Below are 56,590 nucleotides of genomic sequence, written 5' to 3' on the forward strand. Positions count from 1 at the left end.
ATCACTTTTGAAGATGTATCTTTAGAAGATAAAATCATGGACGTGGCACTTGAAGCAGGTGCTGAAGATATCGAAGTGGATGAAAATGAAATCTTAGTCATTACTACACCTGAATCTTTTGGTGACGTACAAGATGCTTTAACTGCTGCAGGTTTAAAATCGGACAATGCTGAAGTGGTCATGAGCCCTTCAACTAAAGCCGAAATCACCGATATCGATCAAGCCAAAAAAATTATGAAAATGATTGATATGCTGGAAGATTTAGATGATGTACAAAACGTATATACCAACGTTGAATTCTCTGACGCGGTATTGGCAGAATTAGACGCCTAATCTACTGCTTTATAAAAATGCGTTCTCAAACATAACTTTGAGAGCGCATTTTTTATGGCTGATTGAATACACTTTCAATAAATTTTGCTTTTTTAGATCGATATTCATCCATCGTTAAATATTGGCTGTCTTGTTTTAATTGGTTATACGCCGTCACTAATTTTTGATTTTCCAACAAACGATCACGAAATATCAGAAAACTTTGCCACCGAGCGTTTTTCACGACCAATTGAATAGTAACATCATCCTGCTGTAGCACCTCTAACATACACAGCTGATGTACTCTTATTGTCGCTGATAATATGCAAACTTTTGAAAGTAGGAAGCCTAATACTCATTAGACTCATACAAGTTCAGCGTGACTTAGACTTTGCTCAACAAACCACTACAGTTAAAAACGTTATATTCTTTAATCACAAAGCTTGAGTGCAGTGCCACCACATGTTCGATTTTACCAATGCGTTTGAGTAAAATATCACTATAGTTTTCCATATCTCTTGCCACAACTTCAACGATAAAGTCTGCCGACTGCCCTGTCACTAAAAAGGCATTGGTCACTTCAGGAATATTTTCTAGCTCTTCTAAAAACTTGGAAAAAGTGTCGTTATCGTGCTTGCTCAAAGATACTTGGAGTAAAACATGTAGACTAAAACCGAGCTTTTGATAGTTAATATCACGCTTAACTTTGGTCATAATGTCGTTATCAATGAGGTGCTTAATACGACGATGTACTGAACTGACCGATAGATTAATACGCTCTGATAATTCGTTTAGATTGATATCTTCATTACTTAAAATTTCTAAAATTTGCTTATCAAAACGATCTAATTCCATTATTTAACTCTCATGACAACTTATGTTTATAGGTGTTTATTTTATATTAAGCATTTCAAATGAAAGATAAAGCTTATTTGCATTTTTTTTCATATATTTTGAGATTGATAAAAAGATATCAGCTTTTTCAAACAAAGAGTGCCATGATCTTTTACAAAGTTGCAAATCAACTGAGAAAATTTCTATTTAGCTTATATAAATCATGATATTGAAAATACAAGAAAGGCAAAGGCTGTCTGTGTCACACATCACCTTTGCCTTGTTTGGCTTAAGCTTATTTTAAACGCCGCGCCAGTCGACTCGAGCATTGCGCTCGGTTTGATAGACTCTTAAAACATACTGCCCCAAGGGTAAATTGGTTAAATAGGTTTTATAAGTACTAAATTCTTCAGATAGACTTTCCTCATGGTCTTTTTCCCAAGGTGTCCCTTTAATTTCCAGCACAGGCGCCAACATCGAACACACAGCAATATCGGCCAAACCTAAACGATCCCCGACAAAGTAACGTCCATGATTAGCAATTAACTTCTCATTCAATACTTCAATTAAACGCTGCATTTCAGCTTTGGAATGCTCTATTTTCTCTGCATTCAACTCATAGCCTTTCGACATCAATGTTTTCATTAAAGGTTTGGTGTATTTTTCAAATTTACGTAAATACCCCTTTTCGCCCAACATAATCTGTAATGATTGATCGTTATCGGACAATGCATGTGCCAACCCCCAACGACGGACATGCAATCCCAAATCATTGGCTAACGTATTAACATCTAAAGCCTCTTTACGAAGCTGTGCTTCATTACGTAACAGTCGATGTTCTGGATAACGCTCATCAAGATATAGTGCAATCTCGGTAGTATCAGCGACCCATTTGTCCTGATCACGCAAAATAGGCAGTTTATTTTGACCGGTCTTTAACTGTGCAAATGCCCGGTGAACCCCAGGCACCACATTTTGTGCGACAAAATCTAGCTCTTTATGATCGAGCAACCAGCGAGCTTTCTCACAAAAATGAGATAAAGGAAACTGGTATAAAGTTCTCATAAATGCTCCACATTTATTTTTCTATTTTGGCTTTTCAGAAAAGCCATCTATTTCAGTTGGATACTTTAGTCACTGTATTTAGGATTTACAATGTACTTTTTACTCAAAACTGCCTAGCAAATGTTCAACAGCCTTTATCAAATTTATACATTTTTTTCTCTACAATATCTCAAATCTTGATAAATAAGACTTTGATCATCCCATTCAGCCCTCAGTTAAATTAGTTATTCCTTATTTTTCAAATACTTAAAATATCATCTAAATGTTTAAACTTAGCATATTTTATTTTTAACTTTTTAGCTGCTAAGTAATTCAAAATCCTTCATTTAATCATTCAAGCAATCCCAAGTAGCGTATAGGCATTAAGTAAAGGTGCTTTTATGTCTCATACACTCTCTAAAAATATTCACGTGATACAAAATGATCAGGATGCGATTAATGCAGCCTATCATGTCGCTGACTTTGCCTTAGAAGGTCGGGATCAACGTGATCAGAACCGTCAGCTTCCTTTTGCTGAGGTCGAGTTATTTAGCCAAAAAGGATTAGGCGGTATTCGTATTCCTCAAGCTTTTGGAGGCGCATTTGTTTCCAACAAAACCTTAGCTCAGGTTTTTCGCATTATTAATAAAGCCGACTCAAGTGTCGGTCAAATTCCACAAAACCAAATTGCGCTGCTCAACATGATTGATCTCTTGGGCAGCGAACAACAAAAACAGTTTATTTTTAATGAAATATTAAACGGTAAACGCCTTGCCAATGGCGGCCCCGAACGAAACACCAAAGACACTAAAACTCTGAGTACAACATTAAGCATGGAGAATGGTCGTTACTATGTCGATGGTGAAAAATTCTACTCTACAGGCAGTAGCTTTGCCCATTGGTTAGCCATTAAAGCCATTCACCCTGAAGGATATGTGGTACTGACTATTGTTGATGCCACAGCACTAGGTGTGGAAGTTATCGATAACTGGAATGGTTTTGGTCAGCGTACAACTTCAAGCGGTACAGTAAAATTACAGCGGGTTGAAGTCGATCCACTACTTATCTTTGATGAGCGGAAACTGGTTGAAGACGTCAATTACCGTGGTGCTTTCTCGCAGTTAATGCAAGTTGCGATTGATGTCGGTATTGCAGAAGCTGCATTTGAAGATACTTTGTCAGCAGTTAAAAAAGCCCGACCAATTGTCGATGCGCAAGTTGAGAAAGCCAGTTTTGAACATTACACCTTACAAGAAGTCGGCAAATCCGCAGTCCTGTTAGATGCCGCTATCCTACTGCTCGATGAAGCTGCTGAATATTTAGATGAGCTCGACCAACTGAGCGTTGTCAGTGCCGAACAAGCAGCTAAAGCCTCTATTTTAGTCGCTGAAGCAAAGGTCTATGCCAATGATGCTGCACTACAAATTTCTGAAAAGCTCCTAGAGCTTGGCGGCAGTCGTTCGAGCCTAAGCCAACATAATTTAGATCAACATTGGCGCAATGCACGTGTGCATACCTTACACGACCCGATCCGCTGGAAGCTGCATGCACTGGGTAACTACTATTTGAACAACACTTTCCCTGCTCGCCACGCTTGGATTTAAGGAGAACGTCATGACTTCATTTCAACCTATTCTTCCACTTCAATCCCAAAACGCGGCATATGCACATATTATTCAAAGCGATGCCGAAGCCTTAGAAATTGCCAAAAATTTAGCTGAGCAGTTTAAACAACAGGCTATCCAACGCGATGCGGAACGTATTTTGCCTTTTGAGGAAATCGAGACCTATAGCCAAACTGGCCTTTGGGCCATTACTGTACCTAAGGAATTCGGGGGAGCCGATGTTTCCAGTTATACTGTCGCACAAATTATTGCGCTAATGAGTGGTGTGGATGGTTCGATTGGACAAATTCCACAGAACCATTTCTATGCCTTAGAGGTTTTACGTAATAACGGTACTGAACAACAAAAGCGTAAACTCTATGCAGAAGTGCTCAAAGGCGCTCGCTTTGGTAATGCCTTGGCTGAGTTTAAAACTAAAAATGCAACACAAAAACAAACTGCACTGAGCCAAACGGAACAAGGCTATGAGGTCAATGGTGAAAAGTTTTATTGCACGGGCAGCCTGTTTGCAGACCGCATACCGACCTTAGTCAAAGATGCCGATGACAAAGAGCTTCTGGTCTTTATCCCACGGAATAACTCAGGACTAGAACTGATTGATGATTGGTCAGGTTTTGGTCAACGTACCACAGGCAGCGGGACAGTCAAATTCAATCATGTCGCTGTAGATGCAGAAGATATTGTTCCTTTCGATACCGCTTTTTCTAGGCCGACTCTGGTTGGGCCTTTTGCACAAATTATGCATGCTGCAATTGAAACGGGTATCGCACGTGCTGCTTTTGAGGAAACACTGGTTCGTGTGCGTCAGGCTCGGCCATGGATTGACTCTGCTGTTGAACAGGCAACCGATGATCCTCTAACTCAGTTTGAACTAGGACGCGTGGTTGCCGATGTGCGTGCCAGTGAAGTCTTACTCAAACAAGCAGCTCGCTCAATCGATGCAGCACGTCCTAATCCAACCATTGATAGCATTGCAAAAGCTTCTCTCGATGTAGCGAAAGTTCGTGCACACAGCACAGAAACCGCTTTAAAAGCCGCTTCGAAATTAATTGAACTAGCAGGCAGTCGTGGTAGTCAGCGTGAAGATGGCTTAGACCGTTTTTGGCGTAATGCCCGTGTTCACACGCTACATGATGCGTCACGTTGGAAATATTACTTCATTGCCAATTATCTTCTTAACGGTGTACTTCCGCCACGCAGAGGGACATTGTAATGACACTATCATCTCAAAATAACAAGCCGAAGCAAATCATCCTGAATGCCTTTGATATGAATAGCGTAGGTCATATCAATCATGGTTTGTGGACACACCCACGTGATGAGTCACATCGTTTTAATGAGCTCAGCTATTGGACCGATTTGGCGCAAACTTTAGAACAAGGTTTATTTGATGGTTTATTTATCGCCGACATTACGGGTGTCTACGATGTTTATCAAAATGGTCTGGATTTAACCCTAAAAGAGTCAATTCAACTTCCAAGCCATGACCCAAGTACACTCGTTTCTGCAATGGCTGCCGTTACACAGCACTTAGGTTTTGGTGTCACTGTAAATTTGAGCTATGAGTCGCCTTATCAGTTTGCACGGCGCTTTGCGAGCCTCGACCATCTAACAAACGGTCGTATTGGGTGGAACATTGTCACGGGTTACTTAGACAGCGCAGAACGGTTAATTGGTCAAAAAGGTTTAAAAGATCACGACTTGCGTTATGAACAAGCTGAAGAGTTTCTCGAACTTTGCTATAAATTTTGGGAAGGTTCTTGGGAAGACGATGCCGTACAAAAAGATAAGTTAAACCGTGTCTTTACCGACCCTTCAAAAGTTCACGCCATACAGCATCAAGGCAAATTTTTCCAAAGCCAGGGCATTTTTCAAGTTTCTCCATCTATTCAGCGCACGCCTGTACTTTATCAAGCGGGCGCTTCAAGCAAAGGCTTAGCTTTTGCAACTCAACATGCTGAAGCCATGTTTATTGGTGCTGACACACCTGAAAAACTGAAACAGCAAGTCGATAAAATTCGTGCGCTTGCATTAAGCCATGGTCGTGATGAGCAAGCCATTAAACTCTTTGTTGGCATTAGTGTAGTTACGGCAGAAACAGACAAACTCGCACAAGAAAAACTCGCCGAATATATTCGCTATGCCAGTCCAGAAGCAGGTTTGGCGCATTTTTCAAGTTCAGTCGGAATTGATTTAGCGCAGTTCACAGATGATGAAGCGATTCCTTATAAACAAACCAATAGCATTGCCTCGGTCAATAACAAATTTAAAGAGCAAAAAGTTACACGAGCGGATTTAAAAGCCCAGCATGTACTCGGTGGACGCTATCCACTGATCGTCGGGAGTGGAAAAACTGTAGCAAAAAAACTCATTCAGCTCTTAGATGAAACTGGCATAGATGGCTTTAATCTCACACGAACCGTCGCCCCAGAGTCACATCAAGACTTTATTCGTTGGGTCATCCCAGAATTACAAGAGCGTGGCCGTTATAAAACCGCCTATGAAACAGGTAGTTTACGCCACAAATTATTCGCTCAAGGTGACCGACTGGCCGCAGACCACCCAGTACAGCAGTATCGATGTCAAAGCTCGTGCGCTCATCCTAAAACACAGCAAAAACAAACTGCATAAATTTTAAAATACGAGAAATATCATGGCTCAAACTGCAAAAACAAAATTTACCGTTATTGGGGTAATTGTCGCTGCCATCGTCATTGTACTGGTGGCGTGGTCTTATCATAAAAAATCGAGTAACTCTGAACTGGTGATTGGGATCAGCCCACCCTTTGCCAATCCATTAAAAGTGGCTGTGGAAGAAGCGAAACAGCAAGGCATCAACGTCAAACTGGTCGAGTTTTCGGATTGGAATACCCCCAATATCACGCTCAACCATGGTGATATTGATGCCAACTATTTTCAGCATCAGCCCTTCTTAGATAACGCCATCAAAGAAACCCAATTTAAACTGAAAGCACTGGATAAAGGCGTCACCACACACGTCGGTTTATATTCAAAAAAATATGACTCGATTGATGCGATTCCTGAAAATGCACGTACAGTTATTCCAAATGATCCAGTAAATCAAGGGCGTGCGCTTTTACTGTTACAACAGGCTAAATTGATTAGCTTAAAAGATCCAAACAATCATCTATCGAACCTGCAAGATATTGTCAGCAATCCTAAAAAGCTCCAGTTTATTGAAGTTGAAGGTCCACAAACTGCGCGTGCCGTTGATGATGCTGACTTGGTCTTTAGCTATCCACATTATTTACGTCTTGCAAAAACCATCGACCCAAATGATGCGTTGATCTTAGATGACAACACCAATACTTTGTATTCGATTTTATTTGTGGTGCGTGACGACTACCAACAGCAACATCCAGAGAAAGCAGCACAACTTGAAAAATTCATCAAGATTTATCAAACATCAGACAAAGTTAAACAGACCTTGAATAGTGAAATTGGTGAAAAACTTTGGTTCTCTGGTTGGAAGTGAGTATAAGCCATGACGCAATCTTTCACTCAAAATCTAAAAAAATGGCTGATTGGCTTAAGCGTCATCGTGGCAATTTTTACTCTAGCGGGTTACCGCTATAGCAAAAGCCATGCGCAAGATGATGTCTTAACGATTGGTATTAGCCCACCTTATGCCGAACTTCTGCAAAGCGTGGCAGATGAGGTAAAGAAACAAGGCATTCAAGTCAAACTAGTTGAATTCTCGGACTGGCATGCGCCAAATGTTGCTGTGCAAAATGGTGACATTGATGCCAACTTTTTTCAGCAAAGTGTCTTTCTGAGCAATGCAATTCGCGAAACAAATTATGATCTGCATGCATTCGCCACAGGAGCAGGAAGTCATGTCGGACTGTATTCAAAAAAATATAAGTCCTTAGATGCACTACCCACTCAAGCACGTGTGGTCATCCCCAATGACCCTGTAAACTCGGCACGCGCCCTAATTTTACTGCATCGTGCAGGTTTGATTCAGCTCAAAGACCTCAACAATGAACTATCTACCGTAAAAGATATTGTGAGCAATCCTAAACAGCTTCAGTTTATTGAAGTAGAAGGCCCACAAACTGCCCATGCGTTTAATGATGCCGATTTAATTTTTGGCTTCCCGCATTATTTAAAAATGGCTAAGGTCACAGATCCGCATCATGCCTTTTTCTTGACCCGATAAACAAGAAATACGCCATTTTATTTGTGACACGTAAAGACTATCCAGATCAAAACCAAAAACTTGCGACTTTTGTGCAAGCATTCCAAAACTCAAAACACGTTCAAGAAATTTTAGATCGTGATTTTGGCCAAGGTCTGTGGTTTGAAGGCTGGAAATAAGGAGAAAAAGAATGGTCAGCTTTGGTTCTCATGTGGATTTTTCAATTCCACATATCAAAATTCGTAACTTAAACAAACACTATGCGGTACAAGGGCATACTGTACATGCACTCAAAAATATTGACCTCGATATCCCGACAGGTAAAGTGTTTGGCATTATTGGCAAAAGTGGTGCAGGTAAATCTTCTCTGCTCCGCACCTTAAATGGTTTAGAACGTATCAGTGAAGGTCATATTCATATTCATCAACAAGACTTGGCGGCATTGAGCCATGCTGAGCTGATTCAGCTCCGCCAACGCATTGGTATGATTTTCCAGCATTTTAATCTAATGTCTGCCAAGACAGTTTATGAAAATGTCGCACTACCCCTCAAAGTTGCCAATTATCCCAAACAAGACATCGAACAACGTGTCAACGAGGTATTACAGTTGGTCGGGCTGAGTGATAAGGCACAGCATTACCCATCACAACTGTCTGGCGGTCAAAAGCAGCGTGTCGGCATTGCCCGTGCATTGGTTCACCATCCTGAAATTTTACTCTGTGATGAAGCAACATCTGCACTCGATCCAGAAAGCACCTCTGTGGTGTTGTCCCTGCTCAAAGAGATTAATCAAAAGTTAGGTATCACCATTGTATTGATTACCCATGAAATGCAAGTGATTCGGGAAATCTGCGATCAGGTCGTGGTCATCGATGCTGGTGAAATTGTGGAATCAGGCGAAGTATGGTCGGTGTTTTCTCAACCCCAACAAAGCATTACCCAAGAACTACTGAATCTAGAACAACTCGATTTGCCTTTTCGCTTAAATGCTGTACCTATGCAGCTTGATACACATGCCATTTTCAAAATTCGCTCGACTTCAGATGCGCATCATCCACCTGACTTAAAAAAGATTTTGGAGCACTTTCCACAAACTGTGCATTTATATCAAAGTCAGGTCGACACCATCCAAAACCATTTAATTGGAACATTGGTTATTGCTGTTCCTACACAGGACTTAGAAATTCAATCGCTACGACAAAAACTAAAAGCGCATGTGACACATGTAGAGGTACTGGGCTATGCACGACCAACTCATTGATTTATTACTGACAGGCACCATCGATACCTTAATCATGGTCGGTGCATCCGCATTTTTTGCCTTGCTCCTTGGTCTGCCAATGGCAGTGGTTCTAGTGAGCACCTCTGAGCATGGCATTTATCCTTCTAAAAGTATTAACCATAGCTTAGGCTGGTTGGTAAATATTACCCGTTCTGTTCCCTTCCTTATTTTGATGGTGGCCCTCATTCCACTCACACGTTGGATTGTCGGCACCAGTTATGGTGTTTGGGCAGCAGTTGTCCCTTTAACCTTGGCGGCAACCCCTTTTTTTGCACGGATTGCAGAAGTCAGTTTACGCGAAGTAGATCAAGGTTTGATTGAAGCTGCGCAAGCTATCGGCTGTAATCGCAGTCAAATCATTTGGCATGTGTTGTTACCTGAAGCGCTACCAGGAATTGTCGCGGGTTTTACCGTGACCATTGTGACCATGATTAACTCCTCTGCCATTGCAGGTGCCATTGGTGCAGGTGGTTTAGGCGATATTGCCTATCGCTATGGTTATCAGCGTTTTGATATGCAGATCATGTTGGCCGTGATTGTCGTGCTTGTAATTTTGGTGATGTGTGTGCAAGCAATTGGAGACAATCTGGCAAATCAACTCGATAAAAGGAAGGTTTAATCCCATTTCCCATATAAAATAGAGCTCTATACTGTACATTTAAGTTTTTTAGCCCCTCCTTTTTCTGAGGAGGGTGTTTCAATATGAAGTTCACGCCATTTTCATGAAAGACTCCAGTCCTTACATAGACAATGATCTACATGCAATGGATCTCTTAAATCTAGTTCCTTTATTAAAAGAAAAGGCTTAAATGAGGAGATTCTGCCCACAACATGATTTACAACTTTGATTCTTCTCCCCTGAGACCTGACTTTGTCATGGCTTTCATGTAAAATCACTGGCAATTTTTATATAACACGTTGTGAGTTATTTCATGGGTTTTAATTGCGGTATTGTCGGCTTGCCGAACGTTGGTAAATCTACACTTTTCAATGCATTGACTAAAGCTGCTATTGCTGCTGAAAACTTCCCATTCTGTACCATTGAACCAAACACAGGCATCGTTCCTGTGCCAGATCCACGTTTAGACAAACTTACCGCGATTGTAAAACCTCAGCGTGTGATTCCAACAACGATGGAATTTGTAGACATCGCAGGTTTAGTTGCTGGTGCATCTAAAGGAGAAGGCTTGGGGAACCAATTCCTTGCAAATATCCGTGAAACGGATGCGATTGCTCACGTTGTACGCTGTTTTGAAGATGAAAACGTCATTCACGTTAACGGTAAAATTGACCCGCTTGATGACATCGCAACCATCAACACGGAACTTGCACTTGCTGACTTAGAAACTGTGACAAAAGCAGTGACTCGTTTAGCAAAATCTGCAAAAGGTGGCGACAAAGAAGCGCTCGCAACCAAAGCGGTTTTAGACAAAATTTTACCTTTACTTGATGAAGGTAAACCTGCTCGCGCAGCTGACCTAGACGACGACGAACGTAAACTGGTTCGTGGTTTTGGTTTAATGACTTTAAAACCAACCATGTATATTGCGAACGTTGCTGAAGATGGTTTTGAAAACAACCCACATTTAGATGCTGTGAAAAAACTGGCAGCTGAAGAAAATGCAATCGTGGTTCCGCTTTGCAACCAAATCGAAGCTGAAATTTCACTGCTTGAAGATGAAGACCGTGCTGAGTTCCTTGAAGCTTTAGGCATGGAAGAGCCGGGTCTAAACGTGGTAATTCGCGCGGGCTATGGTCTTTTAGGTTTACAGACTTACTTCACGGCGGGTGTACAAGAAGTTCGTGCTTGGACCGTTAAAGTGGGTGCAACTGCACCACAAGCGGCGGGTGTGATCCACACTGACTTCGAAAAAGGCTTTATCCGTGCTGAATGTGTTGCTTATAACGACTTCGTTCAATACAACGGTGAAGCAGGCGCGAAAGAAGCAGGAAAATGGCGTTTAGAAGGTAAAACGTATATCGTTCAAGACGGTGATGTTCTACACTTCCGCTTTAACGTATAAGTCGTTCCGAATATAAAAAAACCCGATACCCATCGGGTTTTTTTATAAGCTTAAACCAATCTTAAAAACAGCATTAAATAACATATGAACACCTGATCCGTTTGGATCTCACACAATATTATCACTTCTATTCTTTCGTATTATCGCTAATTTAATCACAGGCATTAATGCCTTCATTGAACAAACGAAAATGAAAAAGATCAGCACATTTATTGCAGCAGGTTTATTCACAACGCTTAGCGCTACAGCATTTGCATGCCCACAAGGAACAACACCGTCGGGTGGTACAGGTGCAAATCATAAAGGTGGTAAGTGCGTCGCAACCATGAACGTGACGAAACATGATCAGGTAATGAAACAAGACAAAACAGCCAAACATGATCCAGCCATGAAGCAAGATAAAATGGTGAAACATGATTCAATGAAAGCCAATGAAATGGCCAATAAATCCCATAAAGATGCTCATGCTCCAAGCCCGAATACACCCAAAGCTCAACCAGATACACGTAAAGTCGCGAAGACATCTTAAAACAGCAGAAAAAAGCCAGTGAAATTCACTGGCTTTTTTCTCGATAAAATAATTCAGTTAATGTGATGTCACAGAGACATATTTATCATCCATTGCAGCACGCTGTTTACGCGCTTCATCTAACATACGTTGTTCGATGTCTTTTCTAAAACCAAGCATAAACACCATTTCCGCCAAAACAAATAATGGTCCGATAGCTAGGCCAATCACATCATCCATAAAGGCCGGTTTTTTCTTCTCATAGAAATGCCCGACAAACTGGAACGCCCAGCCGACGACAAAAATACCAATACTGAGACTTAACCAAAGTCCCAAATCAAACTGTGAAATTTTATATGCCAATGGATAAGCCATGGCATAGATTACTAACATGATCACACCAAAAATTCGATCTAGGCTTAAGTAGTAAACAATACTCGCTAATATCAAAACCATCGCCAAGGTAATTTCAAAACTGCCAATAGTCATGCCAGCTCTTGCGGTTAAGCACATAATTGAAAACACAATCAACGGAATACCCACAAAGTGGGTCACGATATTTTTATGATCAAGATGATAAGCTGCATACTGACTTAATAATTTTTCTAATTTATTCATACTGTATTTCCTTATTGCATGATATTGATCACGATATAGAATAACTTTAAAGGAAAACAGCTCATAAAGTTGTCGTCGACCTGACAAGTTGCTCGATCAATCACGAAAGGACGCGGAATGCTGGAAGTTCAACATCAACAACAATTACTCAATAACAATTGGTTCGCCAAACTACCACAAGCCTATCAACAGTATATTGTGCAACATGCCAAATATATTGAGGTTGCAAAAGACCAAGCTGTTTTTCACTCTGGAGATTTATTTGATGGCATCTATGCAGTCTTGAACGGCGCAATTCGTTTAGGTCATGTCGACATTGAAGGTAAAGAAGCCGTTGCAGCAATCGCTGAACCGATTATGTGGTTTGGAGAAATTTCGTTAATTGATCAGCAACCGCGTTCGCACGATGCGATTGCTATTCAAAAAAGCACCCTGCTCCATCTGCCTAAACGCGATGTTGAGGCGTTTATCCAAGCTACCCCAGAATTTTGGTTTCATATTGCACAGCTTGCTTCACAGAAGTTACGCCTCGCTTTTTTAGAACTGATCGCAATCCAAAGTCAAAATATCAGTCAACGACTGGCTCAACGCTTACTGTTTATTTTAAGCGGTTATGGCAACCATCTGTCGATTACCAATGATGAAATCCATTTATCACAGGAGCAACTGGCTCAAATGCTGATGTGTTCACGCCAAACCATCAACCAAGAACTTCAAAACTTAGAAAAACAAGGAATACTGGCAATTGCTTTTAAAAAGATTAAGATTTTAGATCCTGCAATGCTGCATAAAATGGCACATAGCTCAGAATAGGCAATCAAGTGTGCGCCTTAAGAGCGCAATTCATATAAAAAAGATGTATAAAAATATTGCTTACACGGCGTAACGTCTTGACTATTTTTCTCAACGACTTTGGACTGCTGTGGCAGCATTTGACCAATAATTAATGTAAACATCACAAAAACTAATTTTTTAAATTAACGCTTAAAATTCGACTCAATTCAGATATTTTACTGCATTGGGATAATGTACTATTTTTATTATATTTTTCATTAAAGCTCTAACCATAAAAAAGCGAGTTTTAAAAACTCGCTTTTGGGCATGCTATTTCGGTCTTAGACGCCTACTTTTTTAGGATCCGTATTGCCTAAACTTGGATTATCAATTGCGCCCCGACATTGTGCTTTATCACGTTCATAATCGCTCTGTTTCTGTGCAACACTTGACGAACCGTCTAAGGTCTCACGTGCCCATACTTCTAAGCTGGTCAAGGCTTTACGACACAGTGCGTATTTTCCTTCGGTTACTGAGTCTGTCATTTTGACATTAATACGCCAGTCCGTACTGAGTTTACGTGCAGGATGACGGACTTTGGCTTCAATCTGATCCAATTGCTTGTTATACACCAAGCCATCTACTTCATTGATAAACACCCAAGCACGCTGGGCATATTCCGTAGCATCATTGGTAATTTTTGGCGCAGCCTTAATTTCTACTTTTTGTTCAGGAGCTTGCTCTGACTGCCCACAAGCTTGCAAAAGTAAACTGCTTACAATAATTGCAGTCAGCCCTAAAGTACGTAATTCGAGCTTCAACATGGTTAAACGCCTCAACAAACAATTGGGCACTATGCTAGTGAATTCAGTTACAATACACAATCAATTTTGACCCATTGATAAAGTCTTCTTCAAGGTGTGTTGTGTCCGAACTTAATCCCACTCCTGCACAAGCTGCTGGCTTTTGGCAAGGGGCTAAGGATAGCCAAGCGATTATCTTTACCTATCTACCTGTTTCTTTTGCCTTTGGTGTATCTGCAACCCAGTTTGGCTTTAGTGCATGGGAGGCTTTATTTTTATCCTGCTCAATGTATGCAGGGGCCAGTCAGTTTTTAGTCGTTGCACTATTGGGTAGTAGCACGTCTATTTGGATGACTGCCCTCACTGTGATTGCCTTAGATATTCGTCACTTACTCTATGGCCCTGCGCTACAAAACTTAATTCAAGATAAACTGAACCTAAAGAAAACTGCTATTTGGTCATGGGGGCTAACCGACGAAGTTTTTGCCTCAGGCATGATTAAACTGTCACAACGTCGCCAAGAGTGGTCTGAGTCTTGGATGCTGGGCTTAAGCCTGTTTAGTTGGCTCGCATGGGCTACAGGTTCTTTTCTAGGTGGAATGTTTGCAGACCAAGTCAGTCATTTACCCCAGTTTTTACAAGCCGCTCTAGACTTTCTACTACCTGCACTGTTCTTAAGTTTCTTATTGGCAGCATTTGAAAAGAAACATACCTTCGTGGTGGCTGTGACCATTCTTGTATCTGCCATTGCCTGCTATTTTATTGACTTATCTGCTGCAATTTTTATTGGTATCAGTTCAGGTATATTTGCAGGTTTGTTTAAACACTATGTACTGAAAAAACCAGACCCTGAACATATGGGAGATCAAGCATGAATATCGAAATTATCTTGGTCGGCATTGTAGTGGGTATTGCAAATTTTGCCTCACGCTTTGGCCCATTCTTCGTCATTCAAAAGTTCCAACAAGGTTCACAAAAGCGCGGTGCTCTATGGTTGAAGATTGCATTAGGTTCGATTGGTATCGCGGCGATCAGTTCAATGCTCGTGGTTGCTACTTTGCCACCACTGTTAGATACACCCAATAAAAGTTTTGCCATGTTAGTCGGCTTCATCGTATTAGCTGGACTTTATTTCAAGTTTAAGCAAATCGTCCCTGCCACACTCACCGCGGCGCTTAGCTACGGCTTGGTTTACACCTATATTCCTATGCCTTTTTAACCCATATCTTGCATCCATCAAAACTTAAAGTGCTATTTGAAGCGATTCATCTGTGCAAGTCATTTCCAGCTTGATTGTAAAAGTTTATTGAGCATCTTTTTACATGAAAATTTTGATGTTGGAATGCACAGCATTATAAAAAAAATTGTTGGACAATATCATTAATTTATGTGAATGAACCCTGAACACTTTTAAGAGTTCTGCTATGCTAAAAGCCCATAAAATCAAGCATGGATGATTTACATGAGCGTTACTATTGGTACTCCACTTCAGCCTTCAGCATTTAAAGTTCTGCTATTGGGTTCTGGAGAGCTTGGGAAAGAAGTTGTGATTTCTTTACAACGTTTAGGTGTAGAAGTTCATGCTGCTGACCGTTACGATCATGCTCCTGCAATGCAAGTGGCACACTATGCCTATACCTTAAATATGGCAGATGCGACAGCGCTTAAACAACTCATTCAGGACGTTAAGCCGAATTTAATTGTTCCCGAAATTGAAGCCATTGTGACACAAGTATTGGTTGAAATCGAACAAGATAATATTGCGACAGTCATCCCCTCTGCAAAAGCGGTCAATTTAACCATGAACCGTGAAGGCATCCGTCGTTTAGCTGCGGAAGAACTGGGCTTACCTACATCGGCTTACCGTTTTGCAGATACTTTAGAATCTTTCCGTGCTGCATGTGATGACATTGGTTATCCAAACTTTGTTAAACCGGTCATGTCCTCTTCTGGTAAAGGCCAATCCCGCGTAAAAGAATTTTCAGAAGTAGATGCTGCTTGGGAATATGCGCAAACAGGTGGTCGTGTAAACCAAGGGACTGTGATTGTAGAATCGCAAATTGATTTTGATTTTGAAATTACGCTATTAACAGTTCGCTCTAAAAACCCTGAAACAGGTGAAATTGAAACGTCGTACTGTGACCCAATTGGTCACCGCCAAGACGCAGGCGACTATGTGGAAAGCTGGCAGCCTCAAGCCATGACACCAGCCGCACTTGACGAAGCAAAACGTATTGCCAATAAAGTCACTATCGCATTGGGTGGCTGTGGTATTTTCGGTGTAGAACTCTTTGTCAAAGGCGATAAAGTGTGGTTTAGTGAAGTATCACCACGACCACATGACACTGGTCTTGTGACGCTTGCCTCTCAGTTCCAAAGTGAATTTGAACTACATGCACGTGCGATTTTGGGTCTACCTGTAAATACGGCACGTCATAGCGTTGCAGCGAGCGCCGTGATCTATGCTGGCGTAGATGATAATAACTTATCTTTTTCTGGCTTAAATCTTGCTTTGGCAAACCCAAATACTGATTTACGCATTTTTGGTAAACCAGAAGGCTTTACACGTCGCCGTATGGGTGTTGCGACAGCACGTGCTGAAACAACCGACCAAGCGCGTGAACTAGCAGCACAAGCTGCTGAACTGGTTAGCGTTCATCAAAATTAAGCGTTGTTAAAATATACGGATACGGTTCATGATCAATACTTCTCCACTGCTTAACTATGTCAGCAGTAATCACGACATCAAAGCGATTAATCAATGGCGTAGTGATGTCGAAAATCAATTACAAGAAAGTTTTGATCATGGCCAATCCATTCGTGATGTCATTTTAACGCGTTCAAATATGATCGATGAAGCACTTATTTTCCTATGGAAATATGCAAAACTCGATCAGACAGACTTAAGTTTATTTGCTGTCGGTGGCTATGGTCGCCGAGAGATGCTGCCTTACTCAGATGTAGACATCATGATCTTGTCTGAAGATGAGTTTAGCGAAGAACAAGAGAAAATCATTTCAGTCTTTATTTCCTCACTTTGGGATGTCGGCAATTTCAAGCCCGGCATTAGTGTACGTACCATTGCCAACTGTGTTGAACAAGCAACCTCCGACTTAACAGTTGCCACAGCCCTCATTGAGTCCCGTTTAATTACAGGCAATGAACACTTAGCCAAATGGCCGCGACGCATTGTTTCGCAAACATGGACAGATAAAACCTTCTATGATGCAAAAATGGAAGAACAGGCCAAACGCTATGCACAGCATAACTTTACGGAAAGTAATCTAGAACCCGATATTAAAAACGCGCCGGGTGGCATTCGGGACATTAACCAAATTGGTTGGATTGCTAAGCGGCATTTCCGCGTCAACCGTATTTATGACTTGGTGCACTTAGGCTTTATTTCAGAGTTTGAGTTGGGTGTATTAGAAGAAGCCGAAAGCTTCCTCTGGGAAATTCGTCATCACCTACACCGCCTCACTAAACGTGATGAAAACCGTTTACTGTTCGACTATCAACGTGACATTGCAGCAAAGTTTGGCTATGTGCGTGAAGAAGGTAAATCACCGAATTATCCAATTGAACAATTCATGAAGCGTTACTATCGAAGCGCTCAACAAGTCACCACGCTGAATGAAATGCTGTTGGCTTATTTCAATGAATCTGTGATTACCCCACGCCTACCGAACTATGAGCGTAACATTGAAGAAATCAATGAAAATTTTAAACTAGTCGACGGCAAACTAGCCGTTCAACACCATAAAATTTTCTCTGAAAACCCAAGTGCTATTTTAGAAATTTTCTATATATTGGCTAATCGACCTGAAATTACAGGCATTCGCGCGCGCACTCTACGTCTGTTAATTTTGGCAGCTAAACGCATTGACCAAAAATATAGAGATAATCCATCACATCAAGCCCTGTTTATGGCCATCATTCGCTCACCCCATCGTTTATATGAAACCATGGTGGCAATGAAACGTTATGGCGTTTTAGGCAACTACATTCCTGCGTTTGGGCAGATTATGGGGTTGATGCAGTATGACTTATTCCATATCTATACCGTAGATGCACATACTTTATTATTACTGCGCAACTTAAACCGTTTCAAAGAACCTGAGTTTGCTAAAGACTTCCCTGTCGTCAGTTCAGTGTTCCAACGTCTGGCACGTCGTGACATTGTTTATTTGGCTGCCATTTTCCATGATATTGCTAAAGGCCGTGGCGGAGACCATAGTGAGCTAGGTGCAACCGATGCGATTGAATTCTGTCGTAGTCATGGTTTTACCGAACGCGAATGCAACCTTGTCGCATGGCTCATCCAAAACCATTTACTCATGTCCGTCACTTCTCAAAAGAAAGACATTTCTGACCCCGATGTGGTTAAAGCTTTTGCTGAGAAAATGGGCGACATGGAACATCTCGACTATCTATATACGTTGACAGTTTCGGATATCAATGCAACCAATCCTTCACTTTGGAATACGTGGCGCGCATCTCTTATGCGTCAGCTCTATACCCATGCACGTGACGTGATTCGCTCAGGTTTAGGCCGTCCTGTGGACTATCAAATGCTCATCGAGGACACCAAGTTTTCTGCCAGCGAACAACTGGTCGAAGAGTTTGCACTAGATGATGTCGAAAAAGTCTGGCAAGAACTGGGGGATGAATATTTCCTCAAAGAATCTGCTGATGAAATTGCTTGGCACACACGCGCTATTTTACAGCACGGTGACAACCCTGAACCGCTGGTTTTAATGCGTGCCCAGCGTAAATTTGCTCAAGATGCGGTACAAATCTTTATTTATACCCAAGATCAGCCCAACCTGTTTGCGACAACAGTTGCTATTCTCGATCGTATGAACTTGGATGTACAAGATGCACGTATTATTACCGCGACCAAAGCATTTAGCTTAGACACTTATGTCGTGCTTGACCGTTTTGGTACGCTGCTAACCGACCCTGAACGTGAAGCCAAAGTACTGTCAGCATTAAAAGATGCCTTAGCCAATTCAGATAAATACCCTGGGCTCATGCAACGTCGTATCCCACGTCAACTACGCCATTTCGACATTGAAAACACCGTTGATATTACGCTGAATGAAGCACTGCAACAAAACATGGTCGAAATTGCAACACTTGACCATCCTGGCTTACTTGCCAAAGTGGGCGGGTTGTTTATGATGCAAGGGTTAGATATTCACTCTGCTAAAATTGCCACCCTAGGTGAGCGTGCCGAAGATATTTTCTTTGTCACCAAAAAAGATGGTCAACCCATGACCGAAACTGAAGCTGAAACTTTTGCTGCACAACTAAAATCAGCCTTAGATGAAGCCTCTAGTCAGGTCTGTGGTCAACATTAACAATACACACTGGTATTTTGTTTCATGAACTCGAGTTTATCCCTTTTACACCCTTATCCTTTTGAAAAGTTGAATAAACTATTTCAGGATATTACTCCCGCAGACTTACCTCTCATTCCATTATCGATTGGTGAGCCTAAGCATCCTGCACCCGAGTTTGTGAAACAAGCCATTATCGATAATTTTCAGCATTTATCGACCTATCCAAACAGTAAAGGTATACCCGAATTACGCACCAGTATTGCAAACTGGCTAACCCGTCGTTTTCAACTCAATCAGATTAGTGTAGAAAACAATATATTACCTGTTTCTGGCACCCGTGAAGCAATCTTTTCTTTTGTACAGGCATTGGTAAATCGTGAAGATGCGCCTTATGTGGTTATGCCTAACCCGTTCTACCAAATTTATGAAGGTGCCGCTTTACTTGCTGGAGCAAAACCGTACTTTGTAAATTGCACCGAAGAAAATGGTTATCTCGGTGACTTTGATGCTGTACCTGCTGAAGTCTGGGAGAAAACTGCCCTATTATTTGTCTGTACACCAGGCAATCCGACTGGTGCTGTGTTATCAAAAGAACAATTCAAAAAATTAATCGCACTTTCAGACCAATATGGTTTTGTGATTGCATCGGATGAATGCTATTCAGAGCTTTGGTTTGATACTGCACCTGTGGGCTTACTCGAAGTTTGTGCTGAAATAGGCCGAGACGACTACAAAAACTGTGTCGTATTCCACTCACTGTCTAAGCGCTCAAACTTACCAGGTATGCGTTCTGGCTTTGTCGCGGGTGATGCAGCATTGCTCAAGCCTTATTTGCAATACCGTACGTATCATGGTGCGGCGATGCCTGTACAGCACCAATTGGCTTCGATTGCAGCATGGGATGACGAAGCGCATGTTGAAGCAAATCGTGTGCAATATCGTGCAAAATTTGATTTATTTCAAAAGGAATTGGGCCATATACTGCCCCTACAAAAACCAGATGCAGGTTTTTACTACTGGTTAAAAGTAGATAATGACGAAACTTTTGCAAAAATGCTCATGGAAAAAGCACATGTCAAAGTGCTTCCTGGACGTTATTTGTCACGCGATACTGAGCAAGGTAACCCAGGCGAAAACCATGTACGTCTTGCGCTAGTTGCAGATCTTGCACAGTGTGAACAAGTCATTGCTCGCCTTAAAGCAATTTTATAAATAAGCTCATCTAAAAAAGAAAACCTCCTATAAAGGAGGTTTTCTTTTTTTCATTCGATTAAAAATCAAATGATGCACTAAGCATAAATGTTCGCGGTAAACCAGCAACTAAATAGCCATTATTGGTGTTGCTTGTATTGTTAATATTGTCATATAGACCAACAGAACCCCAATAATCCTGATCAAATACATTATTCACAAGGAAGTTAAATGTTGTTGGGGTTTGACCAAACTGAGTTCTATAACTTGCACCTAAATCAAGCGTAGTCCAATCTTTAACTTTCAAATTATTGTCCAAGCTTGCATAAGTTGAACCTGTATAAGTCAATTGGGCATTCAAAGAAATATCTTGCGGGAGTGGTAATTTCCAATTCGTGCCTAGGTTCGCCTGAAACTTTGGAACCCCTACTTCATAATTTCCATCATAAATAGCTGAGCCAGTATTCTCTTGCGTCGCATGCATCCACGTTAAACCACCTAAAACAGTCAAGGAGTCTGTAAGCTTTCCATAACTGCTCAGTTCTAGCCCCCGATGAACGTATTCACCAGAATCACTAAATACACCATTTTGCATAATGCCACGTTGTTTATTAATATCAAATAAACTTAATGTCACCCCAAGATGGTCATTTTCATATTTGGCACCTACTTCTTTCTGTTCAGCCACAAACGGTTTAATCGATGTGGTCACCCCACCAGTTGTATTTGTTAGACCCTTCGCTAAAGATTCAATGTAGTTGGCATAAACTGAAACTTCTGGAGTAATTTTATAGGTTACTCCAAGTGCAGGCGTCCATTTACTCTCATCATATGCCCCTGTTTTCACTTGAGAATAATTATATGTATCTTGGAGAATCTGCTGATAACGCGCACCCAACATGATAATTAATTTATCATCTAATGCAGTCAGATTATCCCCAATAGCAACACTTCTTAAGCGCGTCCGAGTGGTCAATTTCGGACTATCCATATCTCCACCTGAGAATGCTGGTGTTAAAGCAGCAGGTTGGTCATGTTGAATAGGATGATAAATATTAGAGTTCAATGGATTCCCTGAATCCATAAAATAGGCATTTCTCGTATTTAGTTGAAATGCTGATCCAGAAACAACTAAATTATGTTTAATTGAACCTGTATCGAACTTTCCACGTACCCCTACCTCACCTGTATTGACCATGTCTACACGAGCATTGTCAAAACGGTAGAGTGTACTAGCACCCGTTGAAGCATTTCTTAATGTGTAGCTTGCCAGTGAGTTTTGTTCTTCGCCATGACGGAAACCATATGCTGCATATGCAGTTAGTGCATCATTAAAATCATATTCCGCACGGTAACTTCCAAAAACATTCTCTTCATTTGAATAAGACCATTTTTGAGCATAATTACTAGAACTATCAATAGCCTTTGGTACCAACGTTAACCCAGCACCCAATGTTACATTTGGTCGAGTTGCATTTAAGCGATTGTTGCTATAGCCCATATCACCCGAAAGGCGTAGGCCCTCACCACTATAATCTAGTCCAATAGCAGCAAGCCCTAATGATTTCTTTTCATCATCAACAGACGTATTTCCATCATGGTAGGCGGTGTTTACTCGTACACCAAATTGCTGATCTTTACCAAAACGTCGTGAAATATCATTTGAGATATAGCCACCATTAAAATCGGTACCCACAGTTACCCGATTTAATGGCTCATTTCCTGCTCGTTTTGGTAGAAGATTGATTGCTCCACCGATCCCACCATTACTTGGCATAGCACCGTTTAAAAACGATGAGGCACCCTTTAATACTTCCACACGCTCAAAAAGTTCTGTTGGAATATATTGACGCGGTAATATTGAATATAAACCATTATAAGCAGTGTCATCTGACCCTAAGTTAAAACCACGGATATAGTAGTTTTCTTGAAAATTACCATATCCTCGCCCAACACGTACACTCGGATCTGCTTTTAGCACATCCCCAACACTCTTTGCTTGACGCTCTTGAATATATTGATTGGTATAGCTAGTTAAATTAAATGGCGTATCAAGATTTTTTTGATTCCCAAAAATCCCAACTCGGCCGCCACTTGCAACCTGACCACCAGCGAAAGCTTCCATTAAACCATTTGCAGAAGCATCGGCACTTGCAACTATACGGATTGTTTCCAAAGCTGTAAGATTACTCGCCTGAGATGATGAGTCAGATTCAACGACTACTGGAGCTTCGGCAGCATATGAAATACTGTACCCAGATACACATGCCATCATTAACACCAATGGTTTCAGCTTAACCATTTCCTACCCTTTTTCATCAATCTAAAATTCGAGCCTGATAGTAAATGAGAATTGATCTTAGTCAAACTGATTTAATTCTCATTTAAATTGTAAATTCAAATGAGAATTAATTATTCCATTGTTATAACTTATGACGTCAGACAACTGATTGACTTTTACTTTAAGATTCTCATATTACTAGCCCATCTAATAGCAAAACGATTGCAAAAGAGGCAAAGCAGCACCCTGACATCTTATAAAGCCAATTGAGTCGCTGGGTTAAAAAATGATTCCAACGCTTCCAACTCAATAACTTAAGCAACAGCAGATTCCACATCAGAACCAGTGCCACCATCCAGAGACTCATTAAAAGCAAAGTATAAAAATCAAATTTTGAATAAACCAGCAATATCAAACTACTATAGAACATCATATTTTTAGGATTCAGCAAACTTGACTGTAAACCTTGAGTAAAACATAGAATTCTCGTTTGAGGAGGTGCAGGATCACGCGCTTGAACTTCAACACTCTCATGATGCTTATAGCGAAAACATTGCATAGACAAATACAATAAATAAGCAACACCTAATCCGCGTAGCAACAGCAGAACATAAGCATGAATATGCCCAAGCCACCCCAGTAAAGTAAAAATAAGCGCTAGAATAAAAACATTCCCAGCTACAATACCGAAAACTGTATATCGTGCCCTTCGTTGACCACTGTTTAATGCCGTCATCAGTATCAGGAAAAAATCGGGGCCAGGAGAAAGCAAAGCCACAAAATGCGTCACAGCAATAACAATAAAAAGCTCCATCACTAATCTCTCTTTAAAAGTGAGACAAGCCTAACGATGGATGAAGATCAACTCTTGGATAAAATTGCGCGATGTTGCTTTTGATAGAGCTTAGGCGTAGTGCCCGTTAAATTTTTAAAAACACGATGAAAATGACTTTGGTCACTAAAGCCCAGCGTATAACTCAGTTGCGCTATATCCATACCTTGTTTTAAAAAGGTACGTGCATCATTAATTTTATGATTCAATTGATAAGCGTGCGGCGTCATACCTAAAGACGATTTAAATAGCCGAATAATGGCATACCGACTCAACTGGACTTCTTGCGACATTTGCTCTAATGATAAAAACACATCAGCATCCTGAATCATCGATAAAAGCTGCTTAAACTCTTGCTGTGCATAGTGTTGAGGAGCAAGAAATTCTAGCTGAATATATGGAAATAAAAGCTCAGTAAGTGTTGTGATTAAGGTTTGTTCTTTTTCCCAATAAGACAGTGCAGTATCAAATAATTGACTGTTAAGACAACTGAAGTCATGATACATCTTAGGCTGTTTATACAGCACGGGTTTGAACTGCGGTATGTCTTGATAAGCATCTTTATGTGCAGTTTCTTGTAATAACTGATTCAACCAATGTGCATCTAAATGCATCATTTGGTAGCTCCAAGCCTGATCTGGAACAGGATTACACGCATGTTCTACATGTGCAGGAACCAATACCAAAGTACCAGCGTCTATTTGTTGCGTTCCACCGAAGTGGCTAGTGAAAATGCTGTTACCTTGATCCACCGTTCCAATTGAAAATGTCGGATGACTATGGGCTTTATAACAAGCACGACTTGCACATGCCCGACGTGTTTCCACATAAGGCATGTGTGGGTCACTCCAAAATTCAACTAAAGCACCTTGCTCTTTCATCACTGACGATACATCAACCGATTATTGTTGTAATGCTTTTTCAATATCTGCCTGAATGGCTTCAGGCTTGGTGGTTGGCGCATAACGATTAATTACTTTGCCATCTTTACCAATCAAGAATTTTGTAAAATTCCACTTAATGCCGCTGCCGAGAATCCCTTTGCTGTTATTGGTTAAATAACGGAATATGGCGTGGGCTTCAGGGCCTTTAACATCAACTTTGGAAAACATGGGAAAAGTCACCCCATAGTTTTTCTGACAATACGTTCCTATTTGCTCATTGCTACCCGGATCTTGCCCCCCAAACTGATTACAAGGGAAGCCTAACACCTCAAACCCTTGTGCATGATATTGCTCGTAAATTTTTTCTAATCCCGCAAATTGTGGTGTAAACCCACATTTACTGGCCGTATTGACGATGAGCAGCACTTCGCCCTCATAGTCAGCAAAGGCTTTATTTTTTCCATCTAACAATTCCGCTTCAAACTGATAAATGTTGGTCATGGATAAGTATCCTCATCACTTTTTTCTTGTGTTTCTAGTTCTAATGAAGCCGAGTTTACACAGTAACGTAAACCTGTAGGCTCAGGTCCATCTGTAAAAACATGGCCTAAATGAGCATCACAGTGATGACATACAATTTCGGTACGCACCATGCCATGTGTTGTATCTTGATGCTCTTCTATCACAGTCGTATTGAGTGGCTTATAAAAACTTGGCCAGCCGCAACCACTGTCATATTTATTTTCAGAATTAAATAATGGCGTACCACAGCAGCGACATACATAAGTGCCGGCTTGTTTAGTATTCCAATATTTCCCCGTAAAGGCTGGTTCCGTCCCCTTTTGTCGCGTAATGCGAAATTCGTCAGGTGATAACTCTCTTTGCCATTCTCGGTCTGTTTTATTGAGTTTTCCCATGATCACGTCCCTTTCTATCTTGCTATTTAAAATAGGATAATCCTATATTTACGTGATTCAACTTAAAATTTCTAGTGTTTAGTTCACAATTTACAAAAGACCTATAATTCCAATAAAAGCAAAAAGAAAGCAATTAATAAAAATGGTAAGCAATTTATTTTCTTAAATGCTTTTTTGTGAGCAAATTTAGTGTTAGTCTTATTGACATTCTTGCTCAGGATTAAAAAAATGTCGCAAAAAAAGAGCGTTATTTTTAAACATCTACTGCCTGTGATTAAACAATATCAACAGGTGGGTTTTACGCATGAAAAAATTGTTGCTTTACTCAGAGATGAACATGATCTCGACCTGGTGACAACTGAAACATTTAAAAGCTATTTATACCGTTATGCAAAAGTGACCTCCACTCTTTCCGAGAACATCAAAATGCCGAACACTCTCCAAACCCCACGCGAAATAAAAAAATCGTCTAAGCTCGAGCATGTATGCTACGACATCCGTGGACCAGTGTTACGAGCGGCCAATGAAATGGAAGAAGCCGGCCATAAGATTATCAAACTCAACATTGGTAACCCTGCACCGTTTGGTTTTGAAGCTCCTCAAGAAATTATTAATGATGTGGCTTTAAACCTGCCAAATGCAGTGGGTTATACCGACTCAAAAGGGATTTTCCCTGCGCGTAAAGCCATCTGTCAGTACTATCAGCAAAAAGGCATCTTAGATATGCATGTCAATGACGTGTATATCGGAAATGGTGTCTCTGAATTGATTATGATGGCCATGCAAGGCTTGTTAGATGATGGTGACGAGATGCTCGTGCCAATGCCTGACTACCCCCTTTGGACGGCTGCGGTAAATCTTTCAGGCGGTACAGCTATTCATTATAAATGTGATGAAGAAAACTTTTGGTATCCCGATATTACGGATATGGAGAGTAAAATCACACCACGTACCCGTGGTATCGTGATTATCAATCCAAACAACCCAACAGGTGCAGTTTATCCACGCCATGTACTTGAGCAAATCGTCGCATTGGCTAAAAAGCATGATTTGATTTTGTTTGCAGATGAAATTTACGACAAAATCGTTTATGACGGTATTGAACATGTTTCTGTAGCAGCATTAGCTGGTGACCAACTCTGTATCTCTTTCAATGGTTTATCTAAAGCATACCGTATTGCGGGTTACCGTTCAGGCTGGATGGCAATCACAGGCGATAAGTCTCGTGCAGTCGACTATATTGAAGGTCTAGACATGCTCGCTTCTATGCGTTTGTGTGCTAACCACCAAGCTCAGTATGCCATTCAAACTGCTTTAGGCGGCTACCAGTCAATCAATGATTTAATTCGCCCAGGTGGTCGTTTATACGAACAGCGTAATATCGCTTGGCAAATGTTGAATGACATTCCAGGCGTATCGTGTGTTAAACCTGAAGGCGCAATGTATTGCTTCCCGAAATTGGACCCAGAAATCTATCCAGTTCAAGATGACGAAAAACTGATGCTTGATCTACTTCGTGCGGAAAAAGTACTTCTGGTTCAAGGCACAGGCTTTAACTGGCCAACACCAGATCATTTCCGTGTGGTGTTCTTACCTGCTGAAAATGAACTACGTGAAGCTATTACCCGAGTAGGTCGTTTCCTTGCGAAAATGCGTTAATTGATCACTTAAAAAAGCCGTACTTTATGTACGGTTTTTTATTTACAAAACTGTAATACTTCACTTTTTAAGTTTGGCATAAGTTTAAATTAAGCAGCCACATTGCTGTGATTCCATGTAAATGATGGGGAGTCGCTTATGGGGACAATTGCGGTAACATCTTGGAAATACAATGCTTCCACACGCTATTTAAAAATTTTCTATGCCGATGGTTCAGGCGAGCTGTACCACCCTGTGCCTGAATTTATTTATAACAACTTAGTTCGATGTAATAATAAAACAGCTTTTGTTCATAAATATTTAGAATATGATTTGCACTTTACGCGCTTAAGTATTCATTAATTTTTGAATCTCAAACAATCAGGATTTATCCTGATTGTTTTTCATGATCCCACGTCACCACCAACAAGCCGGCACCAATCGCTAATGTAGACAGGTTAAACTGCTCGTCCTGCTGAATAATCGCGATGAAGTCCGTGACTTGATCTGCATGCGATAGAACATTATCAACCACCAAAACTCCGCGTGAAACACACATTAGTCGTTTCAAATCTGGCCAATAGTCGACATAAGCATCACGTTCAGCATCTAGCAATATAAAATCAAAGATGGCTTGCGACTGCTTCAAATATTCAGCTGCATCACCCACCCAAAACTCAACACCATTGGATAAATTGAAATCCGCAAGATGGCTAGCGGCTTGTTGACTTCTCCCAGCATCAATTTCTAAAGTGGTTAATCGAGCATTCACTTGTTGCGCTGCATAAGCCAACCATAAGGTTGAGTAACCTGTTGATGTTCCTATTTCTAATATCTGCTGAGGCTGCTGAATATGAACCAGTTGCGCCAAAAATTGTGCAGACTCAGGCTCAATATTGCGAAAGCGCGCAATACGATCTGCTTGCGTACTGTCATGTTCTTGAAAGCGTTGATATAAAGCCGATACTTTACTCAAAAATTCTGCATGCATCATCAAATCCCCCTCTACTTTACTTAGCTTCGTTTATACTTCTTGAATCAGCTTAAAGCGCTCAACTTCACGGTCATCTTCTAGCATTACCGTTTCAGTAAACATGACAAGTGGACGTACCCAAATCGAGTAATCACCATATAAACACTGATAAACCACCAGTTTTTCTTCGGTTTCACTATGTGTCGCTACATGTAAAACTTGATACAGTTGCCCTTTATAATGCTGATAGATACCGCGCTGTAATTGCATCGCTTGCTTCCCTATTTTTTAACTGTCTCGATCATACCTAATTTATACGGCTTAAACTGCAAATCACTTGAAGAATCATTTAAATCCCCCATATAGCTTTATGAAATGATTGAAGAAAACATCTTTAAATCTATAAAACCGATTATTAAAATAAAAACAAACTGTTTTATCTATTTTTAGATTTACTCTATGATTCTTCTATCAAATAATTTTACAGACTGCTTTGGAGAGCTTAACAATGTTAGATCAAAATACTTCAGCTCAATTAAAAACACTTCTTGAACGCCTAGAAGGTCCGATTGAATTGGTTGCGACTTTGAACCGTTCTGAGAAATCAGACAAAATTAAAGAATTGGTTGAAGAAGTTGCAGCACTGTCTCCACTGGTGACTGCACGTTTTGATGGTCAAAACTCACGTGCACCTAGCTTTGGTGTAGCAAAAGCCGGTGAACAACCACGTGTGTTCTTTGCGGGTTTACCGATGGGACATGAGTTTACCTCTTTGATCTTGGCATTGTTACAGACCTCAGGTTATGCACCCAAAGTATCTGATGAAGTTTTGGCCTCAATCAAAGCTTTGGGCATCCAGTCTGACTTTGACGTATTTGTCTCTTTAAGCTGTCATAACTGCCCAGACGTGGTGCAAGCGTTGAACCTGATTGCCATTTACAATCCGGGCACGACAGCAACCATGATTGATGGTGCATTCTTCCAAGACGAAGTCGAAGAGCGCAAAATTATGGCTGTACCGATGGTGTTCCAAGACAATAACCATATCGGTCAAGGCCGTATGACCTTGGAAGAAATTATTGCCAAACTGGATACCAATTCCGCTGCCAAAGAAGCTGAAAAACTCAATGCCAAAGATGCTTTTGATGTTTTAGTGATTGGTGGTGGCCCTGCAGGAAATACCTCTGCCATCTACGCAGCACGTAAAGGCATTAAAACAGGGATCGTGGCTGAACGTATGGGTGGTCAAGTCATGGATACCATGGACATTGAAAACTATACCTCGATTCAAAAGACTCAAGGGCCGAAGTTTGCTGCTGAAATGGAAGCACATGTACGTGAGTACGGTGTGGACATCATGAACTTACAACGTGTTTCTAACATCAAAGGTGCGGATGAGACAGCAAATGGCTTGGTTGAAGTCACTTTAGAAAATGGTGCGAAGCTTGAATCTAAAACAGTGATTCTTTCAACAGGTGCACGTTGGAGAGAAATGAATGTGCCAGGCGAAGCAGAATACCGCACTCGTGGTGTTGCTTACTGTCCACACTGTGATGGTCCACTGTTTAAAGGCAAACGTGTAGCAGTAATTGGCGGGGGGAACTCAGGTGTCGAAGCTGCGATTGATCTTGCTGGGATTGTTGAACATGTAACTTTGGTTGAGTTTGATACCAAACTACGTGCCGACCAAGTGTTGCAAGACAAATTGCATAGCTTGCCTAACACTACGGTGATCCTGAATGCACTCTCGACCGAAGTTGTGGGTGATGGTTCACAAGTGACGGCATTGAAATATAAAGACCGTGCAACTGATGTAGAACATACGGTTGAGCTTGCAGGAATCTTTGTGCAAATTGGTTTATTACCAAACACTGATTTCTTAAAAGAGACTGCTGTTGAGCTTTCAAACCGTAATGAGATTATGATTAACGATCGCAACGAAACCAATGTCAAAGGTGTATTTGCCGCAGGTGACTGTACGACTGTGCCATACAAGCAAATCATCATTGCCACAGGTGAAGGCGCGAAAGCATCTCTATCTGCTTTTGATTATATTATTCGTTCTGGCGTGTAATCCTCTCAGACGCCTCCCTGCTAAAGGCTTATAGGTAACTCAGCTTATAAGCCTTTTTATCACGCTGTTTTTTATAAAAAATTACATTTTTTTAACAATAATGCAGTCTGCTTTACATTCAAAGTAGATTATATTTTGCCCAACCCCTACTTTTGGGTATAAAACGAAAAGGATATGAAAATGAATAAATTACTTATTGCTTTAGGTCTTGCTGCTGCTGTTGTTTTAGTGGGTTGTTCAAAAGAAAAAGCACCTGAAACAGGTGCAACGACAGGTGAACACCTTGAAAATGCTGCTGAACAAGCAGGTCATGACATTAACCAAGCTGCAAGTGAAGCTGTATCTGACACTCAAAAAGCTGCAGATGAAGCATCTGCAAAAATTGGTGCTGCCGCTGACGAAGCTGCTGCGAAAACTGAAGCTGCTGCTGAAGATGTTAAAAATGCCTCTAAAGAAGCAACAGCTCATGTTGCTGGCGCCGTAGAACAAGGTGCTGCTGATGTGAAAGAAAAAGCGCAATAATATTTCTAAACTCAAAAAAGCCTCCCACTCGGAGGCTTTTTTATGGGCTGTGCTATAGTAGATGAAACGTGCATTATTAAATAAATCATAACTTTAAAATTTGAGGATGATCTATCGTCATGTCCTATTCTCACCATGTTGAACCTCATTTAATTCATCGTACTGGTTGGCTACGTGCAGCGGTTTTGGGTGCCAATGACGGCATCATTTCAGTGACCAGTTTGATTATGGGGATGGCGGCCAGTGGCGCAACCAGCCATACCTTACTCATCACATGTATTGCAGGGCTCATTTCAGGTGCAAGCTCTATGGCTGCGGGCGAGTATATTTCGGTGAAGTCTCAATCGGATATTGAAGAAGCCGATTTAAAACATGAAGCTAGGGAATTAGATAAAAACCCGCACTTAGAACTTAAAGAACTGACTCAAATTTATATACAACGTGGACTAGAACCCGAGCTAGCACATGAAGTCGCGGTGCAACTCAGCGCACATGATGCACTGTCTGCACATGCCCGTGATGAAATAGGCATCCATGAAAATACCAGTGCCAAGCCACTTGAAGCCGCGGGTTCTTCTGCCCTCGCCTTTTCACTAGGTGCTCTGTTTCCTATGCTGGCCATTCTCTTAAGCCCTCAAGGTTATCTAACTCAGTCAGTTGCTCTTACAGGGGTACTATCGTTGTTCGGTTTAGGCGCTTTATCAAGTTACTTTTCTGGGACATCTATGTGGAAAGGTGCATTTCGTGTGACGCTATGGGGGATTTTCGCGATGCTGTTTGCCAGTTGGATTGGCTCCCTATTTAATGTGCATGTTTAACGTCAACAACACGATAAGCGTTAACAATCTACCTATTAAAAATGTAAAAAGCCCATGGATTGAATGGGCTTTTTACTATTTACAGCATCATTTATCATCAACTTTAAGCTTGCACATTTTTCTCTGAGCCACTACTCAAATGCACTATTACTGATGGTTGTGCTTCAAGTCTACAGGTGCAACAGCTTATTTTTTTAATTAATATGAATTGTTTAACGTCTGTTCTCCTTCCCATAGCGGCCTAAAACATCATAGAAATGATGAGTCAACGCCATACTTGCATCTCGCTAGATTGTTTTTTCATTCATATAACGCCAGTAGCGTTTAGGAACATATTGCACATGTAGTTTGATATTTGTTCTTGCCTTGATGTTGATACTTTTAAAATAATCTTTCCATAACTGGTCATACAACAGCTCATCATCATCTAATTCAACATTAAAGGACTGACTGTGTCCGACTTTGTGTGCATGATCAATTTGATCCACATCCATCTTCACCTGATGGACGGCTGTCAAATCAAAATAAATCCCAAAATTTCTTTTCTCATCATAAATCAACCATCTTTGATCTTCATATCGGTTTCTAAAATGCCGTTCTATCAACGGTAAAACATTAAAATCTGGCTGTACCAGACTTAAAAACAATCCATCCTTACATTTTTTAAAGCGAACAAAAGCTTCCATACGATGCTTTTCCCTGCCCACTTGTTTGGCCCAGTGCGAAACAGCCAATACATCCGTATGCGCATAGTTACGATCTACCGCATGTGTATTTTTAAATACATAGATACAGAAATTAAAAAGATGTTGATGTGCCTGTTCCTGCTCAGACAGAAAGCAATAATAAAAAGATCGTAGACTTTCAGCCGTAATTTTTTGCTTTAACCCTCGCCAAACTCGCTCTGCGTGTTCGTCATTTGAAGCAACCTCAATACACTCATCAAACAAGCTGGCTTGGGAATTGTTAGATGCAAGCTTGACGTCAAAATCTTTAAACTGAAAGCTTCTATATACACAACTCAGTAGTCCAGTCATGGTTCGATCAAAACGATATATCGACATACTAAAAACCGAAGCCCAGTTGAGGCGAAAGCTGTTTTTGATATTTGGATTGCCCCGATTGCAAAATATGCTGCCGAATCTGGTTCGCTTGTTGTTCTTTTTTAAACTTTGGCGTATCTGCACAGCGAATAAAATGCTGTGCCCGATTGTAAGCAATGCCCATACGCTTTAGTTGATCGATATGAATTTGCCCAAAACGACGAGCTTGCACAATTTTTTTAGCCGATTGAACACCTATACCCGGAACACGTAAAATCATACGATAGTCTGCATGTTGAATATCAACAGGAAAATGCTCAGGGTTACGTAATGCCCAACTTAGCTTCGGGTCGATGTCCAAATCTAAATTCGGATGCTGATCATTCACAATTTCCTGCGCATCAAAACCATAGAAACGCATGAGCCAATCCGACTGATACAGCCGATTTTCTCTTAATAATGGCGGTGCAGAACCCACGACAGGAAGCATTTTTTCCTGTTCATTGATTGGGATATAGCCTGAAAAATACACCCGTTTGAGCTGATACACTTTGTAATGATGATCTGCCATTAAAATAATATCTTTGTCTGTTTCTTGATGTGCGCCCACCACCATCTGAGTGGTTTGTCCAGCGGGTACAAACTTCGGCACATGTTGAATCACACGCCGCTCATCCGTCAACTGAATTAAGCGATCGCGTACAATACCTAAATCCTTTTGTACTTCTGCATGCGATTTTTCTGGTGCAAACTGTTTTAAACCAACTTCTGTCGGCATTTCCAAGTTAATACTCATGCGGTCTACATATAAGCCCGCCTCGGTAATAATCTCTTGGGAAGCACCAGGTATCGTTTTTAGGTGAATATAACCATTAAAGTTTTCTTCAAGACGTAACTTTTTCACCACTTGCAGCATTCGCTCCATAGTGAAATCAGCTGATTTAAAAATACCTGAACTGAGAAATAACCCTTCAATATAATTGCGGCGGTAAAAGTTGATGGTTAAATCCACCACTTCTTGTACAGTAAAAGCGGCTCGCTTGACATCGTTAGAGCGTCTAGAAACACAGTAGGAACAATCAAAAATACAGACATTTGAAAATAGAATTTTAAGCAATGAAACACAGCGACCATCTTCTGTATAACTATGACAAATACCGTTTCCTGTATTTCCCAAACCTTGGTTTTTGTTTTTACGATTGCTACCACTGGACGAACAGGACACGTCATATTTAGCTGCATCAGCTAGAATCTGTAGCTTTTCGCGGATACGATCGGTCATGACGATCCTCGGTAAAATCTAAAATAAAAGTATAAAAAATTTCAGACTAAAAGCATTGCCAATACACATACCCAACGACATGACTTGTCGCTAAAAACCGAAAAATAAACGTGATTGATTTAGATATTTTTCGAGAAAATACTGAATATTATTTGCCAAATTTGCAGTGCTTGGGCAAAGTGTCTATATGTAAAAGGAGCAAGTACATGTCTTTATTATTAGAACGTCTTGAAATTAAACATCCTATCTTCCTTGCACCGATGGCTGGTGTTTCTACACCAGAGCTTGCGGCAGAGGTTTCAAATCAAGGCGGGCTAGGCTCACTTGGATTAGGTGCAAACACCGCAGAAACCGCACGTAGCCAAATTTTAAAAACCCAAGCACTGACCGAACAACCTTTTCAAGTTAATTTTTTCTGTCATCAAAGTATCGAACTTGATCCAACTATCGCACAAACATGGATTGATTTTTTAAGACCTCATTTTGAACAATACGATGCAGAACCACCTACTCAACTGCACTGTATTTATCCTAGCTTTTTGGACAATGATGACTTTTTAAATGTCGTACTTGAAACTCGCCCTAAAGCCGTCAGTTTTCACTTCGGTATTCCGCATCCGCACCAAATACAGGCGCTAAAAGACGCTGGCATTTTAACCATGGTTTCTGCAACCAACTTAGCGGAAGCACGAGCCATTGAAGCAGCAGGGATTGATTTTATTATTGCTCAAGGCATAGAAGGAGGTGGACACCGCGGGATTTTTAATGAACATTTTGATAGCGCATTACGTACGATCGACCTCGTACAACTTCTGACGCAGCACTGTCGGTGCCCGATTATTGCTGCAGGTGGCATTATGAATGGTACACAGGCTCAGCAGATGTTAAGCCTCGGTGCGAGTGCGGTACAGTTGGGGACAGCTTTCGTACAATGCAAAACATCGAATGCCAATGAGGCCTACCGTCATGCACTTTTCCATGAGCACATCACACAAATAAGTGCCAGTATTTCAGGTCGCCCTGCTCGCGGTTTACTGGGTCACTGGCATACTCAAATAGATTTACCGAACCGCCCTGCTGTTGCTGCTTATCCGTACTGTTATGATCTTGGAAAACAATTACATGCCGCAGCGACCAAACAAGGCGATCAAGGCTTTGGTGCATTTTGGGCAGGCACGAATGTTTCGCAAATTCGTGCCATGGAAGCCCCTGACTTAATTAACCAACTGTTGGTTGAAATGCAACAAGTCAGCTATTAAGTCATATTATTCACTTAAAGCTCCATAAATCGAGCTTTATTTATTTAGTTTCCAATAAATTGACCTGTTCAACCTGTACGTCATTCATGGTTTCACCATGAATGAGTAATTGGTCAAAGTAGTCTGCGACCACTTTAAATTGTTCAGTAGTACTTTCCACTTTGTACATGTTCTGACGAAACTCATTACTTGAACGTAAACCTTTGGTGTACCAAGCAATATGTTTACGTGCAATTCGGCAGCCCGAATATTCCCCATAAAATGCATACAGTTCGGCAAGATGTCCAAGTAGAACTTCTTTTACTTCTTGAATGCTTGGTGCAGCCAAATGTTCACCTGTTTCCAAATAATGTGCGATTTCACGAAATATCCATGGACGCCCTTGCGCAGCGCGACCAATCATAATTGCATCTGCACCGGTATAATCGAGTACATATTTCGCTTTTTCTGGACTATCAATATCCCCATTGGCAACCACTGGTATACGAATCAGCTGTTTTACTTCTTTAATTAAATCATAACGAGCCGTATTCAAATACATGTCTTCACGGGTCCGCCCATGCAATGCTAACGCAGCAATACCCGCCTCTTCCGCTCGTTTCGCTACACGCAAGATATTTTCATGACCATTTAAGAAACCCAACCGTGTTTTAAGTGTGACAGGTACATCAACTGCAGCCACAACTTCATCCAAAATTCGAGCCACCAAGTCTTCATCTTTTAAAAGTGCAGAACCCGCCAGCTTATTACAGACTTTCTTGGCAGGACACCCCATATTAATGTCCACAATTTGAGCACCATTTGAGACCTGATATCGTGCAGCTTCCGCTAACTCTTTGGGATCTGATCCTGCAATTTGCGCTGAAATAGGCGCCAATTCACCATCAAAATTAGCACGATATAGGCTTTTTTTACTCATCCGTAACGTTTGGTCTGATGTCATCATTTCACTGACAGCATGCCCTGCACCAAAGTATTTGCACAGAGACCTAAATGGACGGTCAGTTACGCCTGCCATCGGAGCCACAATCAAATTATTTGACAGTTGATACGGACCAATATACATATGAATTCATCACTTTTTCGACCGGCACAGTATACTGCATCTACACTTTCAGCTCATCTTTTATCATGTGTTCTGTGACTACGAAATACTCATAATATAAAAATGCCAGACGAATCTAAAAGGCAACCATATGATAGCCTCTAAATCACATCATTTTTTAAAAAGCATACTTTTTAGGACATTATCTTTGAAAATGAAGTGGTGAATCAATGCCGCACAGGCATGTAAACCCACGAGTGCAATAAAGAGATTCCCTAAAAATTGATGCGCATCTGCAATATAGTCACTCCCCCAAACAGTGCTCAAAAGCGGTAAATTTAACGATAAAACTTGGAAATTATCAGTAAAACTCGATAATGTCATCCAGCCCGCAATTGGAACAATACATAGGCTTAAGTAAAGGAAAAATCTGACCGTTTTAAATAACACTATTTGATAAGAATTAATTATTTCAGTTTTAGGAATACTTTTTCTATACAGAAAAACAAAACTCAATCTCAAAAAAAATAAAATAAATATTAAAATCCCACCTGCAACATGAATCTGGCCTTTCCAGTCTGTTATTGTGGGATCACCTGCAGTCAGATACACCATTGCAACTAAAGCAAGGGTAATCCAATGCATGATTATTATAGGTTTTGGATAGTTATTCTTCATCGCTTTTCCTAAGTTTTAAATATTTTTATAAAACGGAGCTGTTAAAAAAAGCTTAAGCGAAAAATGTAAAAAAAAATAGAATGCTCAGCTTTTCATTCAAGCTAGGCTTTACTTAAACCTTAAAAATCAATTACCTGCCTATCCACTATTTCCAACATCTTGTAGATTAAAGTACTTTTAAGTACAACATCCTTCATCCCTTCAAGTATTCCTTACATCCTTTGTAAAACTTCTGGTTGAACATTTGTGCTACATCAACTTTTCTGATCACAATATTCTGCTATCTTTAATTTATTATTATATCCGTAGCAATAGCCCTAATATCTTTTAGATTGTTCCATAAATTGCATCTTCCATGCACATGACATAGGCAACCATATCAATCATTTTATAGGTTGTTGATTATATTGTATAAACTATAAATCAGCATTATTCATTAATTTAAATTCTAATTTATGATATTAATAAGAATAGGTACAACAATAAAGAAACATAGTGATTCACTCCAATATGCCTCAATATTCTGAACACAAAAAATTAACAGCGACTGAATTAAATAGTTTAATGGCTTTGGCAATTCAGCAATCATTTAATGCGATCGTCATTACAAATGCATGCTTTGAGAATAATGGCCCACACATCCTTTTCTGCAATCCAGCATTTTGTGAAATGACAGGTTATAGCGAAGAAGAGTTAATTGGACAATCGCCCCGTATCTTACAAGGGCCTGAGACAGATCTAACCGTGATTCAGGAATTAAAAGACTGCATATCTCAAGGACTATTTTTCCATAACCATACGATTAATTATCGCAAAGATAAAACACCGTACGATGTAGAGTGGAACATCTCCCCGATTAAAACTGAAACAGGTGAAATCACCCATTTTGTATCCGTTCAACGAGATATCACGGAAAAAAACGAAAGTCTTAAATATCAAGCGATGCTGGTTGCAGCAATCAATACAACACCCGATACGATAGTGATCACGGATGATCAAGCTAAAATTAAATTTATGAATCATGCCGCAGAGGAACTCTCGGGCTACACCCTAGCAGATTTAAAAGATGAACCTATCACAAAATTATATCCACATGATCAAAAGCTGATAGAACTACAAAGAATAAAAAATCAGGATATTGAAAATAAAGACCATGTATATGAAAAGCATTTCTTAGAGCTCGTTTCATCCCCTCTAAAAGACCGTAATGGCACAATTACACACAATGTGAGTATCGGTAGAAATATTAATCATCATATCGAGATCAAGAGTCAACTTGAAGAGTGGGCCAATTACGACAGTTTGACGAGTATTTTTAATCGTCGCTATGGTGAACATCTTCTAGATACCATTCAAAAAGACATGTGCAATGAAGATAACTCTTGCTGCGTGTTATTGGCTGATATCGATTACTTTAAAACCATTAATGATACTCATGGTCATGCATTAGGAGATAAGGTCTTACAACAAGTCATGCATGAGCTCTCCAAAAATTTGCGTAGCAAGGACACTCTCATTCGTTGGGGAGGAGACGAAATATTAATCGTATTACCAAGTATCAAACTAGATTCAGCTTTGAAAATGGCTGATCGACTACGCACAGTCATTGAATCTTGTAAGTTTCCGAGGATTGAAGAAGTGACTATGTCCTTTGGAGTAGTGACTTGGAAAAGGAAAGAGCTTAAAACAACTGTTCTACGAAGAGCAGACGAGCAATTATATCTTGCTAAAGCAAATGGACGTAACTGTATATTTCCACACTCAGTACCTTAAGCTAAAATCCATTTGTAGTACAAAAATCATTCAATTTATCCATTCACAAAAGATTTTTTGCTAGGAATACTTTTTAGCTATGTCATTAAACCACTTATTAACAAAAGTGTTCTGCCTGACATAGCCCTCTTCAAATTATCTAAAATAACTGTTCTATAATTCAAATAGATTTGAGGAGGAGTAATTGGGGCTGATTAAGATAATGTAGTATTAGTCATCACGACCAAATTAAAACTAATAACATTCAGATCAACTTGAAAATTTTACCGCTATTGAGACTTTGGAAGAACATTTCAAAACCAGGACGAATATCTTCGCCATCAACAGTGATATATCTTAAATTTGAATGCAACATTGTGCTGCAAGAGTTTTTATCTACAGTTGCCTGAATAGAGTATTCAGTACCGAATTGATCTTTGACAGTAACATTTTTCTTTAACATTTTTTCTATACCTATAATATTAATTCATTTAAAAAACAATATAATCAAATATTTAGTTAGGCAACTTTATAGTTAAATTTAAATAATTGATTTAAAGCGGTATAGAATGTTCTACCATCTAAATTTAAGTCCACTTCGATTCCAGACTGAAGCAGCACACGCTTACCCACTTCAATAGATTTCAAGCCATCACGGGTATTTTGCATTTTATTTAGAGGAATTAACGAGACTATAATTTCAGTACCATTTGAAGATTTAGCAATTAATGTATTAAGTTTTTTCAAATTTCACCAGTTTTTTTCATATATTCCAACAAGGAATAATTATTTAATTAATAATTTTTAGTCATTAAAAAAGCACTGTTCAGTGCTTTTTTATATTTAATGCTTCTTATAAAGCAACAATATTTACAGCATTTGGGCCTTTTTGACCTTGCTCTATGCTGAATGACACTTGTTGGCCTTCATGCAATGTTTTAAAACCTGAACTAGCGATTTCGCGAAAGTGAGCAAAAACATCTGGACCAGATTCTTGTTGAATGAAACCAAAGCCTTTAGTTTCATTAAACCATTTAACTGTACCGGTAACTGTAGTAGACATAATATATCCTGCTGAATTTTAATAATTTTAGTCAAAAATAAATGACTAGATGTAACTTTGAAAATAATAAAAGTGGAGCTTAAGATCTGAAACAACGGAGGATTATGACTAAAACTGCGATACTTAAAGAAGATTTACTAAACATTACTTTTTTCTAGTTAGGCCAAGTATACATGAAAAAAATAAATATTCAAGTTATTTATAGCTGTCATAAATTTTAATTATATTAAGTGTTCCCTGCAATGAATTGAATCGTCCTTAAAAATAGTAGTTGTAGCATCTAAAAAGCCTTAGTCGTATGTTGAGCTTTAGAATAGCTTGAGCCAAAACATTGAGGCTAGAGATGAAATTTCAAACGTCTCGCATAGGGTGTACTATGGGTTCATTCTGGATAAATAAAATAGCCTTTAAATAAAATTTTTTTAGGATCAATAATGAATAATAAAGTTAGATTAATCTTTTGCATCGCCCTACTCTCAAATTTGGGAGCATGTGTTGGCAATATGAACCCTACAGGCGGCAATGGTAGGCCTGATTATCCTTATTACACCACGACACAACCAATGATCGTGAAAAAGATCAATGTACCTATAGGCACAAAACTAGAATATGAAGAACAACATTTTAAATCAGGCCAACAAGATTCATTACTGAATGAAAAAAAACTCATCAGGATTTCCTTCCCAGAAGATCAATCAATGAATTGGGCTGGTGTACCCATTGGTTTTATTCACAAATATTTTAACTCAGAAATGAAAGGCTTCAGCGTTTATGCACGTTTCAACCAACTCCCAAGCAATAAACAGACACGTTTTTCTCAACTTTGGCAGAAATGTAGTGATGACTTAGGCATTCGTGTTAAAAATACGGATGATTGGACATTCAATCTCAATAATATCGCCGATATCGATAGTTGTAGTGTGAATTATCAACGATACTTTAAAGATAACGTCCAACAACAACATTATCTTGATCAGCTTTACCAAGAAATGCAAAAAGCAGGAACAGTGAAATAGCTCTTGGGTGTTCAAATAATCACAATTATACGAAATCTTCTGTGCCTAAGATTTTTAATACTCGCAAAGCAATGTTTTGATTTAACTTAAATAAGAATAAAGCGCTACACGGCGCTCTATCTAGACTTATGCTGAGAATAATATATTAAATCAAAGTTGTGTGTTTTATTCTTTACAACATAATACTTAATGAATTGAAAAAATTACTCCAAAAGCTCTTTATTATATGTACATGAGTGAAACGAATTTCGAAAAAAGGACAACCATCCTAGTGCGCTGAACCCTAGAATGGCCTTGCTGAGAATATTGATCCTAATTGTATAGTTTCAAGTGTTTAACTTAAAAATTAACCCACTTATTTAAGTTGAGCTTAAAACTATAGTTAAAAGCCTTCCAAAACGATTTTTCCTTTCGCTCGGCCAGTTTCAATCAGTTCATGAGCAAGTTTTAAATTTTTCGCATTAATTTTGCCTAAAGTCTGATTCAGCGTGGTTTTAATTCTGTGGTTATCTACCAGTTCTGCAACCTGATGTAATAGCTGAGATTGTTGTTCAATATCTGTAGTATTGAACATTGAACGTGTAAACATGAACTCCCAATGTACAGAAACTGACTTAGACTTAAACTCAACGATATCCAGTGATTTCGGATCATCAATTAAGCCAAACTTTCCTTGTGGAGCAATTAGCTTAGAGATTTGAGGAAGATACGTTTCTGTTTGATTGGTTGAAAAAATATATCGAGGTGCGTCTAAACCCAATGCTTTGATTTGCGTGTTTAAATCTTCGGTATGATCGATGACATAGTCAGCCCCTAAAGACTTAACCCATGCTTTAGTCTCTTCCCTAGATGCTGTAGCAATAACTCTTAAATTTGTCTTCGCTTTGAGTAATTGAATCGCAATAGACCCTACACCGCCAGCGCCTCCAATCACTAAAATATTATCAAATTTGTCTAAATCAACATTGAAACGATCAAATAACATTTCCCACGCTGTAATAGCGGTTAATGGCAGCGCAGCAGCTTCAGCATCACTCAGGCTTTGAGGTTTTAAGCTAACAATACGCTCATCTACTGCTTGATATTCCGCATTACTCCCATCCCGAGTTAAATCACCTGCATACCAGACCTGATCTCCGACTTTAAAATGTTGCACGCCAGAACCGACTTCAACAACCTCACCCACTGCATCCCATCCTAAGATACGTGTGTTGCCTACTGCTACTGGGTTTCGTCTAACCTTAGTATCGACAGGGTTAACCGAGATCGCTTTGACTTTAACCAACAAATCCCGATCTTTTAAGGTCGGCATTGTTTTTTCAATATCTACCAGTGGATTTTGAAATCCATGATCCATACCGTCAATATAAGAAATAGCCTTCATTCACTTGTCCTCTTGTTTTGTTATTTGAGTTTACTTAATATTCTTTTTTAAGTTATACAGACAAATTCGTCTTATAGTTACCAAAAGGATACTATTGAAATGGGTAAGCTAAAACATTCACGTTTTGATTGCACACCAGGATGTTCTGTTGAAGCTGACATAGGCTTACTTGATGGTAAATGGAAGAGTATTATCTTGTGGCATTTATTAGAAGACGACGTTTTAAGGTTTAATGAACTGAGAAAGAAAATTCCAAATGTCACTCAAAAAATGCTCACTAGACAATTACGTGAACTTGAAGAGGATCAACTGATTCTACGAAAGGTTTATGCCGTTGTTCCACCTAAAGTAGAATATCGATTATCTACACTCGGTACTTCTTTAGCACCTATTTTGGTTGCATTAAAACAATGGGGGGATAAAAATATTGGTTTATTTGGAAAACCCATTATGCCTTTAGAATCAGAATAAGACTTAAACCTGTTTTACGTCACTTACAACTCTGATGTTTTCTAGAAATACTGTGCTTTCACTGCTTACACACCATTCCAGTAACTTGTATAAAAGCACGTTCTTAGAAACCGCTATGTATAAAATTAACTAGCCATAAAAAAAGCCTAATCTGTGAAGACTAGGCTATAAACTTTGAATCTTTTTCGTTGGTAGCGGGAGCTGGATTTGAACCAACGACCTTCGGGTTATGAGCCCGACGAGCTACCAGACTGCTCCATCCCGCATCAACGAGTTAGCTTTATACGCCCTAAGCGTGCACAAAGCAAACTTTATTTGTAATATAAGCCGTTATTACATAAGCAGCATACAAAATACTAGTGTTTAACCAATGCTTGCTTCAGTGATAAAAGCAGGATGTAAAGCTCTATAGATGCTTAATCTTGTTTTTTCACTGTCTAAAAATGACCTAGGCTCTTCAGACCATATTGATTTCCTAGAATCAAGACCCGAATGACTTAAAGCCCAATCAGAAACAGTACTATAAACAAAAGTATTATCAGCGAAAACTAATTTTGTCTTCCTTCCTACACTACTTATAAGAACTTTATGTGTAGGTAATGATCCAAATGTACTAATTTGGGTGTAAATGTATTTATAGGTTTCAGACATAGAAAAAAGTACTTAAATGACAGCGCTACTATACCATTTTAACTCTTGAAAAAGCCCACCATTTGGCGAGCTTTTTCTTACTGATCTTTATCCATGGAATGTGGCGTTGTAGTTTTATCCTGCTCTTTCGTATCTGTATCTCTTTTTTGGCATGCCGTTAATCCCAGCATTAAAACTAAACTTACTATTGCAAATATTTTCATCATTTTTGCCTAGCACGATTTAAAAATATAACTTATCAAAATCTAGAGATTTAAATGTTTAATTTATGAAACAACATGATTCTCTTCTTACAAATGAGGTGCTTAGCGATTTAGAGCTTTATGTGCCCAATGAATAAATTTTTCCTTTTCATGGAAATGTGGAATATTTAATAAATGAATATGAGTAACCTCACCGAAATTACCTGAAATTTTATTCGGGGCCAAAACAACAAAATTCCTCTTATCCCCCACATGTAACTCCCTAAAGAATTCCATAACTTTAAAATGAAGATTCAGAGCAGTGAATCCTTCTCTTTCAATTAGAAAGTCATAGATTTGGCTGAGTACATGTAATTCAAATTTTTTGTTCATGATCTTTTATTCTCATAATTATTTTAACAATCGGTATAATTTAACCTAATTTTATTTTTTGTTAAAGCAGATAAAAAACCCAGCCTCTGGAGAATCAATAGAGCTGGGTTAATGAAACATCATTGTCAAATTTTATTTTATTCTTGAAATTGATTCTAACGCACAAACCCAATAAATGCAAATAATTCTCAATTACAATGCAGTGATTTCAAATATACCATGCCTAAAGATACATACAATTATCTACATCACCTATCAAACAGTGGGCTTACGATATAGATTAAGCAAAGAGAGTACGGGTATCGGGAGGTAGTTACCATTCACAGACACCTCTCCCCCATCTTTTCTGTGCTGTTCCCAGTATTCAATTAATAGTAAAGCAGCTTGTTTAATGGCAGATGGATATTCCGATCCAAAATTATCTGTAATATAATTTTTAATTATAGCGTCAGCAGCAACAATAAAGCTTTTTAATGAGGCATCATTGCTATCATCGGCATAGTGTAAGTGGCGCTTCACTTCATGTAATTCAACAATACTCATAAATCACTCCATTTTTCCGAGTCAGCTTTTACACTTTCATCACTAAACTCGTTCCTAGAGTCTTTTAGGGTGTCATAGCAAATATCACAATTTCACCTCATTCCTATTCTCATATTGATTACTTGGCATTGAAATCCCTTTATCTAGGGATTTTTCTACTATTCTTAATCAGTCCTTCAAAAGATTTCTTATAGATCAATTAATATTTGTTCATATATTTTTTAAATAAGCCATTCAGGCTAAAAAACTAAATCTTTTCGATCTGCTTTTAAATAAACTTCAGGTGCACTATATAAATCAGAGATAATTGCAACTTCTTGAGCACCTAACAAATCTTCATAAATTTTTCTTGCGAAGTTATTCACGCCTGTCGTCACCAGTACGTTTTTTATCTTCTGATTTCTTTGCAATAATTCATTCTCAACGTCCTTAAGCGAGTCTATAATTAGTTTTTTGCTTAATCCCAAACCTTGAAAATCTGGATGGATCGCTATTTGATCTAGTTCCAGTATCACTTCCTCTCGAAAGCCAGACTTTTGAGCCCAAAAAATATAGCCAACCGTTTTATCAGACACGATTACGTGACAAAAAACCGAGGATAAGCCGCAAGTGTTGATGCTATCCATTGCTTAGAATCTGCTTGACGTATAAATGATTTGTGATGAATTTCTGCGATGTCTGTTAAATCATTTTGATGTGCTTTTCTAACTAATTTTTCCATGAACTCATATCGTTACCTGTTTAACTGAAGATTCTATCAATCCCTAAAGGCAGCGGAATTACGGGATCTTAACAACGAATAGTAAACAAGCTGCCATTAAAAAACCCGCTAACTGAAGCGGGTTTTTTAATTCACAATATTCTTAGATTACTGTGATAGAGCTTGCTTGAGGGCCTTTTTTGCCAGCTACAATCGTAAACTGAACACGTTGACCTTCATTCAACACTTTGAAACCGTTTGATTGGATTTCGCTAAAGTGTGCAAAAACGTCTTCTCCAGTATCGCTAGAAATAAAACCAAAGCCTTTAGTTTCATTAAACCACTTAACGGTACCAGTTGTAATGTTTGACATAAATATTCTCTTAAATTTTGAAAAATATAAGAATTAATCTTTTAAATCATATACATCGGATAAACCGCAGAGTTGAATCAATTGCGAAATAACTTTAGTAAATACAATAAAATAAATAATTCTAATACACTATCACTATAAGCTTTTTAGCGCGCAATAGATAGACCTTAACATATTATTTTATTGCTACCACCCAACCCCACATGAAATGCTTTTTCATCGATATTGATAAGAAAATCTTCACTAAAAGCGAATAAAGCTTATTTACCCGCTTCTAGCTAATTTTTCTTTCCTAAAATCAACTCAACTTGATGAGTAACATCCCATATTTTCATTTCTGCATGTCGCCAAAAATTAAAGACTTGATCGCCCTTAACATACTTTTGCTTGATATAGCTCGATGATTTATTTTGATCTATCTCTTTTGCATTAAATCGCATCTTATTTAAAATCACTACTTGACCATCCAAGTCACCACCAATACAGATATTCATATTGTTCTGCCTGCTAAGTAACAATTAAACTATAGCACAAATAGAAAAGCCTACTCTTTGATAAGCTTTTGAGGCTTGTTATCGAGCCTTTGGCTGTACTCCATAACTATTGTTCATAGTTCATCGAAAATTAGAAACATCGTTTTGATATCTTTTTTGCATGATGGTCACGCCCAAAGATGACTTGTAATGACAAAGTAAGGCCTATCCTATCTCTTAAGCGTGAGTTGTATTAGGAATTAGATGCCTTTTAAAGTTGTCATCCTATTCATTGAACTATTTTCTGTTTAATTTATTAAAAAAAAGAATTTCAAAAAATGGAAATATCATAAGTTAAACTCTCCTCAATCTATTGCACAAATTTTGCGCCAGCCGTCATAATAAAACCGATAACAGACTAAATAATACTCATTATCCTTAATAATCGAACCCACCCAGCATCGGAACAGCAATCAAATGATTTGACAGTTGATATCGACCAATATACATATAAACTCATCACTTTTTCGACCGACATAGTATACTGCAACTGCTGTTTCGGCTCACCTTTTATCATGTGTTCTCTGTTTATGAATAAAAAGCTGTTTCTTTCTTCTGGTTTAAAAACACTAAGTGTCTTGGCCATATCTATAGGCTTAACTGCCTGCGGTGATCGTTCATGGTGGACAGATGATGAGCCTAAGCTCAATGCTGAACAAATCGCACGCATCATTCCTGGACGCGTAAATGACCGCCGTTCATGGGCTGAAGATATTTACGATATTTCAGAACAGTTTGGCATTCCTCAAAATAAAGAGAATATGTGTTCGATCATTGCCGTGGTTGATCAAGAGTCTAACTTTGTTGCAGATCCACAAGTTTATGGTTTAGGTGAAAAAGCGGTTAAAGAAGTCCAAGATCGCTTAGATGAAAAATTTAAAGATAAGCTCGGCGATGCCATTGGTGGCACCATCGCAGGCTATTTCCAACAGGTTTTAAAAGAGCAGCCGAGTCCTGAAGATAACTATTTAAGTCAAATGCGCCGCGTTAAAACAGAACGCGAACTGGATGAACTGTACCGTGAAATTTTTGACTATATGTCAAAGCACTATCACGTCAGTGCGCTCACAGGTGCAGCCAAACTTGTCGGTCAGGACGTAGGCGAAAAAATGAACCCGATTACCACGTTGGGTTCAATGCAAGTGCATATCGGTTATGCCAAAGATAATAAACGTGAAGGTGGCAGCATGGCTGACCTACGTACCGACCTTTATAGCCAATATGGTGGTCTGTATTACGGTATTCACCGCCTGATGATGTACCCTGCTGACTATGACAAACCGCTCTACCGTTTTGCCGACTATAACTCAGGTATGTACTCAAGTCGAAATGCAGCCTTCCAAAGTATGTTGAATGACTTAACTGAAGCAGAACTTGATTTAGACGGCGACCTGTTACTTTATGGCAAAGATGGCTCACCTAAATCTGCAAAAAGCCAATCAGAACGTGAACTCATCAGTGTTTTCGCTCAGCACAATATTTTGGTTACGCCGCGTCAAATTCGCTCTGACCTGAAAAAAGAGAAAGAGAAGAAATTTGAAGATACAGCAACCTATCGCGCGGTGGCTAAGCTTTATCAAGAAGTCACTAAAAAAGAACCTTTCTATGCCATGATGCCAGAAGTTGTCATTTCTGGTCCAAAGCTCAGCCGTGACTATAATACCAACTGGTTTGCCACTCGTGTCAATGGACGTTATCAAACATGCATGCAACGTGCAAAGCGCATAAAAATCTAGCCTTATTTGACTTTGATGGTACCCTGTATGACAAAGACAGTTTTACAGGGTTCATCTTCTATGTACATTCAAAACGGCATATTGCTCTACAAGGCTTAAAAGTTCTGCCTTATATTCAAAGTTATTATTTAGGTTTTTATCCTGCCCATCATATGCGCTCTAAACTCTTCCATGCGATGTTTAAGCAAGCTGAAGTGAGCGAAATTGACGCTTATGCAAAACGCTATGCAGAAGTCTTAATCAAAGGACTCAACCCAGCACTTTATAGGCAACTAAAACAACACCAAAGTTTGGGCGATGATGTGGTTTTGGTCTCTGCTTCAATTGATATCTATTTAAAATATGTGTGTGAAATACTCTCAATTGAACTGATCTGTACCAGAGTTGAACAAGACCAACAACGCTATACAGGGCGCTATCTGACTGCGGACTGTAGCTGTGAGTACAAAGCTCAACGTATCCAAGAAAAATATGAGCTAGATAGCTATCATGCCGTTTATGCTTATGGGAATAGCATTGAAGATAAACAAATGTTGTCTTTGGCTGATTTTAGCTATTTGGTAGGGACAGATTTAAGCCTTCCCGACTTGTCAAAAACATCAAATCATCGTCAAATAAGCTAATTATTAAGAATAGATTAATAATTAATCATGTTGAATTTTTTAAAATATTTATTATTAAAATTCAGCATGTTTTATTTACCAAAAAATATATTTATGATAAATTTTGCCTAATAAAAATATTTTGAGAACCATTCCACTTAAATTATAAAAAGGCATCAGTATGGAACAGTTATCTCCACCCAAGTATGTCAAAGGTCTTTCGATCAAATTCGGTGAAAGTCCCTTTGTATTATTGGCGCAGTTCGCTTTTAATGCTTCAAAACAAAAATGGTTAAAACACGAAATTGAACATGTGCTCAATATCGCCAAACAAGGTGATTACAATCATCTGGTAAAGACATTACGTCAATTTAGTAAATAACAAAAAAAGCCACTTCAAATGAAGTGGCTTTTTACTTACTTTTTAAAGGGAAACGCATATTTCACAATACGTTTGATGACGCTACCATACTGTTTTAATAAGCTGGCATTGTTATAGTTAATGCCATACTTTTCACACACCGCTTGTACTTTCGGTGCCATTTTGCGGTAACGACGCGCAGGTACGTCTGGGTATAAGTGATGCTCAATTTGATGACTTAAGTGCCCTGTCAAAATATGGAATGCTTCTGAACCAGTTAAATTCGACGAACCACGAATTTGGCGCATGTACCAGTGACCACGGCTTTCATTTTCCAGTACTTTTTTCGGGAAAACTTCAACGTCTTTGGTGAAGTGACCACAGAAAATCACACTAAATGTCCACATATTGCGGATACCATTTGCAACCAAATTCCCTGTAAACACAGGCAACGCCGCAGGCCCTGCAATGAGTGGGAAAAACACATAATCTTTAAACAATTGTTTACCAATTTTGCGCTGCATAGGTTTCCATTCAGCTAAAGTCTGCGCTTTGCTTTTACGTCCCTTGAAGTATTTGCCTAATTCCAAGTTTTGGATCGCAACGCCCCATTGGAACAACAAACAAAATGGAATGCTATAAATCGGTTGCAATAAAAAGCCCGGTTTCCAACGTTGTTCTGGGAATAATCGAAGCAGACCATATCCAATGTCATCATCCATTCCTTTAATATTGGTATAGGTATGATGCTTGTAGTTATGGGTCTGACGCCAATTGTCTGCTGTACCTACGATGTCCCACTCATAGTTTTGACCATTAAACTTAGGGTCGTTCATCCAGTCATATTGACCGTGCATCACGTTATGACCTAATTCCATGTTTTCCATAATCTTGGCAAAACTCAGCAAGCCCGTGCCCAACACCCATGCAGGTGGGAACCAACCTGCAAATAAACATGCACGACCTGCAATAGATGCATAACGCACCGCTGCATAGACACGACGAATATATTGCGCATCTTTCTCGCCAATATCATCCAGTACTTCTTGCTTAATGGCATCTAGCTCACGTGCAAGTTCATCTAACTCAAATGTCGTTAACTCACGATTCTTCGGGTTTTTAAAATATTCAACTTTAACAGGCATATTCATTGTATTTATTCCCCTTATAAATCAACAATAAGATCGGTTTGTGCCGTATTGACACAAATTTTTAGAAAATTTCCAGGCTCAGAATTTTGTGCACCATTGACCAAGTTTTTGGTTGAACCTTCCACTTTGTTGCAGGCACATTTGTTACAGATTCCCATACGGCAGCCATGTTGAGGCTTCACATTTTGCTGTTCCAAACTTGCAAGAATAGATTGACCTTTTGGAATGCTTAAAATCTTTTTCGACTTTGTTAAGGTAATATTCACAAAACCAACATCATCGTTTGCAAATGGACTCATGCTAAAAGCTTCAGTTTTTAAGGTGTTAGCATGAGCGAAAAGCTGCTCAACCGTAGCCACAAAACCTGAAGGGCCACATGCATATACCGTTGCATTTTCAATCTGATCCAATCCAGACATATGGTTTTGGTTTAAACGCTCACCTTCATCTGATTCTTGGGTATAAAACATGCTGAATGTAAAGTTTGAGTATTGTGCTGCCAACTGCTCAAAATATGCTTTGAAAGCTGCATCAGTATGTTTTTTCACCCAATACATCAAATGTACATGCTGCTTTTTAAGCTTGGCAGTCTTCTCTAAACGTTTCAGTAAACTCAGCATGGGGGTAATACCACTGCCCGCAGCAAGTAAAATTAGCTGTTGATCATTTACAGTCAATTGCATATCGCCATAAGGCTGGCCGAATTCTAAGACATCGCCGATTTGAGCCTGCTCACATAGCCAATGACTTGCCTTGCCTTGGTCTACCATTTTTACATTGAGTAAGACATGTTGCGCATCAATCTGGGTCAAACTATAGGTACGTTCATAACGTACGCCTTGCACCACGACATATACAGGATGGTGTTGCCCCGCTTGCCCCATTTGAAAATGACGATTGGTTTGCAGCGTTAAACTCACCATATCGTGTGCAACTTGCTCTTTTTTTACCACTTTACCCAAAGCTTGGTATATCGACCAAAGTGGGTTGATTTTTTGAAGCCAAAAGTTAGCAGTGTGTCGGTCTATAACACTCTCAGCATACTCAGTTAAAGGAGATTTAGTTTTTTCAAGGATCTGCATAGTAAAGGACCACGCCATAGATTTTTAATTATTATACACATGTATATATATTTGTATATATACTCTGATTGTTTCGTTTCGTTTCACAATGCCGACCAGTGGGGCTATAATGAACCGATTGATTTAATTGCTTGATAAATATGACACCGACCACCATTCAAACCCATACAACCAACACAGAGCATGAAGCTTCAAAAAAACATGCACCAGTGCTTGCACGTAGTGTTGGTCGAAAAGCAACGATTACAAAAGATGAACTGTTTCAAGCTGCTTTAAATTTGATTGGTCCTGAAAAAAGTATTGCATCCCTGAGCTTGCGTGAAGTCGCACGTGAAGCAGGCATTGCGCCGAATAGTTTTTATCGTCATTTTAAAGATACCGATGAACTGGCTATCGAGTTGATTGAACGTGCAGGTGTTGTGCTACGCCAAATTTTGCATGAAGCACGGATCAAGGCCATTCGCCAAGAAAGTATTATTCGTAGCTCAGTCGAAGTTTTTATTGAACAACTCGATGCGGATGATGGCAACTTAAGCCTGCTATTACGCGAAGCATATACGGGTTCGGCATCTTATAAAAATGCGGTCGAAAGACAGTTGAATTATTTCCAACAAGAACTGAAAGACGATTTAATTCGTTTAGAACGTTTAAATAATAGCAAACTCTTCCACCCTGAATTGGTGTCCATGGCAATCACCCAATTGGTTTTCAATATGGGTGCCAAAGTGATTGATATGCCAAGTGTAGAGCGTAAAAAAATGGCTGAACAAACCATGATCATGATTCGCATGATTTTGGAAGGTTCACGTCATTTGGATGAGGCGATGATTCGCTAATCTGTTATTACACTCAACAGACTCACAGAAATATTTTCTTATTTGTTTCGCTGTTGCTCTTTAATGAGCTGGTGTACAAATTCTGCGGTCTGTTTCGGTTGTTCTAGCGGAAACATATGCCCGCCTTCAAGCACACTATAGTCGATCGCATAGGTTTTTTTCATCCCTTGGGGTAAACCTTGCTTATAGAAATGGCTATCTTTTGCAGTCAACACATGAATCGGCATATCAGGTGCTTTGCGTGGGGTACGCCACCACCATGCAGGCACTGTCCTGAAGATCTCAGCTTCAGTATGTTTGGGAATGGTTAGCGTCACCCCATTTCGAGTCGGATCACTTTTTAAACCACACGCTATAAAGTCTGCAAAACACTGTTCATCAAAGTCTTTAAAAATACGATTCGGTCTGAGCACCTGACTGGCCTGCTCAATACTTTCCCAATGATCACGCCGTTTGACGGTCACCGCAGCTGGGGTAAGTTTTTCAATGGACTTTGATCCCAGCTTTTGTAACGCTTCAAATAAAAAGGCTTTTGAACCGATCACAAACGGTGGGTCCATGATAATCACTTGCGAAAACAACTGTGGTTTTTTATAGGCCGCCATAAGTGTGAGTAAAGAGCCAAAAGAATGCCCTAAACCAATCACTTGTTGCCGTGGAAACTGCTGTTCAATATCTGAAATAACTTGATCCACCAACGCTTCCCAACGGTATTCCACGGGATAGTGAGGATCTAGACCAATCATCGGGATCGCTTTGACATCAAAATCTTGATTTAAAAATTGGAAGAATTTTTGATAGCTGCCCGAGGGAATGCCGTTTGCATGGGTAAAGTGTAAGGCTGGTTTGCTCATGTCATTCAGATCTATTGTTTTATAGCCTATTTACCATAATCTTTTTTTAATCCAAACGAAATGGCGCAGGATGAATCCTAAGTCATGGACTTTGATCACTTCGGCCAATTTTTAAAAATATTCTGGGATAGATCTGAGATCACTTTGCAGAAACAGTTAGATTTTGATTGCCTAAGAAAGTAGCGCCACAGTTGGTTTTGTCTCCTGCAATCACCACAGCACGCCCCAAGACCGTTGTACTCTGATCTGCTGCAATCGCAGAAACCACCATTCGACACTTTGGACAAAAGTGCTTCATTCCATTTAAATGCACAGCAATACCATTGATCACAAAACTGTTTTCACACTCAGTGACTATGCCACCATGTGTTGTTTTTGAACCCATTGTTACTAGAGCTTTAGACATAATTTATTGTTCGATACATTAGAGTTTTAATGGCGAAAATTCTAGCATAAGCAAGCGCTTAAAATTTCAATGAATTACTTTTCAAATACAACTTAGACATCCCTTTTTTAAGGATCCATTAAAAAAGCACCCAAAGGTGCTTTTCATACAGCAATTCCAATTATGGTTTAACCACAACCATCACTTGAATTGCTTCTGGTGTAACCGATAGGCCATCTAGCAAACCAAGACCTTCTTTTTGCAGTTTTTGTAGACGTGAAATTTCGTCTTCACGAATACTCGGATTAAACTGCTTTAAGTAAGTCAGACGGTCAATTTCGTATTGCCACTTACTGCCGTAGACTTCTTTCGCCTGTTGCACAAAGCTCGGTAAAGCCGCACGTGCAAGCTCTAATGCTTGTACATAACGCTGTTCAATCACTTCACGGCGTGCTTTCACGACTTGGCGACAGCTATTACCATCCAAATGATGTAAATATGGTTTTAAGATTTCAGGCGCAATTTTCTGCGACAGGTCTTGACCCTTTTCACTCAACAAAACGCGAACCAGCTGCTGCGGTAAGCTTGAAGGCAAATTCAATGCTTTCGGTGCAACCACATCGACCTTAAACCACACTTCTAACAACACCGAACCTTGTGGTAAAGCAGCTGACTTCAACACTGCAACGTTGGTACTACCAAAACCTTGAGTGTTGATCATTTCCATCACACTTTCAGTAAATGGATGTTCAAGGGTTAAATACTGAGCATCTTCACGTATCTGAGCTTGATCGCGGTAGAAGGTTGCAGTCATGCCTTCTTCGTCCAAGGTTAAACCTTGAACTTGCATTTGATCGGTTGGTTTAATGATGACTGTACCATTGCTTTGCTCGTCAAAATCAATGTTTGTCGACGCCATAAAACGCTTCATAAACATTGGCAAAGTGGTGTTGTCATCATAAGACTCAAGCGCTTGCACAATTTCTTGCGCCACAATTGGACGACAAGAGTTGTATTCAAGCAAACGGTCGCGACCTGATTGTAACTCTGCTTCTAAGGCTTCACGTTGTACGCTGACCGCTTCGAGTAAGTCATCAAACTGCTGACCTTGATCTGTCAGTAAACAATCTTTCAATTCAACAATAAAGTTTTCTTGTAAAGTTTGAGCAGTTGGCGAGATATTACTGAAAATATTCAAGGCTTCGTTATACCAACGGAACATACGTTCTTGCGCTGTACCAATTAGATACGGCACATGAATTTGAATCCGGTTTTCTTGACCAATACGGTCTAAACGACCAATACGTTGTTCAAGTACATCTGGGTTTGCAGGCAAGTCAAATAAAATCAAATCTGATGCAAACTGGAAGTTACGACCTTCAGAACCAATTTCAGAGCACAGTAAAATTTGTGCACCATAAGATTCTTCAGCAAAGTAGGCCGACGCTTGGTCACGCTCAAGTAAACTCATGCCTTCATGGAACATAGCGGTACGAATACCCGCATGTAAACGGAGTACATTTTCAAGCGCTTCAACTACTGGACCACTACGTGCAATCAACAACACTTTTTTGTGTTTTAAATCTGTACGTAGTTTTTCCATGAGCCACATGACACGCGGGTCAGCTTCCATCCATGCACCGTCAAGCTGTGCTTCTTCTGGCCACATTTGTTCACGCAATTTACCATCTTTAGACCAGTTTTCTGGTGCAGGCAAAGGTGCAGGCTGACAGTCACGACCTGGGAAACCTTGAATGGCCTCACGGGTGTTACGGAACAAAATACGCCCTGTACCATGACGGTCTAAAAGCTCATGAATGGCACGGAAACGTTGTTCGGGTGCATCTTCAATGCGATGCCCTAGCAAACCCTCCAATGCAGCCAAATGCCCTTCTTCAAGTGGCATATCTGACATCAGTACTTCAGCAATTTTTGCAGTTTGTTGATACTGGGTTTCTTCATCCAAGAAACGATCCAGCGAACTAAAACGCTGCGGGTCAAGTAAACGTAAACGCGCAAAGTGACTTTCCACACCCAGCTGTTCTGGGGTTGCCGTTAACAGTAAAACACCCGGTGTTTTTTCTGCTAGCTCTTCGATCAAGTCATAGCGGTCATTGCCACCGTCTTCTTCATTCCACATCAAGTGATGTGCTTCATCGACCACCAACAGATCGAAACCAGCTTCTAGGGCTTGTTCACGCAAGTCATCATGGTCAATCATCAAATCGATTGACGCAATAATGCATTGTTCAGTCAGGAATGGATTCAGTTCAGGGTCATGTTCTTTGATTGAAGCCGTACGGGTTAAATCAAATAATGAGAAGTTCAAATTGAAACGACGACGCATTTCAATCATCCACTGATATTGCAGTGAATCGGGTACCAAAATTAGGATGCGTTCTGAACGGCCCGTTTTAAGCTGTTGATGGATGATTAATCCAGCTTCAATGGTTTTACCTAAGCCCACTTCATCGGCTAAAAGGACACGGGGAGCAAAACGCTGACCCACTTCGTGTGCAATATACAACTGATGAGGAATCAAACCGACACGTGAACCGACCATGCCACGTAAAGGGCTCGACTTCATATTGGCTTGCATCAGCATTGCTTCAATACGTAAGTCGTACCATTCTTTATAGTCAATTTGGCTTGCCAATAAGCGATCAAGCGGTTTAGACAGCTGAATTTGAGCGCCAATGCGAGTCTCATTCAGTGATTTACGTTCTTCCGTACTATCTTCTAAGCGACGAACAACATTATAACGCACCACACCATGACGGTCTTCATGTGATTCAACCGTCCACTTGGTGCCTTCTTGATCTTGTAATTCATCGTTCACGTTAAAAATGATACGTGATAAAGGTGCATTATTCCGTGCATATACACGTGTTTCATCACTTTTAGGGAATAAGATGCTGACAGATCGCTCATCTACATCAATAAGAACTCCTAGACCGAGTTCCGTTTCAGTATCTGATAACCAACGTTGACCAATAGCAAACTGCTGCAATTTTTCCACCTTTATCTACAAGTTAGGACTGCAAATTTAATGCTCAAACATTGTTTGATATTTGAGCAAAATTATACACCTTTAAGCAATATATTTTGACATAAAGCTCACTAAAAAAGTGAGCAAAGTTGATGATTCCACGTACTTAAAATGGTACTGGACAAATAAATTCGATACGTTCATTGGTTTGGGGATGATGAAAACTCAAACGCTCTGCGTGTAAACACAAACGCGGCATCAAATCTTGCTGGTCAGGCGCAGCATAAAGCGTATCTCCCACGATAGGATGACCTAAAAACTGCATATGTACACGAAGTTGATGTGAACGCCCTGTAATGGGGGTGAGCGCCACACGAGTCACGGGCTGACCCTGTATTTCAAAATGTTCAATGGCTTTCCACTCCGTCAAAGCAGGCTTGTTATGACTGGGCTCTGCAATATGTAACGGTGGACGGGATGGATCATAAATCACAGGCACATCAACAGTGCCCTGACCATCTAAATGACCAGCCACAATCGCTTGATATGTTTTATCGGTTTGACGTTCTTGAAACTGACGAGAAATGGATTTTTGCCCCCAACGGCTGAGACCAAAAACCAAGATACCTGAGGTATCGCGATCAAGACGGTGGATCAGTAGTGTTTTAGGTTCTAGTTTGACTAAACGATTGATCATACAATCTTGTAAGTCTTCTGTCTTCCCCGGAACGGTGAGTATACCTGCAGGCTTATGGATGACCATAA

Annotated in this window: 63 protein-coding genes, 1 tRNA gene and 1 pseudogene (2 of these 65 only partly in view); 29 read left to right on the plus strand and 36 right to left on the minus strand. The window is 39.8% G+C overall.

What is annotated here, in order from left to right:
- On the plus strand, positions 1-333 hold the final stretch of the coding sequence (locus ACFN7Z_RS09265; RefSeq protein WP_010326591.1) for a YebC/PmpR family DNA-binding transcriptional regulator. It extends 417 nt beyond the left edge of the window; 333 of the gene's 750 nt are visible here — the last part of the coding sequence; the start codon falls outside the window, past its left edge; the stop codon is at positions 331-333.
- 52 nt (positions 334-385) lie between these two features.
- On the opposite strand, the gene ACFN7Z_RS09270 is transcribed toward ACFN7Z_RS09265, so the two are convergent.
- The 3 genes from ACFN7Z_RS09270 to ACFN7Z_RS09280 all read right to left on the minus strand — a co-directional run bounded on the left by ACFN7Z_RS09270 (position 386) and on the right by ACFN7Z_RS09280 (position 2,211).
- Positions 386-601 carry a GrpB family protein gene (locus ACFN7Z_RS09270; protein ID WP_010326590.1) on the minus strand — a complete coding sequence of 72 codons (216 nt, stop codon included), beginning with the start codon at positions 599-601 and terminating at the stop codon, positions 386-388.
- A 95-nt stretch (positions 602-696) separates the two neighbouring features.
- Positions 697-1,167: an Lrp/AsnC family transcriptional regulator gene (locus ACFN7Z_RS09275; protein WP_395441648.1), complete on the minus strand. Its 471-nt coding sequence runs from the start codon at positions 1,165-1,167 to the stop codon at positions 697-699.
- A 279-nt stretch (positions 1,168-1,446) separates the two neighbouring features.
- Positions 1,447-2,211, minus strand: a complete 765-nt coding sequence (locus ACFN7Z_RS09280) for a glutathione S-transferase family protein (RefSeq protein ID WP_010326589.1) — start codon at positions 2,209-2,211, stop codon at positions 1,447-1,449.
- A gap of 380 nt (positions 2,212-2,591) precedes the next feature.
- Here ACFN7Z_RS09280 and ACFN7Z_RS09285 point away from each other — a divergent pair, with 380 nt between their 5' ends.
- The 9 genes and pseudogenes from ACFN7Z_RS09285 (at position 2,592) to ACFN7Z_RS09325 (ending at position 11,812) form a co-directional block, all read left to right on the plus strand.
- A complete protein-coding gene (locus ACFN7Z_RS09285; RefSeq protein WP_010326588.1) occupies positions 2,592-3,794 on the plus strand; it encodes an SfnB family sulfur acquisition oxidoreductase in 1,203 nt (400 codons plus the stop codon).
- 10 nt (positions 3,795-3,804) lie between these two features.
- Positions 3,805-5,028, plus strand: a complete 1,224-nt coding sequence (locus tag ACFN7Z_RS09290; protein WP_058952060.1) for an SfnB family sulfur acquisition oxidoreductase — start codon at positions 3,805-3,807, stop codon at positions 5,026-5,028.
- Positions 5,028-6,446 (plus strand): LLM class flavin-dependent oxidoreductase, encoded by a 1,419-nt coding sequence (locus tag ACFN7Z_RS09295; RefSeq protein WP_010326586.1) that lies wholly within the window; start codon positions 5,028-5,030, stop codon positions 6,444-6,446. Before ACFN7Z_RS09290 ends, ACFN7Z_RS09295 begins: the two co-directional genes overlap by 1 nt.
- Before the next feature lie 22 nt (positions 6,447-6,468).
- On the plus strand, positions 6,469-7,311 hold the full coding sequence (locus tag ACFN7Z_RS09300; protein WP_010326585.1) for a MetQ/NlpA family ABC transporter substrate-binding protein: 843 nt from the start codon (positions 6,469-6,471) through the stop codon (positions 7,309-7,311).
- Between the two features lie 9 nt (positions 7,312-7,320).
- Positions 7,321-8,156: pseudogene (locus ACFN7Z_RS09305) on the plus strand (MetQ/NlpA family ABC transporter substrate-binding protein).
- Between the two features lie 11 nt (positions 8,157-8,167).
- A complete protein-coding gene (locus ACFN7Z_RS09310) occupies positions 8,168-9,238 on the plus strand; it encodes a methionine ABC transporter ATP-binding protein (protein WP_010326584.1) in 1,071 nt (356 codons plus the stop codon).
- Positions 9,219-9,878: a methionine ABC transporter permease gene (locus ACFN7Z_RS09315; protein WP_010326583.1), complete on the plus strand. Its 660-nt coding sequence runs from the start codon at positions 9,219-9,221 to the stop codon at positions 9,876-9,878. Before ACFN7Z_RS09310 ends, ACFN7Z_RS09315 begins: the two co-directional genes overlap by 20 nt.
- Positions 9,879-10,191: 313 nt before the next feature.
- The gene (gene ychF, locus ACFN7Z_RS09320; protein WP_004693442.1) at positions 10,192-11,283 is read left to right on the plus strand and encodes a redox-regulated ATPase YchF; all 1,092 of its coding nucleotides are present in this window, start codon (positions 10,192-10,194) and stop codon (positions 11,281-11,283) included.
- Between the two features lie 190 nt (positions 11,284-11,473).
- Entirely contained in the window at positions 11,474-11,812 is a 339-nt protein-coding gene (locus ACFN7Z_RS09325) for a hypothetical protein (protein ID WP_010326582.1), read from the plus strand.
- A 57-nt stretch (positions 11,813-11,869) separates the two neighbouring features.
- Here the strand turns inward: ACFN7Z_RS09325 and ACFN7Z_RS09330 are convergent, their stop codons facing one another.
- Entirely contained in the window at positions 11,870-12,409 is a 540-nt protein-coding gene (locus ACFN7Z_RS09330) for a DUF962 domain-containing protein (protein WP_010326581.1), read from the minus strand.
- A gap of 117 nt (positions 12,410-12,526) precedes the next feature.
- Between ACFN7Z_RS09330 and ACFN7Z_RS09335 the strand changes: the two genes are divergently transcribed.
- Complete coding sequence (locus ACFN7Z_RS09335) at positions 12,527-13,222, plus strand: Crp/Fnr family transcriptional regulator (RefSeq protein WP_010326580.1); 696 nt, start codon at positions 12,527-12,529, stop codon at positions 13,220-13,222.
- Positions 13,223-13,239: 17 nt separating this feature from the next.
- Here ACFN7Z_RS09335 and ACFN7Z_RS09340 read toward each other — a convergent pair whose 3' ends face one another.
- Both ACFN7Z_RS09340 and ACFN7Z_RS09345 read right to left on the minus strand, forming a co-directional pair.
- Entirely contained in the window at positions 13,240-13,365 is a 126-nt protein-coding gene (locus ACFN7Z_RS09340; protein WP_265734316.1) for a hypothetical protein, read from the minus strand.
- A 159-nt stretch (positions 13,366-13,524) separates the two neighbouring features.
- Positions 13,525-14,007 (minus strand): hypothetical protein, encoded by a 483-nt coding sequence (locus ACFN7Z_RS09345; protein WP_004693449.1) that lies wholly within the window; start codon positions 14,005-14,007, stop codon positions 13,525-13,527.
- 101 nt (positions 14,008-14,108) lie between these two features.
- Here ACFN7Z_RS09345 and ACFN7Z_RS09350 point away from each other — a divergent pair, with 101 nt between their 5' ends.
- The 5 genes from ACFN7Z_RS09350 (at position 14,109) to dapC (ending at position 20,543) form a co-directional block, all read left to right on the plus strand.
- Positions 14,109-14,861, plus strand: coding sequence for an AzlC family ABC transporter permease (locus ACFN7Z_RS09350; protein WP_010326579.1), 753 nt, complete (start codon positions 14,109-14,111; stop codon positions 14,859-14,861).
- Positions 14,858-15,205 (plus strand): L-valine transporter subunit YgaH, encoded by a 348-nt coding sequence (ygaH, locus tag ACFN7Z_RS09355; RefSeq protein WP_004980107.1) that lies wholly within the window; start codon positions 14,858-14,860, stop codon positions 15,203-15,205. Before ACFN7Z_RS09350 ends, ygaH begins: the two co-directional genes overlap by 4 nt.
- A gap of 234 nt (positions 15,206-15,439) precedes the next feature.
- Positions 15,440-16,654, plus strand: coding sequence for a formate-dependent phosphoribosylglycinamide formyltransferase (gene purT / locus ACFN7Z_RS09360; RefSeq protein WP_171056718.1), 1,215 nt, complete (start codon positions 15,440-15,442; stop codon positions 16,652-16,654).
- A 28-nt stretch (positions 16,655-16,682) separates the two neighbouring features.
- Entirely contained in the window at positions 16,683-19,349 is a 2,667-nt protein-coding gene (glnD, locus tag ACFN7Z_RS09365) for a [protein-PII] uridylyltransferase (RefSeq protein ID WP_010326577.1), read from the plus strand.
- A 24-nt stretch (positions 19,350-19,373) separates the two neighbouring features.
- Complete coding sequence (dapC, locus tag ACFN7Z_RS09370; protein ID WP_010326576.1) at positions 19,374-20,543, plus strand: succinyldiaminopimelate transaminase; 1,170 nt, start codon at positions 19,374-19,376, stop codon at positions 20,541-20,543.
- 58 nt (positions 20,544-20,601) lie between these two features.
- Here dapC and ACFN7Z_RS09375 read toward each other — a convergent pair whose 3' ends face one another.
- From ACFN7Z_RS09375 to msrB, 5 genes are all read right to left on the minus strand, one after another.
- Complete coding sequence (locus ACFN7Z_RS09375; protein WP_010326575.1) at positions 20,602-22,824, minus strand: TonB-dependent siderophore receptor; 2,223 nt, start codon at positions 22,822-22,824, stop codon at positions 20,602-20,604.
- 169 nt (positions 22,825-22,993) lie between these two features.
- Positions 22,994-23,617, minus strand: a complete 624-nt coding sequence (locus ACFN7Z_RS09380) for a LysE family translocator (RefSeq protein WP_010326574.1) — start codon at positions 23,615-23,617, stop codon at positions 22,994-22,996.
- Between the two features lie 47 nt (positions 23,618-23,664).
- Complete coding sequence (locus ACFN7Z_RS09385) at positions 23,665-24,516, minus strand: AraC family transcriptional regulator (RefSeq protein WP_010326573.1); 852 nt, start codon at positions 24,514-24,516, stop codon at positions 23,665-23,667.
- Positions 24,517-24,537: 21 nt separating this feature from the next.
- On the minus strand, positions 24,538-25,020 hold the full coding sequence (locus tag ACFN7Z_RS09390) for a glutathione peroxidase (protein WP_010326572.1): 483 nt from the start codon (positions 25,018-25,020) through the stop codon (positions 24,538-24,540).
- Entirely contained in the window at positions 25,017-25,436 is a 420-nt protein-coding gene (gene msrB / locus ACFN7Z_RS09395; RefSeq protein WP_005399615.1) for a peptide-methionine (R)-S-oxide reductase MsrB, read from the minus strand. Before msrB ends, ACFN7Z_RS09390 begins: the two co-directional genes overlap by 4 nt.
- A gap of 228 nt (positions 25,437-25,664) precedes the next feature.
- Here msrB and ACFN7Z_RS09400 point away from each other — a divergent pair, with 228 nt between their 5' ends.
- Both ACFN7Z_RS09400 and ACFN7Z_RS09405 read left to right on the plus strand, forming a co-directional pair.
- On the plus strand, positions 25,665-27,095 hold the full coding sequence (locus ACFN7Z_RS09400; protein ID WP_010326571.1) for a pyridoxal phosphate-dependent aminotransferase: 1,431 nt from the start codon (positions 25,665-25,667) through the stop codon (positions 27,093-27,095).
- A gap of 138 nt (positions 27,096-27,233) precedes the next feature.
- Entirely contained in the window at positions 27,234-27,437 is a 204-nt protein-coding gene (locus tag ACFN7Z_RS09405) for a KTSC domain-containing protein (protein WP_004980128.1), read from the plus strand.
- A gap of 25 nt (positions 27,438-27,462) precedes the next feature.
- Here ACFN7Z_RS09405 and ACFN7Z_RS09410 read toward each other — a convergent pair whose 3' ends face one another.
- Both ACFN7Z_RS09410 and ACFN7Z_RS09415 read right to left on the minus strand, forming a co-directional pair.
- Positions 27,463-28,068, minus strand: coding sequence for an O-methyltransferase (locus ACFN7Z_RS09410; protein WP_010326570.1), 606 nt, complete (start codon positions 28,066-28,068; stop codon positions 27,463-27,465).
- Between the two features lie 30 nt (positions 28,069-28,098).
- Positions 28,099-28,317 (minus strand): DUF1653 domain-containing protein, encoded by a 219-nt coding sequence (locus tag ACFN7Z_RS09415; RefSeq protein WP_010326569.1) that lies wholly within the window; start codon positions 28,315-28,317, stop codon positions 28,099-28,101.
- A gap of 238 nt (positions 28,318-28,555) precedes the next feature.
- Between ACFN7Z_RS09415 and ahpF the strand changes: the two genes are divergently transcribed.
- From ahpF to ACFN7Z_RS09430, 3 genes are all read left to right on the plus strand, one after another.
- Complete coding sequence (gene ahpF, locus ACFN7Z_RS09420) at positions 28,556-30,121, plus strand: alkyl hydroperoxide reductase subunit F (RefSeq protein WP_010326568.1); 1,566 nt, start codon at positions 28,556-28,558, stop codon at positions 30,119-30,121.
- A 180-nt stretch (positions 30,122-30,301) separates the two neighbouring features.
- On the plus strand, positions 30,302-30,643 hold the full coding sequence (locus ACFN7Z_RS09425; RefSeq protein ID WP_010326567.1) for a hypothetical protein: 342 nt from the start codon (positions 30,302-30,304) through the stop codon (positions 30,641-30,643).
- Positions 30,644-30,762: 119 nt separating this feature from the next.
- Complete coding sequence (locus tag ACFN7Z_RS09430) at positions 30,763-31,461, plus strand: VIT family protein (RefSeq protein WP_010326566.1); 699 nt, start codon at positions 30,763-30,765, stop codon at positions 31,459-31,461.
- A gap of 287 nt (positions 31,462-31,748) precedes the next feature.
- On the opposite strand, the gene ACFN7Z_RS09435 is transcribed toward ACFN7Z_RS09430, so the two are convergent.
- Both ACFN7Z_RS09435 and ACFN7Z_RS09440 read right to left on the minus strand, forming a co-directional pair.
- Positions 31,749-32,525: a TIGR03915 family putative DNA repair protein gene (locus tag ACFN7Z_RS09435; RefSeq protein WP_029575007.1), complete on the minus strand. Its 777-nt coding sequence runs from the start codon at positions 32,523-32,525 to the stop codon at positions 31,749-31,751.
- 1 nt (position 32,526) lies between these two features.
- On the minus strand, positions 32,527-33,786 hold the full coding sequence (locus ACFN7Z_RS09440; RefSeq protein WP_010326564.1) for a putative DNA modification/repair radical SAM protein: 1,260 nt from the start codon (positions 33,784-33,786) through the stop codon (positions 32,527-32,529).
- 206 nt (positions 33,787-33,992) lie between these two features.
- On the opposite strand from ACFN7Z_RS09440, the gene ACFN7Z_RS09445 reads away from it, so the two are divergent.
- The gene (locus ACFN7Z_RS09445) at positions 33,993-35,045 is read left to right on the plus strand and encodes a nitronate monooxygenase family protein (protein WP_010326563.1); all 1,053 of its coding nucleotides are present in this window, start codon (positions 33,993-33,995) and stop codon (positions 35,043-35,045) included.
- Positions 35,046-35,085: 40 nt separating this feature from the next.
- Here the strand turns inward: ACFN7Z_RS09445 and dusB are convergent, their stop codons facing one another.
- Complete coding sequence (gene dusB / locus ACFN7Z_RS09450; protein ID WP_004980152.1) at positions 35,086-36,111, minus strand: tRNA dihydrouridine synthase DusB; 1,026 nt, start codon at positions 36,109-36,111, stop codon at positions 35,086-35,088.
- A 150-nt stretch (positions 36,112-36,261) separates the two neighbouring features.
- Entirely contained in the window at positions 36,262-36,768 is a 507-nt protein-coding gene (locus ACFN7Z_RS09455; protein WP_029575006.1) for a cytochrome b, read from the minus strand.
- A 510-nt stretch (positions 36,769-37,278) separates the two neighbouring features.
- Between ACFN7Z_RS09455 and ACFN7Z_RS09460 the strand changes: the two genes are divergently transcribed.
- On the plus strand, positions 37,279-38,541 hold the full coding sequence (locus ACFN7Z_RS09460) for a sensor domain-containing diguanylate cyclase (protein WP_010326561.1): 1,263 nt from the start codon (positions 37,279-37,281) through the stop codon (positions 38,539-38,541).
- 244 nt (positions 38,542-38,785) lie between these two features.
- On the opposite strand, the gene ACFN7Z_RS09465 is transcribed toward ACFN7Z_RS09460, so the two are convergent.
- From ACFN7Z_RS09465 to ACFN7Z_RS09475, 3 genes are all read right to left on the minus strand, one after another.
- Positions 38,786-38,983 carry a hypothetical protein gene (locus ACFN7Z_RS09465; RefSeq protein WP_010326560.1) on the minus strand — a complete coding sequence of 66 codons (198 nt, stop codon included), beginning with the start codon at positions 38,981-38,983 and terminating at the stop codon, positions 38,786-38,788.
- A 56-nt stretch (positions 38,984-39,039) separates the two neighbouring features.
- Positions 39,040-39,267: a hypothetical protein gene (locus ACFN7Z_RS09470; RefSeq protein ID WP_004980159.1), complete on the minus strand. Its 228-nt coding sequence runs from the start codon at positions 39,265-39,267 to the stop codon at positions 39,040-39,042.
- A gap of 106 nt (positions 39,268-39,373) precedes the next feature.
- Positions 39,374-39,583: a cold-shock protein gene (locus ACFN7Z_RS09475; RefSeq protein ID WP_004693506.1), complete on the minus strand. Its 210-nt coding sequence runs from the start codon at positions 39,581-39,583 to the stop codon at positions 39,374-39,376.
- A gap of 434 nt (positions 39,584-40,017) precedes the next feature.
- On the opposite strand from ACFN7Z_RS09475, the gene ACFN7Z_RS09480 reads away from it, so the two are divergent.
- Complete coding sequence (locus ACFN7Z_RS09480; RefSeq protein WP_029575005.1) at positions 40,018-40,599, plus strand: hypothetical protein; 582 nt, start codon at positions 40,018-40,020, stop codon at positions 40,597-40,599.
- 382 nt (positions 40,600-40,981) lie between these two features.
- On the opposite strand, the gene ACFN7Z_RS09485 is transcribed toward ACFN7Z_RS09480, so the two are convergent.
- Positions 40,982-41,983 carry a zinc-binding alcohol dehydrogenase family protein gene (locus tag ACFN7Z_RS09485; protein ID WP_010326558.1) on the minus strand — a complete coding sequence of 334 codons (1,002 nt, stop codon included), beginning with the start codon at positions 41,981-41,983 and terminating at the stop codon, positions 40,982-40,984.
- Positions 41,984-42,082: 99 nt separating this feature from the next.
- Between ACFN7Z_RS09485 and ACFN7Z_RS09490 the strand changes: the two genes are divergently transcribed.
- Positions 42,083-42,454: a helix-turn-helix domain-containing protein gene (locus ACFN7Z_RS09490; RefSeq protein ID WP_010326557.1), complete on the plus strand. Its 372-nt coding sequence runs from the start codon at positions 42,083-42,085 to the stop codon at positions 42,452-42,454.
- Between the two features lie 189 nt (positions 42,455-42,643).
- On the opposite strand, the gene ACFN7Z_RS09495 is transcribed toward ACFN7Z_RS09490, so the two are convergent.
- The 9 genes from ACFN7Z_RS09495 to ACFN7Z_RS09535 form a co-directional block, all read right to left on the minus strand.
- Positions 42,644-42,720: transfer RNA gene (locus tag ACFN7Z_RS09495), tRNA-Met, on the minus strand.
- Positions 42,721-42,817: 97 nt separating this feature from the next.
- The gene (locus ACFN7Z_RS09500; protein ID WP_081241755.1) at positions 42,818-43,105 is read right to left on the minus strand and encodes a hypothetical protein; all 288 of its coding nucleotides are present in this window, start codon (positions 43,103-43,105) and stop codon (positions 42,818-42,820) included.
- 77 nt (positions 43,106-43,182) lie between these two features.
- On the minus strand, positions 43,183-43,308 hold the full coding sequence (locus ACFN7Z_RS09505; protein WP_017397253.1) for a hypothetical protein: 126 nt from the start codon (positions 43,306-43,308) through the stop codon (positions 43,183-43,185).
- Between the two features lie 102 nt (positions 43,309-43,410).
- Entirely contained in the window at positions 43,411-43,680 is a 270-nt protein-coding gene (locus tag ACFN7Z_RS09510) for a hypothetical protein (RefSeq protein WP_010326556.1), read from the minus strand.
- Positions 43,681-43,935: 255 nt separating this feature from the next.
- Positions 43,936-44,223 (minus strand): head-tail connector protein, encoded by a 288-nt coding sequence (locus ACFN7Z_RS09515; protein WP_010326555.1) that lies wholly within the window; start codon positions 44,221-44,223, stop codon positions 43,936-43,938.
- A gap of 239 nt (positions 44,224-44,462) precedes the next feature.
- Positions 44,463-44,798 (minus strand): N-acetyltransferase, encoded by a 336-nt coding sequence (locus tag ACFN7Z_RS09520; RefSeq protein ID WP_263507264.1) that lies wholly within the window; start codon positions 44,796-44,798, stop codon positions 44,463-44,465.
- A gap of 2 nt (positions 44,799-44,800) precedes the next feature.
- Complete coding sequence (locus ACFN7Z_RS09525) at positions 44,801-44,944, minus strand: hypothetical protein (protein WP_224466390.1); 144 nt, start codon at positions 44,942-44,944, stop codon at positions 44,801-44,803.
- A gap of 142 nt (positions 44,945-45,086) precedes the next feature.
- On the minus strand, positions 45,087-45,296 hold the full coding sequence (locus ACFN7Z_RS09530) for a cold-shock protein (protein WP_004693516.1): 210 nt from the start codon (positions 45,294-45,296) through the stop codon (positions 45,087-45,089).
- 278 nt (positions 45,297-45,574) lie between these two features.
- A complete protein-coding gene (locus ACFN7Z_RS09535; protein WP_004693517.1) occupies positions 45,575-45,790 on the minus strand; it encodes a hypothetical protein in 216 nt (71 codons plus the stop codon).
- Positions 45,791-46,359: 569 nt separating this feature from the next.
- On the opposite strand from ACFN7Z_RS09535, the gene ACFN7Z_RS09540 reads away from it, so the two are divergent.
- The 3 genes from ACFN7Z_RS09540 to ACFN7Z_RS09550 all read left to right on the plus strand — a co-directional run bounded on the left by ACFN7Z_RS09540 (position 46,360) and on the right by ACFN7Z_RS09550 (position 48,549).
- On the plus strand, positions 46,360-47,565 hold the full coding sequence (locus tag ACFN7Z_RS09540; protein ID WP_004980175.1) for a DUF1615 family protein: 1,206 nt from the start codon (positions 46,360-46,362) through the stop codon (positions 47,563-47,565).
- Complete coding sequence (locus ACFN7Z_RS09545) at positions 47,532-48,188, plus strand: HAD-IB family hydrolase (protein WP_010326553.1); 657 nt, start codon at positions 47,532-47,534, stop codon at positions 48,186-48,188. Before ACFN7Z_RS09540 ends, ACFN7Z_RS09545 begins: the two co-directional genes overlap by 34 nt.
- 160 nt (positions 48,189-48,348) lie before the next feature.
- Entirely contained in the window at positions 48,349-48,549 is a 201-nt protein-coding gene (locus ACFN7Z_RS09550) for a hypothetical protein (RefSeq protein ID WP_010326552.1), read from the plus strand.
- Between the two features lie 35 nt (positions 48,550-48,584).
- Here ACFN7Z_RS09550 and ACFN7Z_RS09555 read toward each other — a convergent pair whose 3' ends face one another.
- Positions 48,585-49,679 carry an acyl-CoA desaturase gene (locus tag ACFN7Z_RS09555; protein ID WP_010326551.1) on the minus strand — a complete coding sequence of 365 codons (1,095 nt, stop codon included), beginning with the start codon at positions 49,677-49,679 and terminating at the stop codon, positions 48,585-48,587.
- A gap of 14 nt (positions 49,680-49,693) precedes the next feature.
- A complete protein-coding gene (locus tag ACFN7Z_RS09560) occupies positions 49,694-50,761 on the minus strand; it encodes a ferredoxin reductase (protein WP_159151849.1) in 1,068 nt (355 codons plus the stop codon).
- A gap of 140 nt (positions 50,762-50,901) precedes the next feature.
- Here ACFN7Z_RS09560 and fabR point away from each other — a divergent pair, with 140 nt between their 5' ends.
- Entirely contained in the window at positions 50,902-51,597 is a 696-nt protein-coding gene (fabR, locus tag ACFN7Z_RS09565; protein WP_004693528.1) for an HTH-type transcriptional repressor FabR, read from the plus strand.
- A gap of 38 nt (positions 51,598-51,635) precedes the next feature.
- Here the strand turns inward: fabR and ACFN7Z_RS09570 are convergent, their stop codons facing one another.
- From ACFN7Z_RS09570 to ACFN7Z_RS09585, 4 genes are all read right to left on the minus strand, one after another.
- Entirely contained in the window at positions 51,636-52,451 is an 816-nt protein-coding gene (locus ACFN7Z_RS09570; RefSeq protein WP_126036218.1) for an alpha/beta fold hydrolase, read from the minus strand.
- Positions 52,452-52,590: 139 nt separating this feature from the next.
- Entirely contained in the window at positions 52,591-52,857 is a 267-nt protein-coding gene (locus ACFN7Z_RS09575) for a PAAR domain-containing protein (RefSeq protein WP_005399638.1), read from the minus strand.
- A gap of 160 nt (positions 52,858-53,017) precedes the next feature.
- Positions 53,018-55,855, minus strand: a complete 2,838-nt coding sequence (rapA, locus tag ACFN7Z_RS09580) for an RNA polymerase-associated protein RapA (protein ID WP_058869470.1) — start codon at positions 55,853-55,855, stop codon at positions 53,018-53,020.
- 136 nt (positions 55,856-55,991) lie between these two features.
- On the minus strand, positions 55,992-56,590 hold the 3' portion of the coding sequence (locus tag ACFN7Z_RS09585; protein WP_010326546.1) for an RluA family pseudouridine synthase. It continues 46 nt past the right edge of the window; 599 of the gene's 645 nt are visible here — the last part of the coding sequence; the start codon falls outside the window, past its right edge — the gene reads right to left on this strand; the stop codon is at positions 55,992-55,994.

This window comes from Acinetobacter sp. P1332, from assembly GCF_044057475.1.
Lineage (GTDB): Bacteria > Pseudomonadota > Gammaproteobacteria > Pseudomonadales > Moraxellaceae > Acinetobacter > Acinetobacter johnsonii.

Bases quoted from the DNA above. Each gene is read 5' to 3' on its own strand.
- ACFN7Z_RS09490 (WP_010326557.1), top strand. From the start codon at position 42,083: ATGGGTAAGCTAAAACATTCACGTTTTGATTGCACACCAGGATGTTCT.
- ACFN7Z_RS09380 (WP_010326574.1), bottom strand. From the start codon at position 23,617: ATGGAGCTTTTTATTGTTATTGCTGTGACGCATTTTGTGGCTTTGCTT.
- ACFN7Z_RS09515 (WP_010326555.1), bottom strand. From the start codon at position 44,223: ATGAGTATTGTTGAATTACATGAAGTGAAGCGCCACTTACACTATGCC.
- ACFN7Z_RS09480 (WP_029575005.1), top strand. From the start codon at position 40,018: ATGAATAATAAAGTTAGATTAATCTTTTGCATCGCCCTACTCTCAAAT.
- ACFN7Z_RS09560 (WP_159151849.1), bottom strand. From the start codon at position 50,761: ATGCAGATCCTTGAAAAAACTAAATCTCCTTTAACTGAGTATGCTGAG.
- ACFN7Z_RS09415 (WP_010326569.1), bottom strand. From the start codon at position 28,317: ATGCAATTACAGCGCGGTATCTATCAGCATTATAAAGGGCAACTGTAT.
- dusB (WP_004980152.1), bottom strand. From the start codon at position 36,111: ATGTATATTGGTCCGTATCAACTGTCAAATAATTTGATTGTGGCTCCG.
- ACFN7Z_RS09465 (WP_010326560.1), bottom strand. From the start codon at position 38,983: ATGTTAAAGAAAAATGTTACTGTCAAAGATCAATTCGGTACTGAATAC.
- ACFN7Z_RS09275 (WP_395441648.1), bottom strand. From the start codon at position 1,167: ATGGAATTAGATCGTTTTGATAAGCAAATTTTAGAAATTTTAAGTAAT.
- ACFN7Z_RS09345 (WP_004693449.1), bottom strand. From the start codon at position 14,007: ATGTTGAAGCTCGAATTACGTACTTTAGGGCTGACTGCAATTATTGTA.
- ACFN7Z_RS09400 (WP_010326571.1), top strand. From the start codon at position 25,665: ATGTCGCAAAAAAAGAGCGTTATTTTTAAACATCTACTGCCTGTGATT.
- ACFN7Z_RS09330 (WP_010326581.1), bottom strand. From the start codon at position 12,409: ATGAATAAATTAGAAAAATTATTAAGTCAGTATGCAGCTTATCATCTT.
- ACFN7Z_RS09555 (WP_010326551.1), bottom strand. From the start codon at position 49,679: ATGAATATGCCTGTTAAAGTTGAATATTTTAAAAACCCGAAGAATCGT.
- ACFN7Z_RS09525 (WP_224466390.1), bottom strand. From the start codon at position 44,944: ATGGAAAAATTAGTTAGAAAAGCACATCAAAATGATTTAACAGACATC.
- ACFN7Z_RS09535 (WP_004693517.1), bottom strand. From the start codon at position 45,790: ATGAATATCTGTATTGGTGGTGACTTGGATGGTCAAGTAGTGATTTTA.
- ACFN7Z_RS09485 (WP_010326558.1), bottom strand. From the start codon at position 41,983: ATGAAGGCTATTTCTTATATTGACGGTATGGATCATGGATTTCAAAAT.
- ACFN7Z_RS09550 (WP_010326552.1), top strand. From the start codon at position 48,349: ATGGAACAGTTATCTCCACCCAAGTATGTCAAAGGTCTTTCGATCAAA.
- ACFN7Z_RS09340 (WP_265734316.1), bottom strand. From the start codon at position 13,365: ATGTTTACATTAATTATTGGTCAAATGCTGCCACAGCAGTCCAAAGTC.
- ACFN7Z_RS09280 (WP_010326589.1), bottom strand. From the start codon at position 2,211: ATGAGAACTTTATACCAGTTTCCTTTATCTCATTTTTGTGAGAAAGCT.
- ACFN7Z_RS09545 (WP_010326553.1), top strand. From the start codon at position 47,532: ATGCATGCAACGTGCAAAGCGCATAAAAATCTAGCCTTATTTGACTTT.
- ygaH (WP_004980107.1), top strand. From the start codon at position 14,858: ATGAATATCGAAATTATCTTGGTCGGCATTGTAGTGGGTATTGCAAAT.
- ACFN7Z_RS09510 (WP_010326556.1), bottom strand. From the start codon at position 43,680: ATGAACAAAAAATTTGAATTACATGTACTCAGCCAAATCTATGACTTT.
- ACFN7Z_RS09460 (WP_010326561.1), top strand. From the start codon at position 37,279: ATGCCTCAATATTCTGAACACAAAAAATTAACAGCGACTGAATTAAAT.
- ACFN7Z_RS09405 (WP_004980128.1), top strand. From the start codon at position 27,234: ATGGGGACAATTGCGGTAACATCTTGGAAATACAATGCTTCCACACGC.
- ACFN7Z_RS09530 (WP_004693516.1), bottom strand. From the start codon at position 45,296: ATGTCAAACATTACAACTGGTACCGTTAAGTGGTTTAATGAAACTAAA.
- ACFN7Z_RS09430 (WP_010326566.1), top strand. From the start codon at position 30,763: ATGTCCTATTCTCACCATGTTGAACCTCATTTAATTCATCGTACTGGT.
- ACFN7Z_RS09455 (WP_029575006.1), bottom strand. From the start codon at position 36,768: ATGAAGAATAACTATCCAAAACCTATAATAATCATGCATTGGATTACC.
- ACFN7Z_RS09440 (WP_010326564.1), bottom strand. From the start codon at position 33,786: ATGACCGATCGTATCCGCGAAAAGCTACAGATTCTAGCTGATGCAGCT.
- ACFN7Z_RS09315 (WP_010326583.1), top strand. From the start codon at position 9,219: ATGCACGACCAACTCATTGATTTATTACTGACAGGCACCATCGATACC.
- ACFN7Z_RS09270 (WP_010326590.1), bottom strand. From the start codon at position 601: ATGTTAGAGGTGCTACAGCAGGATGATGTTACTATTCAATTGGTCGTG.
- ACFN7Z_RS09310 (WP_010326584.1), top strand. From the start codon at position 8,168: ATGGTCAGCTTTGGTTCTCATGTGGATTTTTCAATTCCACATATCAAA.
- ahpF (WP_010326568.1), top strand. From the start codon at position 28,556: ATGTTAGATCAAAATACTTCAGCTCAATTAAAAACACTTCTTGAACGC.
- msrB (WP_005399615.1), bottom strand. From the start codon at position 25,436: ATGGGAAAACTCAATAAAACAGACCGAGAATGGCAAAGAGAGTTATCA.
- ACFN7Z_RS09335 (WP_010326580.1), top strand. From the start codon at position 12,527: ATGCTGGAAGTTCAACATCAACAACAATTACTCAATAACAATTGGTTC.
- ACFN7Z_RS09325 (WP_010326582.1), top strand. From the start codon at position 11,474: ATGAAAAAGATCAGCACATTTATTGCAGCAGGTTTATTCACAACGCTT.
- purT (WP_171056718.1), top strand. From the start codon at position 15,440: ATGATTTACATGAGCGTTACTATTGGTACTCCACTTCAGCCTTCAGCA.
- ACFN7Z_RS09475 (WP_004693506.1), bottom strand. From the start codon at position 39,583: ATGTCTACTACAGTTACCGGTACAGTTAAATGGTTTAATGAAACTAAA.
- ACFN7Z_RS09425 (WP_010326567.1), top strand. From the start codon at position 30,302: ATGAATAAATTACTTATTGCTTTAGGTCTTGCTGCTGCTGTTGTTTTA.
- ACFN7Z_RS09285 (WP_010326588.1), top strand. From the start codon at position 2,592: ATGTCTCATACACTCTCTAAAAATATTCACGTGATACAAAATGATCAG.
- ACFN7Z_RS09435 (WP_029575007.1), bottom strand. From the start codon at position 32,525: ATGTCGATATATCGTTTTGATCGAACCATGACTGGACTACTGAGTTGT.
- ACFN7Z_RS09410 (WP_010326570.1), bottom strand. From the start codon at position 28,068: ATGATGCATGCAGAATTTTTGAGTAAAGTATCGGCTTTATATCAACGC.
- ACFN7Z_RS09385 (WP_010326573.1), bottom strand. From the start codon at position 24,516: ATGAAAGAGCAAGGTGCTTTAGTTGAATTTTGGAGTGACCCACACATG.
- ychF (WP_004693442.1), top strand. From the start codon at position 10,192: ATGGGTTTTAATTGCGGTATTGTCGGCTTGCCGAACGTTGGTAAATCT.
- ACFN7Z_RS09390 (WP_010326572.1), bottom strand. From the start codon at position 25,020: ATGACCAACATTTATCAGTTTGAAGCGGAATTGTTAGATGGAAAAAAT.
- ACFN7Z_RS09570 (WP_126036218.1), bottom strand. From the start codon at position 52,451: ATGAGCAAACCAGCCTTACACTTTACCCATGCAAACGGCATTCCCTCG.
- dapC (WP_010326576.1), top strand. From the start codon at position 19,374: ATGAACTCGAGTTTATCCCTTTTACACCCTTATCCTTTTGAAAAGTTG.
- ACFN7Z_RS09290 (WP_058952060.1), top strand. From the start codon at position 3,805: ATGACTTCATTTCAACCTATTCTTCCACTTCAATCCCAAAACGCGGCA.
- fabR (WP_004693528.1), top strand. From the start codon at position 50,902: ATGACACCGACCACCATTCAAACCCATACAACCAACACAGAGCATGAA.
- ACFN7Z_RS09540 (WP_004980175.1), top strand. From the start codon at position 46,360: ATGAATAAAAAGCTGTTTCTTTCTTCTGGTTTAAAAACACTAAGTGTC.
- glnD (WP_010326577.1), top strand. From the start codon at position 16,683: ATGATCAATACTTCTCCACTGCTTAACTATGTCAGCAGTAATCACGAC.
- ACFN7Z_RS09500 (WP_081241755.1), bottom strand. From the start codon at position 43,105: ATGTCTGAAACCTATAAATACATTTACACCCAAATTAGTACATTTGGA.
- ACFN7Z_RS09375 (WP_010326575.1), bottom strand. From the start codon at position 22,824: ATGGTTAAGCTGAAACCATTGGTGTTAATGATGGCATGTGTATCTGGG.
- ACFN7Z_RS09295 (WP_010326586.1), top strand. From the start codon at position 5,028: ATGACACTATCATCTCAAAATAACAAGCCGAAGCAAATCATCCTGAAT.
- ACFN7Z_RS09300 (WP_010326585.1), top strand. From the start codon at position 6,469: ATGGCTCAAACTGCAAAAACAAAATTTACCGTTATTGGGGTAATTGTC.
- ACFN7Z_RS09445 (WP_010326563.1), top strand. From the start codon at position 33,993: ATGTCTTTATTATTAGAACGTCTTGAAATTAAACATCCTATCTTCCTT.
- ACFN7Z_RS09505 (WP_017397253.1), bottom strand. From the start codon at position 43,308: ATGAAAATATTTGCAATAGTAAGTTTAGTTTTAATGCTGGGATTAACG.
- ACFN7Z_RS09575 (WP_005399638.1), bottom strand. From the start codon at position 52,857: ATGTCTAAAGCTCTAGTAACAATGGGTTCAAAAACAACACATGGTGGC.